Annotated in this window: 43 protein-coding genes and 1 tRNA gene (1 of these 44 running past the window's edge); 16 read left to right on the forward strand and 28 right to left on the reverse strand. The window is 31.7% G+C overall.

Annotated elements, in window-relative coordinates; translation table 11 throughout:
• The first annotated feature begins 57 nt into the window (after window positions 1–57).
• On the forward strand, window positions 58–1,041 hold the full coding sequence (locus PKK00_05815; protein ID HNW97910.1) for a DUF4349 domain-containing protein: 984 nt from the start codon (window positions 58–60) through the stop codon (window positions 1,039–1,041).
• Between the two features lie 57 nt (window positions 1,042–1,098).
• On the opposite strand, the gene PKK00_05820 is transcribed toward PKK00_05815, so the two are convergent.
• Window positions 1,099–2,079 carry a mannose-6-phosphate isomerase gene (locus PKK00_05820; protein HNW97911.1) on the reverse strand — a complete coding sequence of 327 codons (981 nt, stop codon included), beginning with the start codon at window positions 2,077–2,079 and terminating at the stop codon, window positions 1,099–1,101.
• 41 nt (window positions 2,080–2,120) lie between these two features.
• Between PKK00_05820 and PKK00_05825 the strand changes: the two genes are divergently transcribed.
• Both PKK00_05825 and PKK00_05830 read left to right on the forward strand, forming a co-directional pair.
• Window positions 2,121–3,275: an amidohydrolase gene (locus tag PKK00_05825; protein ID HNW97912.1), complete on the forward strand. Its 1,155-nt coding sequence runs from the start codon at window positions 2,121–2,123 to the stop codon at window positions 3,273–3,275.
• An 11-nt stretch (window positions 3,276–3,286) separates the two neighbouring features.
• Window positions 3,287–3,844, forward strand: coding sequence for an AAA family ATPase (locus tag PKK00_05830; GenBank protein ID HNW97913.1), 558 nt, complete (start codon window positions 3,287–3,289; stop codon window positions 3,842–3,844).
• A gap of 1 nt (window position 3,845) precedes the next feature.
• Here PKK00_05830 and PKK00_05835 read toward each other — a convergent pair whose 3' ends face one another.
• Entirely contained in the window at window positions 3,846–4,316 is a 471-nt protein-coding gene (locus PKK00_05835; protein HNW97914.1) for an HAD hydrolase family protein, read from the reverse strand.
• Window positions 4,317–4,475: 159 nt separating this feature from the next.
• On the opposite strand from PKK00_05835, the gene nifJ reads away from it, so the two are divergent.
• A complete protein-coding gene (nifJ, locus tag PKK00_05840; protein ID HNW97915.1) occupies window positions 4,476–8,009 on the forward strand; it encodes a pyruvate:ferredoxin (flavodoxin) oxidoreductase in 3,534 nt (1,177 codons plus the stop codon).
• A gap of 31 nt (window positions 8,010–8,040) precedes the next feature.
• Here nifJ and PKK00_05845 read toward each other — a convergent pair whose 3' ends face one another.
• The 7 genes from PKK00_05845 to PKK00_05875 all read right to left on the reverse strand — a co-directional run bounded on the left by PKK00_05845 (window position 8,041) and on the right by PKK00_05875 (window position 15,427).
• Window positions 8,041–8,787: a hypothetical protein gene (locus PKK00_05845; protein ID HNW97916.1), complete on the reverse strand. Its 747-nt coding sequence runs from the start codon at window positions 8,785–8,787 to the stop codon at window positions 8,041–8,043.
• Between the two features lie 63 nt (window positions 8,788–8,850).
• Window positions 8,851–9,903, reverse strand: coding sequence for a dTDP-glucose 4,6-dehydratase (gene rfbB / locus PKK00_05850; protein HNW97917.1), 1,053 nt, complete (start codon window positions 9,901–9,903; stop codon window positions 8,851–8,853).
• A gap of 112 nt (window positions 9,904–10,015) precedes the next feature.
• Window positions 10,016–11,041, reverse strand: a complete 1,026-nt coding sequence (gene galE / locus PKK00_05855; protein HNW97918.1) for a UDP-glucose 4-epimerase GalE — start codon at window positions 11,039–11,041, stop codon at window positions 10,016–10,018.
• A gap of 142 nt (window positions 11,042–11,183) precedes the next feature.
• On the reverse strand, window positions 11,184–12,473 hold the full coding sequence (locus tag PKK00_05860) for a nucleotide sugar dehydrogenase (GenBank protein ID HNW97919.1): 1,290 nt from the start codon (window positions 12,471–12,473) through the stop codon (window positions 11,184–11,186).
• A gap of 23 nt (window positions 12,474–12,496) precedes the next feature.
• Window positions 12,497–13,456 (reverse strand): Gfo/Idh/MocA family oxidoreductase, encoded by a 960-nt coding sequence (locus PKK00_05865; protein ID HNW97920.1) that lies wholly within the window; start codon window positions 13,454–13,456, stop codon window positions 12,497–12,499.
• Window position 13,457: 1 nt separating this feature from the next.
• On the reverse strand, window positions 13,458–14,036 hold the full coding sequence (locus PKK00_05870; protein HNW97921.1) for a DapH/DapD/GlmU-related protein: 579 nt from the start codon (window positions 14,034–14,036) through the stop codon (window positions 13,458–13,460).
• A gap of 260 nt (window positions 14,037–14,296) precedes the next feature.
• Window positions 14,297–15,427 (reverse strand): DegT/DnrJ/EryC1/StrS family aminotransferase, encoded by a 1,131-nt coding sequence (locus PKK00_05875; protein ID HNW97922.1) that lies wholly within the window; start codon window positions 15,425–15,427, stop codon window positions 14,297–14,299.
• Window positions 15,428–15,585: 158 nt separating this feature from the next.
• On the opposite strand from PKK00_05875, the gene PKK00_05880 reads away from it, so the two are divergent.
• A complete protein-coding gene (locus PKK00_05880) occupies window positions 15,586–16,344 on the forward strand; it encodes a hypothetical protein (GenBank protein HNW97923.1) in 759 nt (252 codons plus the stop codon).
• Window positions 16,345–16,354: 10 nt separating this feature from the next.
• Window positions 16,355–17,590: a glycosyltransferase N-terminal domain-containing protein gene (locus tag PKK00_05885; GenBank protein HNW97924.1), complete on the forward strand. Its 1,236-nt coding sequence runs from the start codon at window positions 16,355–16,357 to the stop codon at window positions 17,588–17,590.
• Between the two features lie 3 nt (window positions 17,591–17,593).
• Here PKK00_05885 and PKK00_05890 read toward each other — a convergent pair whose 3' ends face one another.
• Window positions 17,594–18,085 carry a hypothetical protein gene (locus tag PKK00_05890; GenBank protein HNW97925.1) on the reverse strand — a complete coding sequence of 164 codons (492 nt, stop codon included), beginning with the start codon at window positions 18,083–18,085 and terminating at the stop codon, window positions 17,594–17,596.
• Between the two features lie 8 nt (window positions 18,086–18,093).
• Entirely contained in the window at window positions 18,094–19,482 is a 1,389-nt protein-coding gene (locus PKK00_05895; GenBank protein HNW97926.1) for a thioredoxin-like domain-containing protein, read from the reverse strand.
• A gap of 116 nt (window positions 19,483–19,598) precedes the next feature.
• On the opposite strand from PKK00_05895, the gene PKK00_05900 reads away from it, so the two are divergent.
• Entirely contained in the window at window positions 19,599–22,256 is a 2,658-nt protein-coding gene (locus PKK00_05900) for a C10 family peptidase (protein HNW97927.1), read from the forward strand.
• A gap of 139 nt (window positions 22,257–22,395) precedes the next feature.
• The gene (locus PKK00_05905) at window positions 22,396–23,928 is read left to right on the forward strand and encodes a hypothetical protein (protein ID HNW97928.1); all 1,533 of its coding nucleotides are present in this window, start codon (window positions 22,396–22,398) and stop codon (window positions 23,926–23,928) included.
• A 42-nt stretch (window positions 23,929–23,970) separates the two neighbouring features.
• Here PKK00_05905 and PKK00_05910 read toward each other — a convergent pair whose 3' ends face one another.
• From PKK00_05910 to PKK00_05925, 4 genes are all read right to left on the reverse strand, one after another.
• Complete coding sequence (locus PKK00_05910; GenBank protein HNW97929.1) at window positions 23,971–24,312, reverse strand: DUF1566 domain-containing protein; 342 nt, start codon at window positions 24,310–24,312, stop codon at window positions 23,971–23,973.
• Window positions 24,313–24,670: 358 nt separating this feature from the next.
• On the reverse strand, window positions 24,671–25,156 hold the full coding sequence (locus PKK00_05915) for a hypothetical protein (protein ID HNW97930.1): 486 nt from the start codon (window positions 25,154–25,156) through the stop codon (window positions 24,671–24,673).
• Between the two features lie 421 nt (window positions 25,157–25,577).
• Complete coding sequence (locus tag PKK00_05920) at window positions 25,578–26,906, reverse strand: AAA family ATPase (protein HNW97931.1); 1,329 nt, start codon at window positions 26,904–26,906, stop codon at window positions 25,578–25,580.
• A gap of 253 nt (window positions 26,907–27,159) precedes the next feature.
• Window positions 27,160–27,233, reverse strand: a tRNA-Arg gene (locus PKK00_05925).
• A 140-nt stretch (window positions 27,234–27,373) separates the two neighbouring features.
• Here PKK00_05925 and PKK00_05930 point away from each other — a divergent pair.
• Both PKK00_05930 and recO read left to right on the forward strand, forming a co-directional pair.
• Window positions 27,374–29,707: a two-component regulator propeller domain-containing protein gene (locus PKK00_05930; protein ID HNW97932.1), complete on the forward strand. Its 2,334-nt coding sequence runs from the start codon at window positions 27,374–27,376 to the stop codon at window positions 29,705–29,707.
• A gap of 10 nt (window positions 29,708–29,717) precedes the next feature.
• A complete protein-coding gene (recO, locus tag PKK00_05935) occupies window positions 29,718–30,446 on the forward strand; it encodes a DNA repair protein RecO (GenBank protein ID HNW97933.1) in 729 nt (242 codons plus the stop codon).
• A gap of 28 nt (window positions 30,447–30,474) precedes the next feature.
• Here the strand turns inward: recO and PKK00_05940 are convergent, their stop codons facing one another.
• From PKK00_05940 to PKK00_05950, 3 genes are all read right to left on the reverse strand, one after another.
• Entirely contained in the window at window positions 30,475–31,722 is a 1,248-nt protein-coding gene (locus tag PKK00_05940; GenBank protein ID HNW97934.1) for a glycosyltransferase family 9 protein, read from the reverse strand.
• A gap of 1 nt (window position 31,723) precedes the next feature.
• A complete protein-coding gene (locus tag PKK00_05945) occupies window positions 31,724–34,501 on the reverse strand; it encodes a hypothetical protein (GenBank protein HNW97935.1) in 2,778 nt (925 codons plus the stop codon).
• Between the two features lie 110 nt (window positions 34,502–34,611).
• A complete protein-coding gene (locus tag PKK00_05950; GenBank protein ID HNW97936.1) occupies window positions 34,612–35,349 on the reverse strand; it encodes a glycosyltransferase family 2 protein in 738 nt (245 codons plus the stop codon).
• Window positions 35,350–35,767: 418 nt separating this feature from the next.
• Between PKK00_05950 and PKK00_05955 the strand changes: the two genes are divergently transcribed.
• From PKK00_05955 to PKK00_05970, 4 genes are all read left to right on the forward strand, one after another.
• On the forward strand, window positions 35,768–36,934 hold the full coding sequence (locus PKK00_05955) for a hypothetical protein (GenBank protein ID HNW97937.1): 1,167 nt from the start codon (window positions 35,768–35,770) through the stop codon (window positions 36,932–36,934).
• 9 nt (window positions 36,935–36,943) lie between these two features.
• Window positions 36,944–39,991, forward strand: coding sequence for a T9SS type A sorting domain-containing protein (locus PKK00_05960; protein ID HNW97938.1), 3,048 nt, complete (start codon window positions 36,944–36,946; stop codon window positions 39,989–39,991).
• A 184-nt stretch (window positions 39,992–40,175) separates the two neighbouring features.
• On the forward strand, window positions 40,176–41,942 hold the full coding sequence (locus PKK00_05965) for a glycosyltransferase family 39 protein (protein HNW97939.1): 1,767 nt from the start codon (window positions 40,176–40,178) through the stop codon (window positions 41,940–41,942).
• Between the two features lie 49 nt (window positions 41,943–41,991).
• The gene (locus tag PKK00_05970) at window positions 41,992–43,605 is read left to right on the forward strand and encodes a glycosyltransferase family 39 protein (protein ID HNW97940.1); all 1,614 of its coding nucleotides are present in this window, start codon (window positions 41,992–41,994) and stop codon (window positions 43,603–43,605) included.
• 110 nt (window positions 43,606–43,715) lie between these two features.
• Here PKK00_05970 and PKK00_05975 read toward each other — a convergent pair whose 3' ends face one another.
• On the reverse strand, window positions 43,716–44,237 hold the full coding sequence (locus PKK00_05975) for a hypothetical protein (protein HNW97941.1): 522 nt from the start codon (window positions 44,235–44,237) through the stop codon (window positions 43,716–43,718).
• A gap of 124 nt (window positions 44,238–44,361) precedes the next feature.
• Between PKK00_05975 and PKK00_05980 the strand changes: the two genes are divergently transcribed.
• Window positions 44,362–46,107 carry a hypothetical protein gene (locus PKK00_05980; protein HNW97942.1) on the forward strand — a complete coding sequence of 582 codons (1,746 nt, stop codon included), beginning with the start codon at window positions 44,362–44,364 and terminating at the stop codon, window positions 46,105–46,107.
• A 32-nt stretch (window positions 46,108–46,139) separates the two neighbouring features.
• Here the strand turns inward: PKK00_05980 and PKK00_05985 are convergent, their stop codons facing one another.
• Window positions 46,140–48,473, reverse strand: coding sequence for a hypothetical protein (locus tag PKK00_05985; protein HNW97943.1), 2,334 nt, complete (start codon window positions 48,471–48,473; stop codon window positions 46,140–46,142).
• Window positions 48,474–48,561: 88 nt separating this feature from the next.
• Here PKK00_05985 and PKK00_05990 point away from each other — a divergent pair, with 88 nt between their 5' ends.
• Complete coding sequence (locus PKK00_05990; GenBank protein HNW97944.1) at window positions 48,562–49,299, forward strand: glycosyltransferase family 2 protein; 738 nt, start codon at window positions 48,562–48,564, stop codon at window positions 49,297–49,299.
• A gap of 1 nt (window position 49,300) precedes the next feature.
• Here the strand turns inward: PKK00_05990 and PKK00_05995 are convergent, their stop codons facing one another.
• The 8 genes from PKK00_05995 to PKK00_06030 form a co-directional block, all read right to left on the reverse strand.
• Complete coding sequence (locus PKK00_05995) at window positions 49,301–50,239, reverse strand: glycosyltransferase family 2 protein (protein HNW97945.1); 939 nt, start codon at window positions 50,237–50,239, stop codon at window positions 49,301–49,303.
• Window positions 50,240–50,251: 12 nt separating this feature from the next.
• Window positions 50,252–52,558 carry a PBP1A family penicillin-binding protein gene (locus PKK00_06000; protein HNW97946.1) on the reverse strand — a complete coding sequence of 769 codons (2,307 nt, stop codon included), beginning with the start codon at window positions 52,556–52,558 and terminating at the stop codon, window positions 50,252–50,254.
• Entirely contained in the window at window positions 52,555–53,025 is a 471-nt protein-coding gene (locus PKK00_06005; protein ID HNW97947.1) for a gliding motility lipoprotein GldH, read from the reverse strand. The genes PKK00_06000 and PKK00_06005 overlap by 4 nt, the downstream gene beginning before the upstream one ends.
• Complete coding sequence (gene ricT / locus PKK00_06010; protein HNW97948.1) at window positions 53,025–54,137, reverse strand: regulatory iron-sulfur-containing complex subunit RicT; 1,113 nt, start codon at window positions 54,135–54,137, stop codon at window positions 53,025–53,027. Before ricT ends, PKK00_06005 begins: the two co-directional genes overlap by 1 nt.
• Before the next feature lie 160 nt (window positions 54,138–54,297).
• On the reverse strand, window positions 54,298–55,422 hold the full coding sequence (locus PKK00_06015) for a DNA polymerase III subunit delta (GenBank protein HNW97949.1): 1,125 nt from the start codon (window positions 55,420–55,422) through the stop codon (window positions 54,298–54,300).
• 150 nt (window positions 55,423–55,572) lie between these two features.
• A complete protein-coding gene (locus tag PKK00_06020) occupies window positions 55,573–56,409 on the reverse strand; it encodes a 5'-nucleotidase, lipoprotein e(P4) family (protein HNW97950.1) in 837 nt (278 codons plus the stop codon).
• A gap of 271 nt (window positions 56,410–56,680) precedes the next feature.
• Window positions 56,681–57,442: a succinate dehydrogenase/fumarate reductase iron-sulfur subunit gene (locus PKK00_06025; GenBank protein ID HNW97951.1), complete on the reverse strand. Its 762-nt coding sequence runs from the start codon at window positions 57,440–57,442 to the stop codon at window positions 56,681–56,683.
• A gap of 138 nt (window positions 57,443–57,580) precedes the next feature.
• Window positions 57,581–57,671, reverse strand: the 3' portion of a protein-coding gene (locus tag PKK00_06030; GenBank protein ID HNW97952.1) for a fumarate reductase/succinate dehydrogenase flavoprotein subunit. Its footprint extends 1,829 nt past the window's final position; 91 of the gene's 1,920 nt are visible here — the last part of the coding sequence; its start codon lies off the right edge, out of view; the stop codon is at window positions 57,581–57,583.

The raw sequence follows: 57,671 nt of genomic DNA on the forward strand, positions 1-57,671 counted from the left end.
TTTTAAGTTTTTTACATACCTTTGTTAATATCTATATTTTTACCGAACTATTATTTTATGAAAACATTATTAAAAATTACAGCTATACTTTTTATAGGAATGTTTATTATTTCATGTAGTGGTGGTGGACATTATAAAGAAAAAGAGATGATAAGGCAAGACAGTTTATCGGTAGTTGATAAAGTTATGCAGGAACAAACAAAACAAGAAGATTCATTGCAAACTTCTTCAAATTCGAATACTGAAAATAAAGGAATGTCATCATCCGCAGCAGTTGATAACCCTAAGGATACAACGCATAAATTTATCAGGACAGCAGATATAAAATTTCGCGTAAAAGATGTTATCAAATCAACGTATAAAATTGAAGAGATTGTAAAACATTTTGACGGTTTTGTTACCAGCACTTCTCTTTCAAGCAATGTAGAAAAAACAAATGTAATTCCGGTTCGTAATGATTCATCACTTGAAACCACCTATTATACTGTGCAAAATTCGATGGTATTACGTGTACCGAATTATAATTTAGATACTACATTGAAGTCGTTGGCAAAGCTTGTTGATTTTATGGATTACCGCAATATTAACGCTGAAGATATTGCAATGAAAATATTAGAAAATAAACTTGCACAAAAACGAAATCAAAAATATATTTCCAATGTTGATGCTGCTTCACAAACTAAATCGAAAGATGCAACAGAAACTGTAAATACACAGGAACGTCTTTTAGATAAAGAAGCCGCTGCCGACAGGGCATTATTGAACAATTTAACTATTGCTGATAAAATAAAATACAGCACCATTTCACTTTTAATTTACCAGCGTCAATCAATACGTTCGGAACTTATCGCTAATGAAAAAAATATAAGTGCATATGAACCCGGATTAGGAACAAAACTTCTGAATGCCTTAAAATTCGGATGGGATATGTTTATGGCGCTCATCGTATTTCTTATAAAATTATGGGCACTGTTTTTATTTGCAATTATTGCATACCTTATTTATAAAGTACTACGAAGACTTTGGAAGAAGAATAAATAAAATAGGCGCGCCCTAAAGGGCGCGCCTATTGTTTTAATACCTTCTTATAGCTAAATTTTATTCAATATAAATTTCTAATGTCTTACAACTTTGATGAGGTTCAATTTGAATTTCATTTAATTCAGCCGGAATTAAAATTGTTTGTCCGGCATTAATTTTTTCTTTTCCTTCATGGTAATTCAAATCAAACGAACCTTCAACGCACATCAGTATCACAAACGAATCGAGATCGTAATAATCGCGAGGAACAGTTTTATTCAAACTTAAAAGATTTGTAGTGAAATAAGGGCTTTTAACAAGGTTTGAAGGACTATCATTATATAAAGAATAATTTGTACGATAATTTTTTTGATAAGAATAATCAATAGCATCAACCGCTTCCTTGGTGTGAAGTTGCCGTGGATTGCCTTTGTCATCAACCCTGTTCCAATCAAAAATACGATATGTAATGTCTGAAGTTTGCTGAATCTCAGCAAGGCAAACACCAGGACCTAACGCATGAATTCTGCCCGAAGGAATGTAAAATACATCACCTTTATTAACTTTCTCAAAATTTAAAATCTCGGTAAGATTATTTTTTTCAAAATAATCCAGATAAATCTCTTTATTGATTTCCTTATTGAAACCACTTATCAATTCTCCGTTTTTATCAGCATCCAAAATATACCACATTTCGGTCTTACCATTTTCGTTATGACGTTTCTTTGCAAGCGTGTCATCGGGATGTACCTGAATAGAAAGCCATTCGCGTGAATCGATAATTTTTATAAGAATAGGAAATTGCAATCCGAATTTTTCAAAAACTTTTTCCCCAACCAAATCACCCATATAAACTTCGATGAGTTCTTTGATATTATTATTTTTTAAAAATCCATTTTCAACAACCGAAAGATTTTCGTCAACACCCGAAAGTTCCCAGCTTTCGCCGCAGTTGGGCAATGGAGAAAAATTTTTTCCGAAAAGTTTATTTACTTTATCGCCACCCCATAATTTATCTTTAAATATAGGTTTGAATTTTAAAGGATATAATTGATTCATTTCTTATCTTTGAATGTTATTTGCAAATTTATCAATTTCGAATGAGTAGCAATAATAATATTTTTTTGAATAAGATTGTGGAACTTCGCAAAGAGCTTCACCGCAATGCTGAGCTCTCACTGAATGAACTCAACACAAAAAAAATTATTTGCGATTTTCTACAAAAAAATTCGCCCTCATGTAAAATAATAAGTTTATCAGATACTGGTTTTGCTGCTACTTTCGATAGCGGGAAACCCGGACTAAACCTGATGTTCAGGGCAGATATTGATGCTTTACCTATTAAAGAAAATTTATCACTGCCTTATTCATCGTGCAATAAAAATGTTTCACATAAATGCGGCCACGATGGTCATAGCGCAATTTTATGCGGACTTGCATGCATCATTGAAAATGATTTCCCTGAAACCGGAAAGATTATTTTATTGTTTCAACCAGCCGAAGAAACAGGACAAGGTGCAAGAATGATTTTAGAAAATCCTGCATTTAAACTCATCGAACCCGATTTTATTTTTGCACTGCACAACATTCCCGGCTTTGAAAAAAATTCAGTACTTGTAAAGAAAGAACAATTTGCATCTGCTTCGAAAGGAATAATCATTAAACTTACCGGAAAGTCTTGCCATGCGGCTTATCCAGAACATGGAAAAAATCCGGCATTTGCTTTCTCTGAAATTATTAAAGGCATCGAAAGCATTCCCGAATATTCCGAAAGTTTTGATAATTTTATTTTAACAACCATTGTTCATGCTTCGCTGGGAGAACCTGCTTTCGGCACTGCTGCAGGTTATGCCGAAATTCGCGCAACACTCAGAAGTTATGACAATCATAATATGCAACGACTGGTTCATGAGTGCAAACTTCTTGCTGAAGAAAAAGCAAAAGAAGAAGGACTTGCGCTTTCCGTTGAATTTGTTGATGAATTTGATGAAACATTTAACCATCCTGAGGCGGTCAATATGATTGAAAAAGCTGCCGAAACATGCGGAGCAAAAATTATTCATCTGCCTTTTCCTTTTCGATGGTCGGAAGATTTTGGAAAATTCACCTCAAAATATAAAGGCGCAATATTCGGGTTAGGTGCAGGAAAAGAACATACTGCACTTCACACAAAAGATTACGATTTTCCTGATGAAATCATAGAAACAGGAATTTCTGTTTTCCATAACATTATTAAAAACTATTCTAAAAACTGATTATATAATTTATGATTATCATAGGAATTACAGGCACGCTGGGAGCGGGTAAAGGCACCATAGTTGAATACCTGGTTGAACATAAAAAGTTTTCTCATTATTCAGTACGTTCATTTATTACTGAAGAAATTAAAAAAAGAAAACTTGACGTAAACCGCGACAACATGGTATTGGTTGCAAATGAACTTCGCGCAAATCATTCGCCCAGTTATATTGTTGAACAATTATATGAACAGGCAATTAAATCGGGAAAGAATTGTATCATTGAAAGTATACGCACTCCGGGCGAAGTAGAAGCATTAAAACAGAAAGGAAATTTTTATCTTTTCGCCATTGATGCTCCGGCAGAAATACGCTACCAGCGCATTGTTCAGCGCGCATCGGAAACTGATAATGTTTCGTTCGAAACTTTTATTGAAAACGAAAAAAGAGAAATGCAATCGTCTGACCCGAACAAACAAAACCTTTCCAGGTGTATTGAAAACGCTGATTATTCTTTCGTAAATGATAAAAGTATTAAAGAACTTCAGGAAAAAGTTGATGATGTAATATCGAAAATAATTAAATAATTTATTTTCTCAACGTAGCTGTCAGCCTTAACGGATTATCCAATAAATCCAACGCATCCAGGATATCATTACAAACAACATCAGCAGACAAAAGTGTTTCGCCGGCAATGCCTTCTTTCTGAATTATTGCAATACCAAGTGCTGCATGTTTTAGCATTAAAGCATCATTTTTACCATTGCCAATTGCCACAACTTCATCGGCACCTAATTGTGCAATGAAATCAAGCTTTTGTGATTGCTGTTCTTCACCTTCAATAATTTTTACTTTACACTTTATATTTTTAAATTGTGCTTTTGCTTTGCCAAACGTATCTGCCGTTATTACATGAATTTCAAGATCAGCTGCAAGTACATTCAGCTTTTCGGCAACACCCTCCAGTAAATTTCCATCAAATGCAAGGGTACCGTTAAAATCAAGTACAAGAAAACAGAGTTGAAGTTCTTTGACCCCGGGAATATTAATTGATATCATAATGAATCTATCTGTAACAAATATCGATAAATAATATGAATTCCAAGATATAAAAAACTAAAAAAAAGCCTTGATTATTATATTTGTTTTTCTAACTTCGCACATTGCAAAAGAGTTGTTTAACAATTTACATATTAAGAAAATATAAATACCTAAATCATGGAAAAGAAAAATTTCATTACATGCGACGGTAATTACGCCGCAGCACACATTGCTTACATGTTCAGTGAAGTCGCAGCAATTTATCCTATTACTCCATCGTCAACGATGGCAGAATACGTTGATGAATGGGCTGCAAACGGAAGAAAAAATATTTTTGGTGATACAGTAAAATTGGCAGAAATGCAATCGGAAGCTGGCGCTGCCGGTGCTGTTCACGGTTCATTACAGTCGGGTGCATTAACCACTACATTTACTGCATCACAAGGTTTATTACTCATGATACCTAACATGTATAAAATTTCCGGCGAATTATTACCAGGTGTTTTTCATGTATCGGCAAGAAGCATAGCTGCTCAGGCATTATCAATTTTTGGCGATCACAGCGATGTGATGAGTACACGCTCATGCGGATTTGCACTTCTGGCAACAAGCAGCGTTCAGGAAATTATGGACCTCGCAGCAGTTGCTCATCTTACTGCAATAAAATCACGAGTTCCTTTCCTTCATTTCTTTGATGGTTTCCGTACTTCTGCTGAAGTTCAAAAAATAGAAGCACTTTCAACAGAGCAAATGGCAAGCCTTTTAGATCAGAAAGCATTACAGTCATTCCGCGACAGGGCATTAAATCCTGAACATCCTTTTACTCGCGGTACTGCTCAGAATCCTGATATTTATTTCCAATCACGCGAAGCTGCAAACAAATTCTATGATGCAGTTCCCGACATGGTTGAAGATTATATGCAACAACTGAAAAAATTCACCGGTCGCGAATACCACCCATTCACATATTACGGTGCACCCGATGCTGAACATGTAATTGTTGCTATGGGCTCAATCACTGATTTGACTAAGGAAGTAATCGATTATTTAAATACACAGGGGAAAAAATTAGGACTGATCACTGTTCATCTTTATCGTCCCTTCTCATCAAAATATTTCTTCAATGTTCTTCCAAAATCGGTAAAAAGAATTTGTGTTCTCGACCGTACTAAAGAACCGGGAGCAAACGGCGACCCATTATATCTTGATGTTCGCGACATGTTCTATGAAAACCCGAATCCTCCGATGATCATTGGCGGAAGATATGGACTGAGTTCAAAAGATACTACTCCTTCAATGGTATTATCGGTTTATGAAAACCTCGTTTCTGCAAAACCTAAGAATCATTTTACCGTTGGTATTGTTGATGATGTTACCAATCTTTCACTTCCTGTATTACCTGAAATCAGCGTAACTCCTAAAGGAACATTCGAAGCTAAATTCTACGGATTAGGCGCTGATGGTACTGTTGGTGCAAATAAAAATTCAATTAAAATTATTGGTGAAACAACAGATAAATATTGCCAGGCTTACTTTGCTTATGACTCTAAGAAATCAGGCGGTATCACTGTTTCGCATTTACGTTTCGGCGATAAAATAATTCGCGCTCCTTATCTTGTAAATACTCCCGACTTTGTTGCTTGCCACGTTCCTGCATATCTCGAAAAATATGATATGCTTAAAGGTTTGAAAAAAGGTGGCTCTTTCCTTCTAAACAGTATTTGGGATGAAGAAGAAACAAAGAAAAGATTGCCCGATCACATGAAAAAATATCTTGCAACTAATGATATAAAATTTTATGTAATCAATGCCACACGAATTGCTGAAGAGATAGGAATGGGTAACCGCACCAACTCAATCATGCAAGCAGCATTCTTTAAAGTTTCCAGTGTTATTCCTTATGATTTAGCTGTTAAGGAAATGAAGAAAGCTATTGAAAAAACTTATGGAAGAAAAGGTGAGAATGTTGTAAAAATGAACTTTGCTTCTATTGATAAAGGTGGAGAAGTTAAAGAAATTAAAGTTCCTGCAGATTGGAAAAATATAGAAGTAAAAACTAAAAAAGACGATAGGAAAATTCCTGATTTCATAAAAAATGTAATGGAACCTATCAACGCTCTTAAAGGGGACGACCTTCCTGTTAGCGCATTCAAAGAACGTGAAGACGGAACATTCCCCTGCGGAACTACTGAATATGAAAAAAGAGGTGTTGCTGTAAGTGTACCTGAATGGTTACCCGAAAATTGTATACAGTGTAACCAGTGTGCTTTGGTTTGTCCTCATGCTGCTATCAGGCCATTCTTATTTACTGAAGAAGAAACCAAGAAACTTCCGGCAAATACTAAAACGCTTAAAGCTGTTGGAAAAGAATTGGAAGGTTACCAGTTCAGAATCCAGGTGAGCGTATTGGATTGCACCGGTTGCGGCAATTGCGAAGATGTTTGTCCGGCTAAAACAAAAGCTCTTGTAATGAAACATCTCGGCACACAAACCGAAGAAATTGCAAGATGGGATTATATTGCTAACAAAGTTTCTTATAAAGATAATATTATTGATAAATTCAAAACATTTAAAAACAGCCAGTTTGCACAACCATTATTTGAATTCTCCGGTGCCTGTGGCGGTTGCGGTGAAACACCTTATATTAAATTGATCACCCAGTTATACGGCGAAAGAATGATTGTTGCCAATGCTACAGGATGTTCATCAATTTACGGCGGCTCTGCTCCTGCTACTCCATATCGTGCTTGTAACAGAAACGGAAAAGGTGTTGCATGGGCCAATTCATTATTTGAAGATAATGCAGAATATGGTTTTGGAATGGCACTTGGTGTAAATAAAATCAGGGAACGCATTTATCGTTTAATGGAAGAAGCGAATGCAACTGAAATTCCTGCCGAAATGAAAGAAGTTTTCAAAGGCTGGATGGACTCAAAAGATAAAGCAGAAGAATCAATCGTAGCATCCGAAAAAGTTTTAAAGGTCATTGAAAAAAGTAATCTGCCTGTTGCAAAACAAATTCTCGATTACAAACAATATTTGGTAAAGAAATCAGTATGGGCATTTGGTGGTGATGGCTGGGCTTATGATATTGGCTACGGTGGCATCGACCATGTACTGGCTTCAGGTGAAGATATCAACCTGCTTGTTCTCGATACTGAAGTGTATTCAAACACCGGTGGACAATCGTCAAAATCTACTCCTATAGGTGCTGTAGCAAAATTTGCTGCATCAGGAAAAAGAATTCGCAAAAAAGATTTAGGTATGATGGCCATATCATACGGTTACGTTTATGTTGCACAGGTTGCAATGGGCGCTAACAACAGTCAGTACTTCCGCGCACTGAAAGAAGCTGAAGCATATCCCGGACCATCATTGATTATTGCTTATGCTCCATGTATCAATCACGGAATAAAAGCAGGAATGGGCAAGACACAGGATCAGCAAGACCTTGCAGTAAAATCAGGATACTGGCATTTGTATCGTTATAATCCGCTTTTAGAAAAAGAAGGAAAGAATCCATTCACACTCGACTCGAAAGAGCCTAACTGGCCTGACTTCCAGAATTTCCTTGAAAGCGAAGTTCGTTATACTTCATTAAAGAAAGCTTTCCCGAAAGATGCTGAAGAATTATTCAAAGCTGCTGAAGAGGCTGCAAAATGGAGGTATAATGTTTACAAACGTTATTCCTTAATGGATTATTCAAAATAAAAAAAAGCCCCGAAAATTTTCGGGGCTTTTTTTATAATTTATTATTAAGTAAATTTCCGCTATTGATAAGCTTTTCAAGTGCCGGGGAGAAACGCGATTTATCAAGATGCATAAAATATTCCATGTTATGTAAATCACTTCCGGCAAAATCGACCATATTTTTTTCAATCAATTCTTCACATATTTTTTTTACACCGGGTGAATAAAATCCTGATAAGGAAGGAATGTTTATTTGGAAAAGTATTTCGTGATCTTTTAAAGTTTCATAATGCTCAATATTTTCATGCCAGAAGAAATATCGCTCCGGATGGGCAAGAACAGGATTGTATCCTTCCATCCTCATATCAAAAAATGTATGGATCAAATTATCAGGAGGATTGAAAGTAGAAAGTTCTATTAATAAATATTTATTTCCAAAAGTCAGTAAATTACCTGCTTTGAATTTTTTTAACAAACCATCGTCAAACATATATTCTGCAGCGGCTTCAATTATAACAGGAATATTTTCTTTTGCTAATTCATTCCTTAAAATATCCAACCCTTTATTTATTGTTTCAGCAGTATTCTTAAAATAATCGACCATGATATGAGGAGTGGTTATAAGTTTTTTATAACCTAAATCATACATGTGTTTTACAAGATTTACAGAATCTTCTAGTGTAGCACAACCATCGTCAATACCGGGAATCAAATGGGAATGCATATCAGCACCCAAGATTGAAAGGTCTATGGGACTTTTTAATTTATTTGATTTGAAAATATTTCCAAATATTCCCATTTGAAAATTATGAATGATTAATGTGTAATTAACTGAAACCTTAAAACAGGGAACTTAAAACTGTTATCGTTTCACATACTGATTATCGTAGTATTTCTGGTAATCGCCTGACGTTACATTTTTCAACCATTCTTCGTTCAAAAGATACCATTCAACCGTTTTTTCTAATCCTTCTTCAAACTGAAGCGATGGTTTCCATCCCAATTCTTTTTGCAATTTTGATGAATCAATGGCATAACGCAAATCATGACCTGCGCGGTCTTTCACATAAGTAATCAACTGTTCAGATGTTCTTTCTTTTCTGCCTAATTTTTTATCCATTATTTTGCAAAGCATTCGAACAAGGTCAATGTTTGTCCACTCATTGTTTCCGCCAATGTTGTATGTTTCACCAATTTTTCCTTTGTGATAAATCACATCAATTGCATTTGCGTGGTCTTCTACCCACAGCCAATCACGCACGTTTTCGCCTTTTCCATAAATTGGAAGCGGTTTATTATTTTTGATATTATTGATGCAAAGTGGAATTAATTTTTCGGGAAACTGGTTTGCTCCGTAGTTGTTCGAACAATTACTGATAACAACCGGAAGTTTATAAGTATGATAATATGCTCTTACAATATGGTCGGAGCTGGCTTTTGATGCGGAATACGGACTGCGCGGGTCGTAAGAAGTTTCTTCGGTAAAAAAACCTTCATCGCTTAATGAACCATAAACTTCATCGGTTGATATATGATAAAATTTCTTTCCTTCTAAATTATCTTTCCAAATATTTTTAGCTGCATTCAGAAGGTTTACTGTTCCTACAATGTTTGTCATTATAAAATCCATCGGGCTTTCAATGGAACGGTCTACATGCGATTCGGCAGCAAGATGAATAACGCCATCAAATTTATATTTTATAAAAAGATTATTAATAAAATTGCTATCAACAATATCGCCTTTTACAAATTCATAATTTTTTTCATTTTCAATATCGGTGATATTGTTAAGGTTTCCGGCATACGTAAGCTTGTCGAGATTTACAATTTTACAATCAAAATATTTTTTTACAAATTTTCTTACCACATGCGAACCTATAAAGCCCGCACCACCAGTGATTAATAGAGTTTTCATAATTTTTGTTTCAGGTTTATGGTTTGAGCAGCTTGTTTGGTAATAAGTCAATAGTCTCAGGAAATTCTTATTACTATTAACAATAATCTTAACTAGCGACTCAACCTATCAACTATTTACTTTCTTTTTCTTTTAAATATTTTTCCCAATTCCAGGCAGAAAGCACCATTTCATCAATTCCTTGTTTTGCTTTCCAGCCTAATTCTTTATTTGCTAAATCAGTGTTTGCCCACACTTTCTCAATATCGCCTGCACGACGTTCAACAAATTTATAATTCAGTTTTACACCACTAACTTTTTCAAATGCATGAATGACTTCAAGTACAGAAAAACCATTGCCAGTACCGAGATTAAAAACTTCACAATCCGATTTTGTTTTATTGCTCATCATTCGTTCCAAAGCAACAATATGCGCTTTTGCCAAATCAACAACATGAATGTAATCCCTGATACATGTGCCATCCGGAGTATTGTAATCATTTCCGAAAACACGAAGATAATCGCGTTTACCAATTGCAGTCTGCGTTATAAAAGGAATAAGATTATTTGGAACACCTAACGGCAATTCGCCAATCAATGCCGATTCATGCGCTCCAATAGGATTGAAATATCTTAATAAAATTGATTTCATTCCAAAAATTCCAACGGTATTCCTGATGATTTCTTCACAAATTTGTTTAGTATGTCCATAAGGAGAGAATGGTGCTTTTATTGGTGAATTCTCATCAACAGGCAAAACATCAGGCTGGCCATAAACCGTACAGGAAGAAGAAAACACAAAATTTTTTATTTGCATTTCTTTCATGTACTTCAAAATATTTAACAATGAAGAAATATTATTATTGTAATATTTCAGCGGCTGTTCAACCGATTCGCCAACAGCTTTAAGCGCTGCGAAATGTATTACACCTGAAATATCTTTATTTTTCTGAAAGAAATTTTTTGTAGCATCTTCATCACAAAGGTCGAATTGATGAAACTCCGGTAATATTCCTGTAATTTTTTCTATAGAATAAATTACATCTTTTGTTGAATTAGAAAGATTATCAATGATAATAACTTCATAACCTTTCTGCTGCAATTCAACAACAGTATGCGAACCAATATAGCCGGTGCCACCGGTTACTAATATTTTCATTTATCAACTATTAAAATCTTTAATCAAGTTTTAAGTTTATTGTCAATGGCTACTGGTTTGGTCTGTTGTCAATAGTCATAAGACTTTGAACCCAACAACTAAAATCCATTCAAGCTACCCAACCTATAAACTATTAACCATTTTAAAGACTCCAGTATGTGAGTTCTTTTATTTTATTTCTGTAAATTCCTTTAACATCAACAAGGATAACCTTTTCAGCCGCTATCGATTTAAAATATTCTTCTTTAAGTTCGCGATATGGCTGATGATTCACGGCAACAATAATTGCATCATATTTTCCGGTAGGTTTTTCAACCAACTCAAAACCATATTCGTGTTTCAATTCTTTTGAAGAAGCATACGGGTCAACAACTTCATACTTTACTCCATACGATTTCAACTCTGAAATAACATCAGCTACTCGTGAATTGCGGATGTCACTAACATCTTCTTTAAAAGTAGCGCCCATTACAAGTACTCTTGAGTTCAAAACATTTTTTCCGGCAGCGATAATTTTTTTCACGGTTTGTTTAGCAACATAAAACCCCATCGAATCGTTTACAAACCTTCCGGAATTTATTATCTGTGCATGATAACGAAATTCTTTTGCTTTATAAGTAAGGTAATATGGGTCAACACCAATGCAGTGCCCACCAACTAATCCAGGATAAAATTTCAGGAAGTTCCATTTTGTTCCGGCAGCTTCAAGCACTTCGTAAGTATTAATTCCCATGCGGTTGAAGATGATAGAGAGTTCATTCATCAAAGCAATATTCACATCGCGCTGAGTGTTTTCAATAATCTTAGCTGATTCGGCAACTTTAATTGACGATGCTTTATGCACACCAGCTTTTACAACTAATTCATATGTTTTTGCAACATTCTCCAACGATTCAGCATCGCAACCTGAAACAACTTTTAATATACTGGTTATCGTATGTTCTTTATCGCCCGGGTTAATTCTTTCGGGAGAAAAACCAACTTTAAAATCTTTCACAAATTTTAATCCTGATAATTCTTCAAGAATAGGAATGCAATCTTCTTCGGTACAACCTGGATAAACGGTAGATTCGTAAACAACGTAATCTCCTTTTTTCAGAATTTTTCCAACTGTGCGTGTAGCACCAATCAATGGAGTTAAATCAGGAAGATTATGATCATCAATAGGAGTTGGCACAGCCACAATATGAAATGTTGCTTCTTTTAAATCTTCAGGATTTGCAGTAAATTTAATGTTGCAACCATCAAAAGCTGATGAAGGCAGTTCTTCGCTTGGGTCGATTTTATTTTTCATCATTTCAACCCTGTCGGCTTTAATATCAAAACCAATAACATTTATTTTTTTAGCAAACTCAAGAGCAATTGGTAATCCTACATAGCCTAAACCAATCACTGATAACTTTGTTTCTTTCTTTAATAATTTATCATATATATTCATATTCGAAAAAATTTAATTTATAATATCTTTTTTAAAATAGGATGATAGTCGCCTTTTAAACCAATTGGCTCGGCATGTCTTATCTCATAAACAGTATTGATACTTGGATAAGCTGTATTCGTTCCAAAGCCTCTGCCGTCAAGAATTTCTCTGTAACTAGATGTATGTAAATCACCAAATCCTTCACTGAATTCAATTTCTTTTTTATCAACTTCAATTGAACGATAGGTTCTTTGGTTTGCTTTTTTAGCACAATCAGGTAAATCATTGCTGTCAATACTTAAAAACCATCTAACGCGTGCATTCTTTAATTCCAGAAATCCTGCTGCTTTATTTTCAGAATAATAGTGAACGATATTTTTCTGGACATCACCAAAAATCCATATCAGCATATCGAAAAAATGGATACCTATATTTGTAGCAATGCCTCCCGACTTACTGTTATCGCCTTTCCACGACATATGATACCAATGACCGCGACTGGTAATATAAGTCAAATCAACATCATGAATTTTATCTTTAGGTCCTTTGGAAATTATTTCTTTTAATTCTTTAATCGAATCATGCAAACGCAGTTGAAGAATATTATAAATTTTTCTTCCGGTTTCTTTCTGTATTATATCTAAAGCCTCAATATTCCATGGATTCAGCACCAACGGTTTTTCGCAAATTGTATTTGCATCATTCCTTAAAGCGAGCCGGATATGAGAATCGTGCAAATAGTTAGGCGAGCAAATACTTACATATTCTATTTTTTTCTCGCCTTGTCTTCTCAATTTATCAAGGTGTCTGTCGAAACGTTCGGGTTCAAGAAAAAAATCAGCATCAGGAAAAAAACTGTCGATAATTCCAACAGCGTCGTGTTTGTCAAGAGCCGCTACAAGCGAATTTCCGGTTTCTTTAATCGCTTTCATGTGGCGCGGGGCTATATAACCTGCCGCACCTATCAGAGCGAAATTTTTACTGCCTTTATTCATTTTATTTCAGCTTTGAAACTTTATTATTTTTTAGAACATATTTCTCTTTGCTTTCGGGGCAAACAGCAATTCCATTTTCATCAAAATGCAAACGATGTCCATATTCACTCATCCATCCTGTTTGTTTTGCAGGGTTTCCAACAACCAAAGCATATGGAAGAACATTTTTAGTTACCACTGCTCCTGCTCCAATAAATGCATATTCACCAATATCATGACCGCAAACAATTGTCGCATTCGCTCCAATTGATGCTCCTTTTTTCACAACAGTTTTTGCATATTCATGCTTGCGTATAATTGCACTTCTCGGATTTACAATATTTGTAAATACCATTGATGGTCCCAGAAAAACATCATCTTCACAAATGACTCCTGTATACAAAGATACATTGTTCTGAATTTTCACATTATTACCCAAAACAACATCAGGCGATACAACAACATTCTGACCAATATTACAATTCTCACCTATTTTGCAATTAGGCATAACATGTGTGAAGTGCCATATTTTTGTACCTTTTCCAATTACACAGCCTTCATCGATAACTGCTGTTTCGTGAGCAAAATATTGTTTTTCCATTTTTATTTTTTTAACACTGAATTCTCAGATTGAACAGAGTTCGCTGCAGCGAACACAGAGTATAGATTACCATTTATTTTTCTGCTTATTCCACCTGTTAATTAAGCAACACTAAAAATTATTAATAGTTCTGTATTTTTAACGCAAAGAGTACAAAGTTTTCGCAAAGAGCGCAGAGCTTACTTTGGGTTCTTTGCGAATTTTCCTTTGTATACTTTGCAGTTATTTTTTAATAAAATTTCTTTTACAATTTTTATATATTATCTATTTACAAATTCAAGAACTGAACTTGTAATATGTTTTAATTGTTCTTCATCCAATTCTGTATGCATTGGTAATGAAACCACTGATTTTGCAAGCTGTTCCGTTACCGGAAAATCACCGGCTTTATAACGTGGGTCGAGATATGCTTTTTGCAAATGCATTGGAACAGGATAATAAATCATTGCCGGAATTCCTTTTTCCTGTAAAAATTCCGGTAATTTATTTCTATCAAAACCGTTTGTAACCAAAGTATACTGATGGAAAACATGATTTGATTTATTGAAACGTCCGGGAATTTTTAGTTTTGGATTATTTCCAAATGCCTTATCATAATATGCAGCAGCTTTATTTCGTGCAGCAGCATATTCATCCAAATGTTTTAATTTAATTCGAAGTATTGCAGCCTGAATACTGTCAAGGCGCGAATTCACACCAATCAGATCATGGTAATATCTTACTGTCATCCCATGATTAACAACTATCCTGATTTTTTCTGCAAGCTTATCATCATTGGTAAAAATAGCGCCGCCATCACCATAACAACCTAAATTTTTAGATGGGAAGAAAGAAGTACATCCTACATGCGCTATTGTTCCTGCTTTTTTCTTTGTTCCGTTTTTTGAAATAAAGTCAGCACCTATTGCCTGACAGGTATCTTCAATAACATATAAATTATGTTTAGAAGCGATTTCCATTATAGCATCCATATCGGCACATTGTCCGAATAAATGAACCGGTACAATAGCTTTTGTTTTTGGAGTGATTGCTTTTTCAATCGCTTTCGGGTCAATATTAAAAGTATCGGGATCAACATCTACTAAAACTGGCGTTAGTCCAAGTAAAGCAATTACTTCGGCAGTTGCAACAAAAGTAAATGAAGGAGCAATCACTTCATCGCCGGGTTTTAATTCCATTGCCATCATTGAAACCTGTAAAGCATCGGTTCCGTTTGCACAAGGAATTACATGTTTTACACCAAGATATTTTTCCAAATCCTGTTGAAAATTTTTCACTTCAGGACCATTAATGAATGCAGTCGATTCAATCACATTTATAATTGCTTTATCTACTTCATCTTTAATTTTGTCATATTGGCTCTTCAAGTCAACCATATTAATCTTTCTCATAGTCTAAATTTTTTTTATTCAACAAGCCGCAAAGATAAATATAATTCTGATTTTTAACATCTGTTATTACAGGATTGATCAATTAAATTTTTATACATATATACCAATATCTGTTTTTTTGAGTTAATCAAATAAAAAACCATTAATTTTGCAGGATTATGAATAAATTATACCCTTTACTTTATGTTCTATTCCTGTTCATTTCAGAACAGGTTTTTTCACAAGTTAATCCAAAGGATTCAGCAATCTCAACTTCAATGGTTACAGCTTCATATTCATACCAGGTCCCGGGAAATGACCTGGCAAAAAGATTTTTGCCAAATAACTCGATAGGTGCCGGATATTTATATAAGACCCGTAAAAACTGGATATTCGGAGCCGATGGATTTTTTATGTTCAGGGATACCATTAAAGAAACAAATATTTTTGACTCTATTTCAACCAGCGATGGAAATATCATTGATGGCAATGGGTTATATGCCGATTTTCATTTGTATGAACGCGGTTTTCTTATGGGGGTAAAATGTGGAAAATTGTTTCCTGTTATTGAGAAGTATCCAAATTCAGGAATTATATTATTGGGGACATTAGGGTTTCTTCAGCATAAAATAAGAATCGAAAACAGCGACAATGCAGCTCCTCAAATCAAAGGAGATTATAAAAAAGGATACGACCGTTTAACAAACGGGTTAGCAGTAAGTGAATTTATTGGCTATATGCACATGAGCGATTCGAGGTTATTCAATTTTTATGCAGGATTCGAGTTTACACAGGGATGGACACAAAGCAGGCGTTCATATAATTTCGATACAATGAAAAAAGACCTTACTAAAAGAATGGATGTATTATATTCTTTTAAAATTGGATGGATCATCCCATTGTATAAGCGTATGCCGGAATCATATTATTTCAATTAAAATTTTTGAAGTGGCTTTTCTTTATAACATTTCTATCCTGGTTTATCAATTGCTCATTCGCATTAGTGCGCCATTTAATAAAAAAGCCGGGTTATGGGTGAAAGGCAGAAAAAATATCTGGAAAAATCTATCAGAAAAAATCAATCCTTCCGAAAAAAAAATCTGGATACATGTTTCCTCTCTTGGTGAGTTTGAACAAGGCAGGCCACTGATTGAAGGAATCAAAAAGAAATATCCCGATATAAAAATTCTTCTCACTTTTTTTTCTCCATCGGGTTATGAGATTCGCAAGAACTATGAAAATGCTGATTATATTTTTTATCTTCCATCCGACACCCTCAATAATGCAAAAAAATTTATTGAGCTGACAAAGCCATTTTTAGTGGTTTTCGTGAAGTATGATTTCTGGTTTAATTATATCAGTTGCATTGCAGAGAAAAAAATCCCTATTGTTTTTATTTCATCAATCTTTCGAAAGAATCAACATTTTTTTAAATGGTATGGCGGTTGGTTTCGCAAACATCTGAAAAAAATAAATCATTTTTTTGTACAGGATATTTCATCGGAAAATTTATTAAAAGGTATTGGAATAAACCAGGTAACTGCATGTGGCGATACGCGTTTCGACAGGGTTTACTCAATCACGCAAAATGTAAAACCATTTCCCGATATTCAAAATTTTTGCGGCGATTCTACAATTTTTATTGCAGGCAGTACATGGCCGCCTGATGAAAATATTTTAATTCCATTCATTAATTCAGGAAAAACAAATTATAAATTTATCATTGCTCCTCACCTCGTTGACAAAGCACATATATCAAGCATTACAGAAAAAATAAAAGTGCCTTATATTTTATATTCTGAAATTTCAGCAAAAGATTTTTCAGATAAAAATGTTTTGGTAATTGATTGTATTGGTATTTTGTCAAACGTTTATCAGTATGCTCACATTGCTTACATTGGCGGGGGGTTTGGAGTAAGCATACACAACATCCAGGAACCGGCGACATTCGGGATGCCCATAATTTTCGGGCCGAAGCATACAAAATTCCGGGAAGCTGTTGAATTGATTAAAGAAGGCGGAGCATTCTGTATCAATAACGAAAATGAATTTTACGATATTATTAAAAAGCTTGAAAACACTAATGTTTTAAAAGCTTCATCTGAAATTTCAAAAAAATATATTCAGAAAAATATTGGAGCTACAAAAATTATTTTGGAAAATATTTCGAAATATTTTGTTTAAATATCAACTTCCTTTCAATTCAATTTTATACTCTTTTCCGTTATAATTGGTTTTCATTTTTACTTCTTTATGTGTTAATCGTATTATATACCATTCTGGTGTAGCATGATTAAAAAATGGACCTGTACCAGATTCGCAAGCTGTATTACCATACCATGCTTTACATTCAGAATATATAACCTTTATTTTAGTTTTATTATCATTAAATTCCCAATGAGCTCCTAATGAGATAGTTTTATTGTCATTTCTTTTTCCTTCTATTTTATATCCATCTGTATTAGAATATTCATCATGGAAAAATATTAATATATTATATAAACTATCATTAAATAAGATTAAAGAATCTTCTCCATTTACAGAATACTGTGTAAGAGCGTAAGTACCAAATAGTCTTTTTTCGGCAGAACGCAAACTTACCAAAGGCCCTTCTTCATATTTTTTACAACCTTCGGAAAGGGCTGCTATTACCAGCATTGCAAGAATTATCTTTTTCATTTCAATCATCACCATTCTAATTTTCCTAAATCTTCTTTTAATTTAGAAACAGTTATAGGTTTTGAAATTATCTTTTTATCCTTATCGAGTAAGTAAAATGCAGGAGTTTGCCAAACATAATAATTTTTTATGTTTTCGCTTTTAAAGCCTTTCAAATCGCAGGTGTTAATCCATGTAATGCCATATTTTGCACTTGCCTTTTGCCATTCAGCGTTTACACTGTCGCATGACACTGCAAAAATTTCAAGTCCTTTAGTATTATACTTATTGTAAATCGCTTTCAATTCGGGCATGGCATCTTCGCAGAAATCGCACCACGATGCCCAGAACATCACCAAAATATATTTTGATTTTAATGAATCGAGAATATAATTTTTCCCACTCAAATCATTTGCAACTATGCTGTACGCCTTATGTCCTTTTTTTAATGAATTAATTATTGCCGAAGTTTTATTCAATTCCTTTGACAATTCGGCATCGCTGCATGTACTGGTTTCATTGTATTTCTCAGCAATATGCAACATTACATCTTCCCATTGTGTATGCTCAAATGAACTGAGAAGGGTATTAATAATGTATTCATAAACTTTTTTATTCGACTGGGCGCGAACCAAAATAAAATCAATGCATTTATTATATGAATCCACTGAAGGCGGAGAAGCAAAGTAGTCGAAATATTCCCCGCATTTTTTATAAAAAATATCGGAATTCAATAATGTGGAATCCGAAAAATCGGTATAATCAAAATAATGTTCTTTCAGGAATGCTGCTTCACTTGGATATACAGCCGCATCTTTATTTTTTTTATATGCGGAATAATCAGGTACAATATACGCTTTGATCAATTTTGATGCATACATATCTTTATTTTTATCAATAGCTGTTAAAGCAATTTCATTTCTTTTTGTTTTCAGCCGGTTGATATTTTTCATGATATCATTTAATTTCGAAGCATTGGCTGAAGGGTTTTCGTCATATAGCTTTTGACCCAATTTTATTAATATATCAGCTGAATCTTCAATAACTTTTACTTGTTTCAGAAATTGATAATAAATAATATTCTCCGGTGAAGAACTAAAATCAACATCCGTATTGAATTGAACAGAAGGAAAAGTAATACATACATTTTCATGATTTATAATCACATCAATAAAATTCGAATCATTTGCTGACAAACGTACAACGCCAATATATTCAGGTAGTATAAAGGAAAAACGACAGTCGTTACCAATAACTGATGAATCGGTTTTGATTACCTGTTTGCCATATATTTTAGAAAGATATATCTTCTCCGCCTTACAACCATTGACTGTTGCGTTAACACTATATGTTAACTGGGCAATGCCCGGGGTAATAAATGAGCAACAAAAGAACAGTATCAATATTTTTTTAAACATATGTACTTTTTTTCAATAATTTCACAAAATTATGCTAAGTTTGTTAAAAAATTTTTGTTTTTACATACAATTTTATAAATTTGTCTAAATTTATAAACCAAACAAACCCTAACAATATGAAAAAAATCGTTACCTTTTTTATGCTGATGATATTCGGCATGACATTGCTGGCTAAGCCGGTATCCAAGGAAGAAGCCCAGAATGTGGCCGTTTCATTTCACAAACACTATGTTCCCGGAAAAGCAGATTATACCATTTCGGATGTAGTAGAGTATAGTTATAATGGTATTTCTACTTTTTATGTTTTTAATTTTAAAGCAGGTGGATACGTAATGGTTTCAGCCGATGATGCAGCTATTCCTATTTTAGCACATTCTGACAGTGGAACTTTTGATAAAAATGCTATTTCTCCTTCTGAAACCGCATGGTTAGAAGACTACAGTAAACAAATTGAAAGTATTGTTTCGAATAATATTGATAATACCGAAACTTTAAAAGAATGGAAAAAAATTCAAAATAACCAATTCAATCCAACTACAAAAGATGTAGCAATATTATGTACTGCTGCTTGGGATCAGGGTTCACCTTGGAATACAGTAGTTGCTCAGAATACAGCTTCTGGCGTATATGCAGGTTGTGTTGCTACTGCAATGGGTATTGTAATGTATAAATGGAAATATCCAACAACAGGAAACGGAACGCATACATACACAGAAGCTACTTATGGTGATTTAACTGTAAATTTTGGTTCAACTACTTATGCATGGAGTTCAATGTCGAACACTTCTGCAAGTACTGCAAGCGAAACATTATTATATCATAATGGGGTAAGTGTAAACATGACCTATTCTACTTCCGCTTCCGGAGCTTACCAGTTCGATATTCCTTATTCCTTAAAAACTTTTTATAAATATCAGCCATCGATAGAAATTCAAAACATGTCGAACTTCACATCTGCTAACTGGCTAACCTTACTGAAATCAGAACTTGATGCAGGACGCCCGATATTATATGCCGGAGCAACCGGTGGTACCAGTTCAAGTGGACACTCGTTTGTTTGTGACGGATATAAATCTGCATCTAACACATTCCATATTAATTGGGGATGGAGCAGTGTAGGAACAACTTATTATGCTATTGGTTCACTTAACAGTGGAAACGGAAACTTCAATTCAGATAACCAGGCTGTAGTTAGAGTATGTCCATTATCAAATGCCCCTATCGCTAATTTCACAGCAGACAATGCTTTTCCAGCTGTTGGAGGTAGTGTAAATTTTACTGATTTATCAACAAATAATCCTTCTACATGGGAATGGACATTTGAAGGAGGTACTCCTTCAACTTTTACTGGAAAAACTCCGGGAGCTATAACATATACTGCTGCCGGTGAATATATGGTTACTTTAAAGGTTACTAATGCAACAGGTAATGATACCAAATTCTCATCTAAAATGATAAAAGTAGGTCACGCAGCTCCGCAGTGGATCATGCAAAACTGTGGTTCTACTGTAGATAACAGAATTGTAAGTGAAATAGATATATGCAGTCCTGATGTTGCATGGGGAGTTGTGGTAGACGGTGGTTCAACTATCAATATTCCAAGGGAGATTATTCGCACAACTAACGGTGGTACAACATGGAAACTGGATACCATTACCTTTACCGGAGTAACCGATTACAATATTGCCAACATTTGTGCTATTGATGCAAACACATGTTATGCTGCAATGTTCCCTTTAGGAGCAAATGGTGGTAAAGTTGCTAAAACAACTGATGGAGGTGCAACATGGTCAATTGCAAATTCACCCGATTACTCTACAAGCTGGCTGAATTTTGTACATTTCTTTGATGCAAATAATGGCTGTACTATGGGTGACCCGAATACTTCTAGTAAATTTGTAAACTATTATACAACAAATGGAGGCAGTTCATGGACACAGGTTCTCGTTGCCTCAGCCGCAGGGGAAACAGGATTAACCAATAATTATGATGCTGTTGCCGGTACTGATTCTATATGGTATGGCTCTACAAAAGGGAAACTTTTCCGCTCTGCTGATAAAGGACATACATGGACCTATACAAATTATGGAACTACCGGTAACACTACAGGTTTTGGGGCAACGATCCAGGTTTACCCTTCATTTAAAAATGGATCAGTTGGTGTACTTACAGGTCATACAACCGATGGTGCCTATTCTGCAATAAAAAGAAGTACTAATGGCGGAACTTCATTTTCTGCCTTAACTCCAACAGGATATTTTGTAAAAAATCCTAATATAGAATATATACCCGGAAGTGATATATTTGTTGATGTAGCTTCTTATCCCGGAACCGGTTCATCATATTCTATTGATAATTGTTCAACTTTTAAAAATATTGATACCGGTTCTGTATCATATTATTCAGTAAAATTTTATAATTATTCTACAGGATGGGCCGGAAGTATAGTTAGTCCTTCTAATGGAGGTATATATAAATGGAACCCTAATGTGTTTGTCAGCACAAATGATATACCTAAAAATAATGAGAATATTACAATATTCCCTAACCCTGTAAACGATATGTTGAATATTGAATTTAAAGAATACCTGGGCAGTAAAACTCAAATCAATATTTATAATTTAGTTGGAGAACTTGTTTATTCAGAACAAGTAAATCCAACGTTTAATGATATTATTCAGTTAGACCTTTCTGCTATGAAAGCCGGAATTTATATGGTCAACATTGATGATGGCAACAAGATGATTTCGAAAAAAATATCATTGATAAAATAATTTTTTTATTGATTCAAAAAATAAGGGCGCCCTTTGGGCGCCCTTATTTTTTTATTTTTACAGAACATAAAAACTATTCGGAAAAATTATAATATTTTTGAAAAACAATTTTTGTATCCTAACAATAAAAAACTATACTGTGAATTCCTTTATTGACACTTCCCAACGTTATAAAAAATATTATTCTTATTTATTAATTATCATTTTATGTATTCCCCTATTATTTATTAATGTTAAAAACAGCCACGACTGGGGTGATGATTTTGCACAATATATTCATCAGGCTAAAAATATAATTGAAGGAACTCCCCAATCTTCAACCGGATATGTTCTTAATAAAGATTATCCTATTTTAGGTCCACCGGCTTACCCTATAGGTTTTCCTTTATTATTATCCCCTGTTTATTATTTATTCGGGAATAATATTCAAGCTTTTTCTATAATCATGAGCATAATGTTAATTGCAGCCGCAGTACTTTTTTTAAAATTTTTTAAACTATTTTTCTCAGCACTTTCTTCCGTTTTTCTTGTTTTAATTATTATATATAACCCATGGACACTGAACTTCAAGATGGAGATCATGTCGGATATTCCTTTTACATTATGCCTGTATCTTTTAATTATTCTTTATCATTTCCGGGATGAAAAAAGAAATTATTTGTTTTATTTTTTAATAGGGCTACTGGGTGGTTTTTTGATATCGATACGTTCGGCAGGAATTATTTTCATTATTGCCATTTCTTTTGAGTTCATTTTCTGTATTTATCAATACCAGGAGAAAAGAATTCAATATTCTTTATTGAAAAAATTATTGCTTCAAAAAATAATTATGATTTTTTCTGCCATATTCATCTATTCTTTATTAAATATTATTTTATTCAAAACCCCATCAATGGGATTCCTTTATTATACTTCTGCTTTAGACTTAAAATCCATATCGTATATAATACATGATAACCTCACCTATAATTTCCTGATGTTAAAAAATTTCTTTGAATTTAAAAATATATACCTGCAGTTTTTATCTGTCTTTACTCAGTCGGCTTTACTAACATTAACAGTTATAGGGTTCATAAAAAAAGTAATTATTAATTTTGATTTTATTGATTTGATATTAATCCTCTACTGCATTACTGTTCTCATTTACCCTTATAGTGATGCAGGATTCCGTTTTATTTTCCCCATAGCCCCCATTTTATTTTATTATGCTGTAATTGCCATCAAAGATTTTTTTAAAACAGCTAATATTTTTAATAGAAAATATATCCCCGTTTTAATTGGGCTTATTATCCTTATCCAATATATTGGAGGAATAGAAAAAATTATAAGAAATCACGACAGGGTTCTTTTCGGTCCACAAAATAAATATGCAGCAGAAGCATTAAACTACATAAAAACAAGTATTCCTGATGATGCAATAATTGAATTTGAAAAGCCAAGGGCTATTGCACTATACACTGGCAAAAACGGATTTCACATAAAAATAAATCAACCGATCACTGATATAAAAAAGAACTTTGATAAGGTTGGCATTTCATACATACTTCAAAGTAAAAGACAAATTGATTTTATAGGAGATGATAGTCTTAAAAAATATTTATCCTATAAAAATGATAATATAGAATGTATTTGGAGCAATTATAATTTTAGATTATACAAAATCTTAAAATAGAAATGCTTCATGTATACAGATCATAAATAATGCTGACTCTTTCTATAAGGTCCGAACAGCGCGTACTCTCAACTCTTCTTCATATGAGAATTTAAACTCTCTGCCATCTTGTTCATCATCGTAAAAATGCTGGGCCCAGGCTCCATTGTCTTTACCATTTATATATTCTGATGAACTCCAATAGGAATCCGCTACAAAACCACCTTTGCCCATTTTCTTCAACTGATGATACATTTCCGTTAACTCGAATCGCGTCGGAAGACGCCAGCCATTACCAAGTTCACGACAGGCATCAACGGCGTCATGCCATTTAAGCTTTTCAGGAAAATCTTTCATCGCCACCTGAATTGTTTCATTTGTTATAGGATGTGTAAATGTTTCCATTTCTTGTTTTTTTAATTCATAACTTCGTTTATCTCTATTATAAACATCAAAATATTCGTTACGCAAAATGTTTTAATGCTTCATATACCAGAAAAGCCGGCCAGGCAATTGCTTTTAAAAAACATAGTACACCCATCTAAAAATCCGTAGCTTGCGAAATAAAATAAATGGCGGCTCCAATAAGTCCAAAAGCATATACCATTCCCGAAGGTGCATTATTATTAATTTTTTGTTCCATAACTTTTTCTACTTAATTTATTTTAAAAATATTTAATACTATTTCCTGATATATATAAATACCGATATTTAGTATAAAAGATAGATTAAAATTACTGTCAATAAGTAAAATTATTCATAGTTATTTAACTTCTAACTCATCTTTATAATCATTAAGAATTTCTTTAGCTCTTTTGGCATCTTCAACCGTTCCATGAACAATTACCTGAAACCCTTGCTCCTCGACTTTTTCATGGTATTTTAATTTAGCGTGACTTTTAATCGCAAGAATTGCAATGAGTGAAATGATACCCCCAATAAGAGCACCTAGTGAAAAACCGGCTAATGCACCTATTAAAGGACCTGTTCCGAAAAGAAAATCAAATCCTGGAATTTCAAATACTTTAACACCGGTAAGTATTCCCAATATTGGTCCAATTATAGCACAAATACTTATCAATATATTTGAAATCCATCGATTGTTATACCTAACGTGCATGAGATCATCAACAATTATAGCCTTTCCTATAAGTGAAACCTGCTGAATTGGATACCCGGCACGTTTTAGCTCCTCAACAGCTTTAATTGCTTTTTCGTGAGTAGCATACTCTCCAATAATAGTATTCATAGTATAAATCTTTTATATTCAGGGTTACTCCTTCAATTAATTTTTTTATCATTTTCTATAGTTTAACCTGCTTTTCGTAGCATTCAATATATTTTTCATTATCTTTTTTATTTTTTTGATAACATTATAAAAATATTAATGATTTGATGTTTTATAATTAAGAATAGATTAATTAAGTATTACAATTACATTAATATATAAAAGAATAAAAATTACTAAAAATCGGTTTCGATAAAGAAATTATACCGAAATGATTTATGTAATGTCGTTTGATGATAAAAAATAAATCAGGTGAATATAAAAAAAGCCACATAACTGTGGCTTTAATGGCTGCGAGCCTCATAGGACTAAGTTCGGGTCAAATTTTAAAAGATTTGCAGTTAATCTACAGATTTGCAGATATATTTAAGAAACAGTAAAATCAATATTTCTTTTCTATCATCTCTATAATTTCGTGAGTGTAATCAGCCATAAATAAAGGAATATTAACTAAGCTATCATCATATTTAAAATTACGTAAAGAATACCGAATACTTAACTTTGGTGAAAATTCTTTCCGAAAAAATGCAAGACTTTTGCTTCTTATATTTTCATCAGATTTTACTTCAATCGGTATAATCTCATTTTTATTTTGAACTAAAAAATCTACTTCTGCCATATTACCGGAACTCCAATATCGGGGAATTTCTTCAAATTGTTGAACTAAACTTTCCAGTATATAGTTTTCAGTTAAGGCACCTTTAAACTCAGTAAATAATCTATTACCCTCTACTATCGCAATAGGATCTAATCGAGATAATCTTCTTAATATGCCAATATCAAGAGTGTAAACTTTAAAACAAGATAAATCATCATATGCTGATAAAGGTAAAGATGGTTTCTTAGAAAGAAATACCCTGTATGCCAATCCTGCATTTATAAGCCATAATAATGCATCTTCGTAGTCTCTGGACCTTGCTCCATTTTTAACTGTTTGATATAAAAATTTTTTATTTTCTTTTGCAAGTTGAGATGGAAGTGATGTCCAGATATAATTTATTTTGGGAACATCTTTGTTCGTTACGTGCTTAGAGAAATCAAGAGCATAAGCATTTAAAATATTTTGTAATACAATTTGGGTAAACGGGACATCGCCTTTTTCAACAAGTGCAACAATAGCTTCAGGCATACCTCCCGAAATAAAATATGCTTTAAATTTTTCAACGAGTTGACTAAAAAATACATCAGGAATCGGTTCTATTGAGTCAATATTTTCAAGAAACGACAGCAATTTAGCATCCGAGACAGACAAGAACTCTTTAAAACTAACAGGATGAACTTTCATGAAATCAACTTTCCCAACCGGGAATGATGCTCCTCTGCTCATTGCTACCCCAAGGAGTGAACCAGCACAAGCAATACAATATTCAGGGGAATCTTCACAAAAATATTTTAAAGTATTTAGTGCTTCATTACATTCCTGAATTTCATCAAATATCACTAATGTCTTTTCAGGTAATATTGTTTTTCCATTTACTAATGAAAGATTTTGGATAATACGTTTAGTATCTTTTGTTGTTAAGAAGAATTGCTTTAATTCAGGCTGACTATCAAAATTAAAATATGCCATACCTTCAAATTCTTCCATACCAAAATTCTTTAAAAGCCAGGTTTTCCCTACCTGTCTGGCTCCTTGCAATACCAGTGGTTTACGAGTAGAAGTATTTTTCCATGATTTTAATTTTTCACTTATCGTTCTTTGTATTTTCATATTAACACATATTAAATGTATTTTATGTGATTATTATCACGTATAAGGTATTTTATTTAGGCAAAAGTAATAAACGAATTAGAAATACACAAAAATATTAAGCAATTTTATGTAAAAAAACTTCTATACAATGTATTGAGAAATTTATACATATTTTAAAACAACCCTAATTAAAAAACGATTGCGTAATTAGCAATAAAATCAATGGCTTTTGCAAAATAAAAAAGCCACATAACTGTGGCTTTAATGGCTGCGACCCCGGAGGGATTCAAACCCCCGACTTTCAGAACCGGAATCTGACGTTCTATTCAGCTGAACTACGGGGCCTTATTCAAAAAATTATATATTTATAAAATTAAAAGCAAAATTAGTGAAAAAGGCTGTAATAATAATGAACTACACAATAATTCCTACAAAAATAAGTTAATAAATCCTAAAGTTTAGTAATATTGCATATATTTTAATTTATGTTCAAAATAAAAAACATTTATTTATTAATTATTTCTGTTCTTGCTTTAAATAATACAACATTATCGCAAGGCGTAGGAATAGGTGAATGGAGAGAACATTTACCCTATAACAATTGTATATCCATAACAGAAGGAAATGGTAAAATATTTTGCGCCACAAAATATTCTGTCTTTTCATACGATAAATCCGATAACAGTATTCAACGTATTTCGAAAATTAATTATTTATCTGATATTGGTGTAAGCCGTGTAAAATACCACAATGGACTTAATTTATTACTCGTAACCTATACCAATGGCAATATTGATTTAATAGATAATAATGGGCTTACTACTAATATTTCTGATATTAAAAGAAAACCTATCACAGGAAATAAAACAATAAACAATATTTTATTTATTGACAACTTTGCTTACCTGGCTTGTGGATTCGGGATTGTAGTTCTTGATTTGGCGAAAAAAGAAATTAAAGATACTTATTATATTGCTGAAGGCGGGTTTCAAATTAAAGTTTTTGACCTGACAACTGACGGAAGTAAAATTTATGCTGCAACTGAATCTGGTCTTTACGAAGCAGATCTTTCATGTCCCTATCTTTCAAATTATTCATATTGGACCAAACATACTGAAATGCCTCATCCTGATGGAATTTTTAATACTGTTGCTTATTTTCACGGTACTCTTTATATAAATCTATATGGAAATGCATATAATGATGACACATTATACATATATAAAAATGGGATATGGAATTGTTATGATCCTACTTATACTTCTAACAGATATGAGCTAAATGTTAAAGACAATATTATGTTAGTAATAGAAGAAGGAGATATCGATCAATTAGATACAAACGGAATTAATATATCAAGAATTTATACTTATAATTCTACTTCCATTCCAAACGCTCCTTCACCACGTGATGCAATTTTTGATAATGAAATAAATAATGTTGTATGGATAGCTGATGCAAATGTAGGTATTGTAAGAAATGAGGGCGTCTGGACTTCTACAAATTTTCAACCTAACGGACCCAAAACAACAAATGCCTGGGATATTTCTGTTGAGAATAGTAATTTATGGGTTGCACCCGGTGGACTGGATGGAGCCTGGAATAATGTTTATAACGGAGATGGATTATTTTCTTTTATTGATGAAAATTGGGCTACCCATAACAGAGACAATACTCCTGGTCTTGATACAATATATGATATAGTATGTGTGGCGGTTAATCCTTCAAACTCTTCACAAGTTTTTGCTGGCTCTTGGAGTAAAGGACTACTCGAATTCAACAATCAGACATTGACCAATGTTTATGACTCAACAAATAGCACATTGAAATGCAATTACAGGACGGGTGTTGCAGGAATTATTTTTGATGAAGACAACAACTTATGGGTAACAAACTCTGCTGTGAATACTGCACTCAACGTTCGAATGAATAACGGCACATGGAAAGGATTTAACTTTAGCGGATTTTATAGCAATTCAGAAGTCGGTGATTTAGCAATTGACAAGCAAAACAGGAAATGGATTATCCTCCCACGAAATAATGGAATGTTGGTTTTTGATGATAATAATACCATTACAAATTCTGCTGACGATCATATAAAAAGAATATCTAATAGCACTGGTAACGGAGGACTTCCCAGTAACGAAATATTTAGTATTGCTGTGGATCGTGATGGCGAAATCTGGGTAGGAACAGATAAAGGTATTGCTGTTTTTTATAATCCTGAAAATGTTTTTACCGGAAGTAATTTTGATGCTCAGCAAATCATGGTTGATCAGGATGGATATATTCAACCCTTATTGGGTTCGGAATCAGTAAAAGTAATTGCTGTTGACGGTTCAAATAAAAAATGGATTGGTACTGACAGAGCCGGTGTATTTTTAGTTTCTGCTGATGGTACTAAAGAATTTGAACATTTCACAACAGAAAACAGTCCTTTATTTTCAAATACTATAAATACTATAGCTATTGACCACAAAACAGGAGAAGTCTTTTTTGGTACTGATAAAGGAATCATATCATATAAGGGTTATGCTACAGATTCCGTTGAAAAAAATGGAGTTGTTGTTTATCCTAATCCTGTGAAAGAGAATTATACAGGGTATATTGGTATTAAAGGGCTTGCATTAAACTCCAATGTTAAAATAACAGATATCAGCGGGACACTTATTTATCAAACTACAGCTGAAGGCGGACAAGCTATATGGAATGGACTCAACTTCGAGGGGAAAAAAGCGAAAACAGGAATTTACCTGGTTTTTGCTTCAAATGAAGATGGCAGCGTTACCACGGTTGCAAAAATTATGATCATCAATTAATTTTCCAGGAATGCTGTTTAAAACAAAAGGGATTGTTCTTCATACAATAAATTATTCCGAAAACAGCAAAATTATTAAAACATACACTGATAATTTCGGCTTACAATCATATATAGTTAAAGTTGTAAGAAATAAAAAATCACAAACTAAAGCCGGATTTTTTCAGCCGCTTTCTATCCTCGACATGGTGGTATATCAAAGTAAGAATCAAGGATTGCATCATGTAAAAGAATTAACCACCTCGATACAATTTGAGAATATCCCATACGATATTAAAAGAAGCGCTGTTACTTTTTTCATTGCGGAATTGCTTTACAAATCATTACACGAAGATTTGCCTAATAAAAACTTATTTGATTTTATTTTTAATACTATTGAAATCATTGATAAATCACATGAAAGCATTTCCGATTTTCATTTAATTTTCATGATTGAATTAAGCAAATATTTAGGATTTTATCCAAGAAATAATTTTGATAAACAACATCCTATTTTTAATCTTATGGAAGGATGTTTTCAGGAATATCTGCCGGAACATCCTTATTTTGCCGATAAAATATTAAGCGAACACCTAAATGAATTACTAAATATTTCTTTCGAAAATTTTTATTCCTTTCATTTTAAACCAGAGATAAAAAAAGAGCTTGTCTTAAAAATGATTGATTATTATCGTATCCACATCCAGGGATTCAATACGATGAATTCAAATGTTGTTTTAGAAGAAGTTTTTCATGAATGAATTTGATTGATGAAATGTCTGAAAACGCTTAATTTATTACCCGTCCAAGTATATATGTATTATTTTCTGATTCCGCTTTATAAATAATTTCATTATCATTTTTTACCGGAGCCTGAAAAATATTTTCTTTACATTTAATAAAAGCATCAAAAACTTCATCGACTTTAATCAATTTCATACATATATTATTACCATTACACGGTGGTGAAATAAATTCGTGAACACACGGACTGCAATATACATTTTTATAAATTACCGAACATCTGTCGATATTAGCATACTGCGCCGGAGAACACGGACCAAATAAGGCAACAACTTTTGTTTTAGTGGCAAAAGCCAAATGCAAAGGACCGGTATCGTTTGTAATTAAAATTTCCGCATTTTCAATTATGGCAATTAGTTCTTCAACCGAAGTTTCTCCTGCAAGTGATATGACCGATTTATTATTTACACTATTTATTATTTCATCAACATATTTTTTTTCATTTTTATTTCCTATTAAAATGATTTCAAGAGAAGGATACTTTTCGGAAATTCTTTTTATCAAGTCAGAAAATTTTTGTGCATCCCAGCGTCGTTCTATTCTTAAATCTGAAGCATTCGGATTGATTACAATGTATTTTTTTGATTTAATATTTTCTATAATTTTTGATGATGGTTTTAATGAATCGGTACTTTTTATTGATAAAATATCGGTAACAATATTTTCCTCGGCAATTGAAAGCCTTGCAAATTGAAGATATGTCTGATATATCGGAGATTTGACATTATAAAACATCATGTGGGTATATATTCCCAGGCGGTAATCGCTTGAACGCAAATAAAATCCAAACCTGTTTTTTGCCATGCTTAATGCCGAAATCAATGTGCTGATATTTGAATATATTTCAAGGTCATAATAGATATCTATTTTTTTTGAAATGATTTTTAAAATAAATGAAGGCAGGCTTTTTACCAGGATAAATGAATTCCGGTCGTTCAATACAATAATCTCATCAATGCATTTTATTTTTTTTAATAATTCTTCATTCGTTTGTGTTGTAATAAAAATAATTTTTGCTTCAGGATAATTTTTTCGTAGTGATTGTATAAGTGGTGTAGCTTGTATAATACTCCCCATTCCCTTATATTTACTTATTGCAAGTGTTTTAAATTTTTTGTTTAAAGAATGGTCAATCTTTAATAGTTTCCCTGCTAACCTTACGAATAAATTCAAAATATATGCAATAGGCTTAACGATTAACCGATCAATTTTTATTTCTGTTGATGTATTCATTTTATAAGGCTATCAGCCGTGAACTTATAATTTCAATTTTTGATTCAGGTTCAATAAAAACTTTTATTTTATTTACTTTTTCATTCCACCAATTATATTGGGCACTCATTGGTATGATATATTTTTTCACATCAACTGATGATTCTATATTAAAATTAAAACTTCCAAGCAAACTATCACAATCGTAATAACAAACTACTCCTTTTCCAATTGTATCAAAATTCGATTTTAAATTAATTTCAAAATAATTATTTGCTTTTAAAAATTTATTTTCGGGAAAATTATTTAAAATATTATTTGATAAAACATTTGCTTTTACAAAGAGATCAGATCCTCCCAAATAATAAGGATATTTCTTTAATTCGAAAGTTCTGATTGAATCTTGCGGTTTATGGATAATTCCATCTGACACCACGCTCAAGCCTTTTTTAATCCATATATAATGACTACTTATTATATTGTAAGGTTCATAATTTTCAAATATATGATTTGCAATTTTATAGTAACGTACACTATTAGGAACATCATCGGTTTTATCGAACCATGTTTCAGGATAATTTGAAAATACTACAACAGGAATATCAAAATTATTAAGGTATTTAAGATTTTCATCTTGCAAATAATCTGTTACGGTATTCTGCATGTATTGACAAAAATATGAAGGTACTTGCCTGCCTGTATAAAAATACAACATCGGGGTATTAGAAAAATCGATAAACGTGGACTGACCCGGAAAATTATCATCTAAAAATTTTTTGAAATCAATATAATTATCATTTTTAAAATTCTCATCATTTATCACTCTTTGAATTTTTTCATGTACCGGTTTTATTTTTTTTATATCATTAATATGTTTAGGAAACACAGACAAAATATTTTCTCTTTCATCAATATTTGGATAAATAAAAGCCTGCATAATAAATACTATAAAAATTAAAGAGCCTTTTTTTAACCAGGAATATTTTTGAAATATGATAATAAACGTAACACCTAATATTAAAAATATAAAGGAGGAAACAACCATCAACAGTCCTTCCACCAAACTATGCCTAACAAGAGAGCGCTGAGCATTCATAAAATAATAGGCAATGCAAAAGATCAATAATACAAAATTGAACTTATCTGTTTTCTCAATCAAATAAAATTTCATTTTACTTATCACAAATATTGATATGATTGAAGCAATTAATGGAAATATAACATAATACCAGAAAAATGTTCTGTCATAATTATACGTTATTATTGGAAATCCATGCTGCTGGCTTGCCCCCAAATAATCCAGTATTTGCTTTATATTTGAAAATACCGGGACTTTACATAAAACAGCTATTGTAAAAACAAGAAGTGCAAAAACAATTAATGAGATAAATATTTTTAACAGGTCATATAATTTCGATTTATCATAATAAAAAAAGTAAAATACTAACAATAATACCAGTGTTGCAAAAGTATTGGAAACAGCTATATCAATTTTCCATACTATCAACAAAAGGTTTAAAAGGCATATATATAAAAGCCGCTTTAAGCTATAGCTTTCAAATAATTTATTTATAAGGAATACTGTAAGTAAAGCCACGCAGCATATTTCGCATATGAATTCGTTCAGAAAAGGGAAAAAGATAACAAAAGCAAACGCAAAATAATTATCATTAAACATTTTGCTGATAACAAAAAATGATATTCCTATAAGAATTAAATACTCAAAGAAATCGTAAATAACGAAATTGATACTACCATCGTATCCATAAAATATTATATAAAATATATTAAAAAAATAATCGGAAATTAAATGTGAGTTAAAAAAATTAAAAAATGGAATTTGATGATATTTGAAAATAAGCATAACGGCATTAGCTTTATTGGCAAGTTCAAACAATTCTTTTGGTTGTTCAATAATTGGTTGATATACCAAAACCATTGCAATACCAAATAAAATCATTAGCAACCAAAACTTTTCAATGAATTGAATGGTATTGGTTTTTATGAAATATTTTTTTCTGAATAGAATTGATAAAAGTACAATCGCAATGAATAATATTAAGAAAATAATTTGAGGCGAAAGAATAAAAATATTATGCTGATTAAATATTAAATAAAGTTCGGTAGAAATAAAAGGCAATATGGGAGTTAAGGCAAACCATCTGAGTTTAGACAAGAGTTCATCGGCATTTAATTTTATTTTTTTATCAATAATGAACCATAAAAGCTGCACAACAATAAAAGTTAAACAATATAGCCACTCTATTGACAAAGTAGAAGGAAAGTATTTACTATACCTGAAAAAATAAATCATTACCAGGATAAAATAACTTATTGCTGCCTGGAAAATTAATTCATGATATAAGGTTTCTTTTGTTTTTGATTTTTTATCAGCAAGAGTTAAAAGGCCACAAAATACTATTGCCGTAATTCCTCCAATAATAAATGTAATAGAACCAGCAACATTAGCTTTCAAAACAAATAAAAAGAGCAGAACAATCCCCCAAAGTGATAAATTGGATGCAACTTCTAATTTCCCTTTGATTGAATCTGATTTATTATAAAACCAATTAAAAATAAAATTCAACAAAAAAAAACTTATAAAAAATGAAGCTATTATCTTATAATAAAACGAAACCCGTGAATGGATGTCAATTCCTTCTAAAGTACCTAAATCAGCTGAAATTTGAGAAATATGTTTTAATGGGAAATTAATATCGGAAACATAACTATAAATAAAATACAGCGATAAAAAAATTGGTAAAAAAATGTATTGATATTGGATTTTGAAATATTTCATTATAAAAAGCATTTAAATATACCCAGGTGAAAACTCCAAAGATACATGGTATCGATAATTATTAACCCAAACAGTAAAATTCAGGGAAATTATAAAATTAAAATAAATTTTTATTTTAAATATTTTCTATCAAAAATATTATATTTCATTATGCACCATATCGCGCGAAACCCATCTTTCCAGTCTATTTTTTTGCCTTCTTCGTAGGTACGTCCATAATACGAAATCCCTACTTCGTAAATTCTGATTTTAGGAAAACTAGATATTTTTGCAGTTACTTCGGGCTCAAACCCGAAACGATTTTCTTTAAAATTAATTAGTTTTAGATATTCTGCTTTAAATAATTTATAGCAGGTTTCCATATCTGTCAAATTCAGATTAGTAAACAAATTGGAAAGGAAAGTCAACATACGATTGCCGATAGTATGCCAAAAAAACAGCACACGATGAGGGTTTCCACCCATAAACCTTGAGCCAAAAACAACATCGGCAAAACCATCAAGCACGGGTTTAATTAAAATATTATATTCATTTGGGTCATATTCAAGATCGGCGTCCTGTATTATAATGCAATCACCGGTAGCCACATCAATGCCCGTGTGAATAGCTGCACCTTTACCTTTATTTACTTCATGGGAAAAAAGTTTAATATTATATGAAGGGTGTTCGTTGATATATTTTTCAAGAACATCTTTTGTATTGTCTTTTGAGCAATCGTTTACAATTATTATTTCTTTTATTATTCCCTGTAGTAACTCCACCTTTAAAACCAAATCAAGTATTTGATGAATTGTTTTCTCTTCATTATAAACAGGAATAATAATTGAAAGTTTATTGAATTTAAACATCAATATATCTATTAAAATTAACGAAAGCAAATATATGTATTTTATGTAAAGAATAAATACTATTTAGCTAACGACTTAATATTGCATATTTTTTTTGATGCAAATAAAAAAGAATTACCATATATAAATTCAAACTAACCACATAACCTAAATAACCTACCATTTATACAGGGCAAACGCATCTAAATTTTAGCTTCTACAACCATTGAAAACACTGAAATCATTTTTAAAAATTTAATCAAAAATTAAAAATATTTGAATTATGTATTTTTATAAACAGTTGAACTTCATAGTATTTGTATTAATTTAGATGCGTTTGCCCTGACCATTTATAAAATACCTCTTTGATATTTAAAATTTAATTACTTTATTTGTTATGAAAAGTAAATAATCAAATACAAACAAAAAGTTTATTAACATGAAAAATTTAATTTTAATTTCAGCAATTATGATGTTTTTATTTGTTAATGTAAAAGCACAACAATTAGAAACAATTACAGGTGCTACTGGAGCGCCAACTAAAGGAACAATCACGGGAACTGGTACTACCGGTTATATTCCTAAGTTTTCAAGCGCCTATGTTATTGGCAACAGCAATATTTTTCAAAGTGGTTCTAATATTGGTATAGGAACTACCGGACCAACAGAAAAACTTGAAGTTAGCGGTAAAATAAAAGGTACACAATTAGTATCTACAATTGCAACAGGTACTTCTCCATTTACCATAACATCAACAACAGTTAGTACAAATCTTAATGCAGATTTGCTTGATGGTTATCATGCAAATAGTTTTCAAACAGCATTAACTAATCCTGTTACAGGAACAGGAACGGCAAATTACATTACTAAATGGACAGGAACAAATACTGTTGGAGCATCTTCTTTAATTTTTGATAATGGGACCAATGTAGGGATAGGGACAACAAGCCCATTAAGTAAAGTCCAAATTGGAAACGGCATAACTAAAGTTTCTTTAGGTGATTGCTATGGGGAACCTATTGGTTGGGGTACAAGTTATATAGGATTTAACCTCTCTAAAACGATTGCAGGGACATGGACTACTGAATCCGATGGAGGTTCGAATGGAGGAAGCTTGATATATGGAAATATTGGCGGAGGGATTTATTTTTCAAATATTCCTAACACAAATACTAGTTCAAGTCAAACAGGTATAACTGATGCTACGATTAAAAATAATATTGTTATGTCTATTTCTAGTACTGGAGATGTTGCTATTGGTAGTGGATTACAAACTTATGTTAATGGAATTCAATATAAATTAGCTGTTAAGGGAGGCATTATATGTGAACAAGTAAAAGTAATAAATGATGTTCCTCATTCAGATTTTGTTTTTGATAGTAATTACAAATTGATGTCGTTAGATCAAATTGAAAAATATGTAAAAGTGAACAAACATTTGCCGGAAGTTCCTTCTGCTACAGAATTTAAGGAGAATGGTTATAATGTTGGAGAAATGGATAATTTACTTCTTAGAAAGGTCGAGGAGCTTACTCTTTACATTATTAATCTCCAAAAACAAAATGATGAGATGAAATCAAGAATAAGTGATCTGGAAAATAAATAACAAAAAAACATGGAACTACTTTATAAAAAAATATTGAAAGTACAGTTGTTGTTTGTTTTATTTGGTATAAACTTTTCAACAACACTCGCACAGGTTACACCCTATCCTGTATCTCCTTATCTTATCAACACAAATTATGTAAATACAAATGCTGTTATAACACATCCTGAAGCTATTATAGCGCCGTCAAACTCTTCTTCAACGGTTGCCATTTCGGGTAGTTCAGTGGTACTGTTTAAATCAGGGACAGAAGTCGATTTAAACCCGGGTTTTTCAACCGAACTCAGTGGTAACGGAAATTTTATTGCCGAAATAGATAATGAGATTAATTTTATACTTATTGCCCCAGAACCTGCTACTGCAATCCTTAACGGAATGGTACATATAAATAAATGGGAAAAGTTTGAAATTGGATTTAAATTGCCCTCTGAATATACAAATGCCGTTGATAATTTTTTTACATATTATAATGCTCAAACTAATTCAACATCTTCCGCTCCAAGTGGAACTTCTTTACTTAATCCCTATGCTGATGATTCTTTGAATGTGGAGATAAATCTTATTAGCCCCGATAACAGGCAAATAAAAAAATGGGGGTTTTTCATGAGAATGGCTGATTTTAATGTGAATACTTCTGCATCCGATAATGGACAGTATCAGCTAGGAACTGATAATTCAAATATTTTATCCCCTTACAACTGGCGTTTTCGCTTTGCACCCGATTATGAAGGCGCATGGACATTTAGCGTTAAAATAAGCGCACCTTATCTTAATTCAACTTTTCCAACTTATATATTTAACAATTTTTCATTTTATTGCGATCCGCCTTTGGCTACTAATCATGGCTTTCTTAAAAAGAGTGCGGCCAATCCAACTGGAAGTTTGCAATTCGATGATGGAACCCCGTTTTTTGGCATAGGCGAAAATCTTGCCGATATCATGCATGCCAATACCTCTACCTCTTTTTATAATACATCAGAATCTCATTGGTATGAATTTTTAAAAAGAGATTACGACAATTATAGTGCTGCTTTTGATGAGATGTATTCCGCCGGAGCTAATTATACACGTATACTTATGCTTAAATCGAATTTTGCAGTTGAATGGCAAAATTTAGGAGTATACGACAAATATGATACATACAATAGGTCTTGTAGTCCTTGCGATAATGATCAATCTCCAGGTCCACATCCTGACCCAAATCCATATATTACAGATATGAGTCATGGAAACAGGCAGTATAATCTATGGGCATTAGATAATCTCATTGATAAAGCACACAATGAGGGAATATATATTGAATTGCAAACCGACCCGGGTCCCCCTATGGTCGTTTACCAGGATTGGATGTGGGGCGATAATGCTTATGCTTATTATACCTATGATAAAAACAATAACTTTAGAACAGATATTATAAAATATTTTTCTGATAATACTTTACGTTATTATTGGAAACGCAGGTACAAATACATAATGTCGCGATATGGATATTCCGTAAATATTGCTGCTCTTGAAACTTTTGGTGAGGTTGACCAGATACTAGGTTATAACAATAATTCTATTACCCAATCATCTGGCGATTGTTGCGGAAATATCCAGACCTGGACTGAAATCCCTACATTAAAAACTTGGATAACTGACTGGCACAATGACATTCTAGGTTATATAAAAAATACAGTGATGTATAATGCCAATAAACATCTTACTATGGCAGGTTTTACCGATAATGCGACATACATACATGATAATATAACTTCATTAGGCGAACAGCAAAATTATTATCAACTATTTTCTAATTCTTTTATTGATATAGTTGATATACATCATTACGTCAATAGTAAAGATATGTTCAGTAATTCGTTCAATCTTTCAACAGGTTTTGTTCACAGTCCATCAATTACAACAGGTTTAAATATAATTGATAAACCTTTTCATTTCGGTGAGTTTACAACATTCGGAAATATAGACCTTGGTGGCACTTATAATTATTTCAACAATTATGATGTGTCTTTTCACAACGAACTTTGGGCTACTACTTTTATGGGCAACTATACTACAGGTCTAACCTGGGGATGGAACACTGTGCATTGGTGGCCAGATTCGAATCCGTTAACATTAAAATATACAAAACCAAATGAAACCGTAGAAACTATTTCCCTAAATAATGGATTAGGGCAAACTAATATTGTTCCACATCCCGAAGGATTTAACATTTCATTTACAAATAAAAAAATATACCATAATTTTAAACCATTAAGTAATTATATACAAAATACAGGAATAAATTTCAGTCTTGATTATACACCAAAATATTTTTATGATGAAAGTCAAAATATAGAATGTTATTATCTTGTAAGTCCTGATAAAACTACTGCTTATGGATGGGTTCATAATTTAAACCATTATTGGTATAATAATTATTATTATTATTTTGTAAACGATGGTAACGATTCACATTACTTAAATTTAAGTGGTGGAGATTTGCCAAGTGCAAACCTAACAGTAGAATTACCAGGTTTTACAATGAGTCCTCTTGGAAATCCTTATTGTTATTATGTAAGTTTTTTTCCTACACGCATGGGCACATCGTCAAATTTACCTGATAACGGATACTTATCTTGTGACCATATTCCCACAATTGATATGGGACCTTTAGTTAGTGGGTATTTTGGCAATGATACAACAAACGCTGATTTTGCCTTTAAAATATCTAAAGTTGCTTGCGATATTAGAAACAATAATGCTATTAGTAATAATGTATATAATATCAACAATACATTTTTTACAAAAAATATAATAAATGAAAGTAGCAATAATAGTTTTATTGTAAATATTTTTCCCAATCCTACTAATGGAATAGCATCAATTTCACCTTCAGATAAAAGTAAGATATTCTCAATAGAAGTTACTAATGTCCTTGGACAAATTATATATTCTGTTAATGATTTAAATGACAAAATTCAAATTGATTTAACAAACCAATCAAAAGGTGTTTATTTAGTTAAAATCATAATTGATAGTAAAATTGAGAAAATTGAAAAATTAATTTATCAGTAATTTGTCTTAAATAAACATAAATTCTTAATCTAAATTATTTCGCTTGAACGCATCAATCCATAATTAATTGATGCGTTCCTTTTATGCAATTAATATTACAAAATTTTTCTATTTCTATAAAAAAGATAACTTTGCTTTTCTTATTTACAATCATTGCAATTATAAACTATCAAAGTAATATCATATGAAACTTAATAAAAATAATTTCTCTCAAATAATAATAATTTTCCTAATAAGTTTAGTTGTTAGACTTATTTTACTCCCTTTTGCTCAAACAGTGGATGCAGATGCAGTAAGCAGAGTATATATAGCTTATGATTGGCTTAAAAACCCCCATCTTATTACTTCAGGAATATGGGCACCACTTCATCATTATATTAATGCGTTTGCAATTTTTATAACTTCAAGCCTGGTATACGGACCTATTGTTTTTCATATACTTTTTGCTTCATTTACCGTTTTTCCTATTTATTACTTTACAAAAAGAGAGTTTAATGAAAAAGGAGCATTATATGTAGCACTAATATATTCATTATCGCCAATCGTTTTCAGAAATAGTTATCATACTTTAGCTGAAGTTCCTTATGGTTTCTTCCTTGCCACAAGTTTAAATTTTTTATCCTTATCCATCAGAAGTGATAAAAAAATAAAATATTCGATTTTGGCAGGTCTATTTATAACCGTTACCGGAGGTTTGCGATACGAAGCATGGGTTATTACAGGATTATTTACAATTATTCTTTTAATATACAAACAGTGGAAAGCAATACTATTTTTCTTGCCTGTTGCATTGATATTCCCTGTTTTTTGGATGATAGGAAATTATATTGAATATAAAGATTTTTTATATGGAATTAATGGAGCTTATAATTGGAATATTGTAAAATCAGGTGTTAATAATAATATTGACGTGATCAATGCCGCAGAAAGAGTAATATTTTTTATAGTATCAGTTTTTTTATCATCATCTCCAATAATTGCTTTCATTACTTTAGGAATAGTAATTAATAGAATTTATAATAATCGTTTTAAAAAAGATTATTTTATATGGGCTATTTTATTTATTGGAATGATGTGCTCATTTACAATAAAAGCTATTGATGGCACCTTACTGATGCAACATCGCTTTACAATAACTTTATTAATTTTTTATTTACCTTATTTTTCTTTATTATTTGATAGTGATAAAAATTATAAACTAAAAAAATATTTTACAATATTAACGATCGTTTCATTGATTCCCTTATCATTTTATTGGCATCAGCTTCCTGTTTATAAAGCTGTAAAAATTTCAAACACTTTTAAATCGGCGGTTTTCAATATTTTTACATTTACGGGTGAACAAACCGAAGCTGTTCCTTATATAGAAGACAAACAAACAAAGGAAATATTAGAAATTATAACCCAAAATAAAAACAAGCAGAATTGTTCATTATTCCTAGATTTCATAGGATGGGATAATACATATTATATAGCATTAAACTCAAATATTTCTCCTGAAAACATTTACATTATTGATGGTGCTTCTTCTTCATCTTATCCCGATTTTCAACAAGTAAAAAATAAAATTAATAATTCATCTGAAGGATATTTTCTTATAAAATATTTCTCAAAATTTTCTGAATGTTTTAAGTTTAACGGAAAATTAGTATCAATGGATACCATTCAAAAGAAATTTTTCTTTGAAAAGCTTTTTTGCAAATCCAACATTACCCTTTTTAAATATTCAATTATAAGTGATGAACAAGCAAAAGAATATATTACTTCAAACCCAAATCCCGTATCAATCTACTCACCTATAAAAGATGTTGATTATTATATTTCACAAATAAAATCTGACCCAACATGGTACGAAGATGTTAAACGTAAAGCAAAAGAAAGAAATATTTCTCTTGATGAAATGCTTAAATTAGATGCAAAATATATGGTAGGTCATCAAAATGAAAAATGATATTACTTTTTAAAATTTATAGTCAAATAATATAAACTGATTTCAAGTTATGGCTTTAATAAGGACAAAAAAATGGATTCAAGAAAATTATATTTTTTTTCTTATAATCATTTGTTTATTTTTTGTTTATGATTACAACTATATTATTTCTAAAGGCCCACGATCTATCCATCAATGGAGACAAGCCGATTGTTTATCAATAACTCAAAATTATTATGCCGAAGGCATGCATTTTTTTTCACCATCCATACATTGGACGGGGACGGAAGGGGATGGGAAGACAGTAAGTGAATTTCCTATTCTGTATTATTTTGTTGCTTTTTTATGGAAGATTTTTGGCAAACATGAATATATTTTCAGGATGATAAATTTATTCATTGCTTTTATGGGATTATTTTATTTATTCAAATTAGCTAAGGCTATTCTTAAAAATACCTTTTGGGCAACAATTATCGTTTTACTTCTTTTTTCCTCACCTATTTTTGTTTATTATGCAAATAACTTTATTATAAATGTTCCTGCATTTTCATTAGTAATACCTGGTTGGTACTTTTTTTATAAATTTTACAAGGAAAGTAAAAACAAATACTTATACATTTCTTTTTTATTTTTCTTTATTGCCGGCTTATTAAAAATTTCCACTACAATAAGTTTTATTTCCATATTAATTGTTTTCTCAATAGAATTTTTCAGATTGGGCAAATTTAAAAAAGACAAAAAAATATTTGATAAGCCCTATATTCAAATTATTCCTTTTTTATTGGTAATAGGCTTTCTTTTGTTGTGGTATTCCTATGCAAGCCATTATAATAAACTTCATCATTCCGGTATTTTTTTACAGGGGATTCTTCCAATATGGGGAGTAGAAGGTGCTAAAATAAAACCCATTTTCGTAAGCTTATATAATGAGCTCCTACCGCAATTTCATAATAAATTTATTCTTCATTTGATATTTTTATTTTTTATTGCTTTATTGATTTCATTTAAAAATGTTAATAAGTTTCTATTATTAATTACAATATGCACCTTTGTTGCAGTTATAAGTTATATTATTTTATTTTTCCAAGTATTTGATGTTCATGACTACTATTTAATAGATTTATTAATATTTCCTATAGCCGTTCTTATAACGTTTATTTCATTTATAAAAGATAATTATTTATATTTATTAAACTCGAAAAAGATAAAAGTTATATCATTAGTTGTCATAGGATGCAGCATATATTATTGTGCAATTAATAACAGGATTAAATATAAACCCAACGATAACTTTGTTAAAACATCTTTTATAGTTGACAAGCAACAACAGGATTTTTATAATTGGGTTGCCTTTAATTATAAAAATACTTTTCAAGCATTAGAAACCATAACGCCTTACCTTCGTTCGTTAGGCATTCAACGAACAGACAAAGTAATAAGCATTCCCGATGAAAGTATTAATATTTCTCTTTATTTAATGGATCAAAAAGGTATAACTGACTATTCTAATCTTGTTTCAAGTAAAGAAAAAGTTCAAAAAATAATTAATAGCGGGATAAAGTATTTAATAATAAATGATACAAATATTTTACAAACCCGAACATATTTATCTACCTATACAAAAAACGAAGTTGGTAAATATAAAAATATTTATATCTATGATTTAAACGAATTCAACAAATAAATACAGTTACTCTTCATTTACACAAAATTTTTCACACTTCCCTTTTTAGCAACGCCTATTTACAATTTTATAGTGGTATTTAAAAAAATATTTTACCACATTCCCAATTGTTATTCAGTAAAAAATTGAATTTCATAATCGTCAACATATACAATGTCTTTATTAGAGTTCAAAACGCAAATACCTATTTTGGCTCCCTCTGTATTAACTTCAGATATGTTTTCTTCGATTTCCATTTTATACCATTTATTAACTTCTTTTACAACTGGAACTAAATCATGTCCTGACCAAAAAATATTTTTATTATTAGAATCATCAATAGAAATAAATAAAACACTTTTTTTACTTAAATCGGATAATTTAACCCAAACACTTACTTTAACTTTTTTAATTGGATTAGGACTGATCTCACTAAAAAGTTTACTGAACCCAAAAGTATATTGATTTATTGAATCGGATTTAGAACAATAGTCACCAGTATAGCCCCAATATTTTCCAATAGTATTGCAATTTATCCAATCACCATTACCATCAATTTGAGCTTTGTAAATTGGAACAAACTCTTTATTATTTGAGCAACTTAAAGCCAGTATAACCCATGAACATAAAACGAAATATTGAATCTTTTTCATAATTTTTTTAATTTATAGATAATTTGTAATTTATTATTTGTTTGGCAAAACTAAATATTTTTTAAAAAATAATATATAAATTTACACAGTTTTTTAATTTATTTAAAAAAACTTGCTTCAATAAATGACAAAATTTAATAAAGTTATCAAATGGTGTCCGATAGAGATCATTATAATCCTAATTCTTCTTTTTCTTAATAATAATTTCTTAAAAAATGAAGATCAAAAAATAACTATAACTGGCGATGGTGTTGGATATTATGATTATCTCCCTTCTCTGTTTATTTATCATGATTTTCCTTCTAAAAATTGTAATAGTTCAGATGAATTCTCTGAAAGAATAAATAATTTAAATTTTTACTTAGATTATAAAGGGCACAAACTTAATAAATATCCATGCGGTACAGCTGTTTTCCTTTCTCCATTTTTTTATTATGCACATTTAATGGCAAATCTCCATGGATTTGATAAAAATGGATTTTCCAAGCCTTTTCAGAAATCGGTATTCTATGCAGCAATTTTTTATTTATTCTTGGCTCTTATTTTTCTAAGAAAATTTTTATCTTTATTTAATCTATCTTGGTTTAATATTGCTTTTATTCAAGTATTAGCAGTATTCTCTACTTCACTACTAAACTATACAATATACGAACCTTCTTTTAGTCACGTTTATTCGTTTTTCGCTATTACAACTTTTATGTTTTTAACAAAGTATTTTTTTCTATATAAAAAACCTAAGTATTTTTTATGGGCATGTTTTCTATTAGGACTCGTTATAATACTAAGACAAGTCAACTGTTTAATTATTTTATTTATTCCTTTTTTAGCTGGTTCTTATAAAAATTTAAAAGATGGAATATTCATAATTTTTAAAAAAAAATCAAATTTAATTATTGGATTTTTAATAATCATAAGTATCATATCTATTCAATTATTATTATGGCATTATCAAACAGGAAAGTTTTTTATTTACTCATATCAGGGAGAAAGTTTTAATTTTCTCAATCCAGCTTTTTTTAATATATTGATTAGTTATAGAAAAGGACTTTTTGTTTATGCTCCTATTACTTTTATTTCACTTTTTGGTTGTTATATTTTTATTAAAAATAAACATTTTTACCTTTTTATTACATGGCTTATTTTTTTCATTATTCTTACATACATTCTTTCTTCATGGCATAGCTGGGAATATGGTTGTAGTTATGGATTGCGTGCATACATAGATTTTTATGCAATTTTTTTTATTTTACTTGCAATATTTATTGAAAGTATCAATATATGGATTAAGCTTTTTGTGATTGTTATTTCTATTTTGACAATACCTTTAGATATTATTCAAACAAAGCAGTATAAAGAATATATTCTCCATTCCTATATAATGGATGAACAAAAATATTGGACTGTATTTTTAAGATTAGATGATCGTTTTAAAGGTCTCGTTTGGAAAAGAACATATACTTTTAATTCACAAACAACAAAAAATATATTTACTAAAATAATACCTGATACACGAATTGAGCCAAATGTCAATAAACAATTATTCTTTGAATACAGTAATAATATAAAAGGGTTTGATAGAACTAATATTATACAAGTATCATTTGACAATGAATTTTGTTCTGAACAAGATGAACGAGTTGAATTAACAATAAATGATTCTTTAAACAATAAATGCTATTATTATCATAATCCTCCATTAATTCATTTCGAGGAAAATGGACTTAATAAATTTCAACAGGGTGTATATAATTATGAGCTAGAATCTATAAACAAAGATAACAATAAGAAAATTTGTTTGAAAATATTTTCTAAAGACAAAGAAGTAATATTGAAAAATATTAAAATAAAATTTTTAGAATATCATATATAAAATATCTTGCTTTTCTTATCTTCTTTAACTCATTAATTAAATATCATCTGATTATTTTTAAACAGCTTTGTAATATTTCCGTTTTTCTCTTCAATAACTTTAAAAACATTGTTATTACTCTCTCTCACTAACAAATTATCCACATAAATTGGTTTTGTGGATTCATCTTTCCCTTTAACAAGAATAGCAATTATATGTGAAGCATCCTTTATTTTAAATTTAATTTCTACCAAAGACCAGTTACCATTAATACATTGGCTTGAACAAGGATCAATAATATATGTCCATTCTGAGCCCTCGCCCTCTCCTTCTTGTATAATAGCACAACTACTAACCATATCCTGCCCGAAATTTTCTCCATCGTTATACATCCAGAAACTTGCAATATATTCTTTTTCGGTATTTAAAGTATTCGGTGGAATTTCTCCAAATTTATTGTAGTCTTTCAATTTACCAGAGTATGCCCCTTTCCCTTCAATGCAAGTATCATTTTGTTTATCTTCAAAACCATTAAAATAAATAAAGGATGAAGTATCATTTACAAGAAATCCTTTTTTCATTTTTAACGAATTTCTGATTTTATTAAAATTATTTATTTCTTCCTGGGCAGTATTTTCAAATAGTTTATCAAATGAAAGAGAACATAAAGTGTACATTTCACTTTTGTAAATCATTTCCGATTTATCAAGATAGTATTGTTCATACTCGTTTAACTGTTCATTACTGTATATTAATAAAAATTTCTTTTTCGAATTCAAATCATTTAATATATTCTTTTTGTAATATCCCGGTGACAGAAGTTGCATAAAATTCTTAGCTTGCCAAATAGATGAACGAGTAGTATTTTGCGTTATCATAGGCAATTTATTATAGAAAGAAAAAATTTCAGATATCAGATATATCGAACTTCCTTCAGGAGCACCTTTCCCATAGGTATCTGAACCTCCACAATAATATGGTAATGGTAGAATTGCCTGATAATTGTTAGAATTTATTTTATCCAATCCTTCTTTAATATTTGCAGGTATATATTTTTCATTAAAATAATTTATTGAATTAACTACCATCTCTGAAGCTTTCTTATGATAAATTAATCCTTCAATTAAATATAAAACAGGCAATACAAGAAAAAGAAACCGAAAAATATTTTTCTTCACTTTCATAATTTCATAAAAGCGCCAACATAAATATGATGCACTTACTGTCGAAACAAAATAAAAACCCCATGCAAAACGCCCTTGTGCTCGGAATTGTTTTATAATTGGATATTTTTCAGCTAACCATTGCAAATTAAATCTGTATGGAAAACCCATAGAATAAAGTAAAATAAATATACTAGAAACTAAAAGAATAAATAAATTATTATCTTCAAAAAGTTTATTAAAATATTCTCTAAAATTTTTCTTGAATATCGAACCCAAAATGATAATAAGTAAAACCAACAACATAATATCTGAGGTGAGTCCAATATATGACCAACCTTCCCAGTTTTGGTCAGGAAACTTAAAAGCTTTTTGAAATATCGGTTTTAAAGGCTCATCAATAGGAAGAAAAATAGTTTCAACCTCAGCATTAAAAAGCATAAATCCGTATGGGTTTGTCGACCTTCCTGTAACTTTATCAGTAGTTTTAATTACTATAATAAATATCAATGCAGGAATTATATACTGAAATATAATTTGAGAAATAATTCGATAATTAAATTTTTTATTTTTTTTAATATTCCAAATATACTTTAGAATATAGAATGTCATAAACAGAAAAACATTTATCATTCCAAGATAAGTATGAATAAAAAACCAAAATAAAATATTCAAAGAGGATATTATTGACCATTTCCATTTATTATTACTTTCATTATATTTTAAAAATAAATACCATGTAAGTGGTATAGAAACACTATATGATAAAAAAGGATGTGCGATGATTCGAAATATTTGTGGAGATAATACTGTAATAAAAAATGCACAAAATGCAGCAAAAAAATTATTTACTTTATACTTAATCAAAATTAAATAAAGTACTATACTTGTGAAAAGTATTGAAAATAAAAGCAGATAATTCATTATACCAATTTCATATGATAATATTGCAGGGAAAATAAACGATGTAATCTTTAAAAGACTTGTTATTGCTGGCTGACAATCGATAAAAAGAAAATTTTCTCCATATGGATAATTATTCCCATTAAAATGAAAAGATAATTTATCATGGATTTGGTAAGCAGAAGAATAAAATGATTTGATTGCATCAACACTACATCCAAGCATATATTTATTAGGAGAAAATAAAACCTGGTGATAATAAAATAATAAAAAAATTGTTATTAAACCTATATTCAAATATAATGCTGATTTTGTTTTCATCTGTTTAAAAATAAAAGCTTATGCAATATTAATAATTCTTCTTTAATATGAAATATATATATTTGTTTCAAAAAACAAAATAACACAAATGAATTCTTGTTGCATTATTGTGCCTTGTTATAATGAAGAGAAGCGATTACCTATAATTGATTTTGAAAATTTTATTTCAAATAATGAAAATTTTATTTTATTATTTGTAAATGATGGAAGTTCCGATAATACTCAGGAAGTAATTGACTCTCTCGCAAAAAAAAATCCAGAAAAAATATTTTCATATAAGTTAGAAAAAAATTCAGGTAAAGCTGAAGCTGTAAGGCAAGGTTTTATTTATGCTATTGAAAATATAAATTCAGATTATTTTTCTTACCTGGATGCCGATCTGGCAACTCCTTTAATAGAAATAAAGCGTCTGCATTCGATTATAAACAAAAATCCAAACTGGCAATTGATTTTTGGTTCCCGTTTCAAACGCCTGGGTGTAACCATTAACCGTAAAATATACAGGCATTATTTAGGACGTGTTATTGCTACTTTTATTTCGATGATTTTAAAACTTCCCATATACGATACACAATGCGGGGCTAAAATTTTCAGCAAAGAACTGGCCTCATCACTTTTCCAATTGGAATTTATCAGCCGCTGGTTATTTGATGTTGAAATTTTTGCAAGAATCATTAAACAAAAAGGGCGCGAAGCTATTTATAATATTGCATTTGAAGAACCCCTGCAGGAATGGGTTGAAGTTAGCGGATCAAAAATAAATTTTTTGGATATGATTAAAATACCTATTGAATTGATTCGAATAAAATTTAAATATAAAATTTAGCTTATTCTTCAGAAATCGTTCTATCTTTCACAAAATACAATGGCCTTCTTTTAGCTTCATTAAAAATCCTTGCAATATATTCTCCAACAATACCAATGCTTAACAACTGAATCCCTCCAATTATTAAAACCGATACCAGCATTGAAGTCCAGCCGGGAACTGTTTTGTTCAATATATATTCAATTATTGCATAAACAGAATATGCAAGCCCAATCAAGAAAACAATGAATCCTATATAAAATGAAATCCTTAATGGCTTTGATGAAAATGAAGTGATGCCATCCATTCCGAAACGAAACATTTTCTTTACTGTATACTTAGATTTTCCTGCAAATCTTGCCGATGCTTGATATTCAATAACTGTTTGTTTAAATCCCATCCAGCTTATTAAACCGCGTGTGAAGCGGTCGCGTTCTTCAAGCCGAAGAAAAGCATCAACAGCTTTGCGGGTCATTAGTCGAAAATCGGCAGCAGCAGGCTCAATACGAACATCGGAAAGTTTGTTTAATAAGTTATAAAATAATTTTGATGTTGTTTTTTTTGTAAGGGCAGTTCCTTTTGCATCTATCCGTTTTGTATTTACAATATCAAATCCTTTTTCCTGCTCTTCAATCATTAATGGAATTGCATCAGGCGGATGTTGTAAATCGGCATCCATCATAATAACAAGGTCGCCTTTAGCTTGTTGTAGTCCTGCCATTATCGCAACCTGATGTCCGAAATTTCTCGATAGCGAAATTCCTGAAACGCATTTATCTTTTTCCGCAATTTTTTTTATTTCATTAAATGTATTATCCCTGCTTCCATCATCAACAAAAATAATTTCGTAACGGAAAGAAATTTTTTGTAAGACACTTATAAGCTCGTTGTATAATGCAATAATATTTTGCTCTTCGTTAAAAGCAGGAATTACAATGCTTATAAGTTTTTCTGATGACATAAAGATCAAAATTTATAATCCTTCTTTAAAAATATCTTTATTATTTTTTTTGTGCTCTTTTTCGTATTTAGCACAATCTACTTCTACAGAAAGCTCTTTAGCAGGTTTTTCAAAATCATCTTTTTTAATACCAAGCGATTTATCGGCATAAACTTTTTGCATATATGTAGCCCATATTGGCAATGCCATATGCGCTCCCTGTCCTAAGGTGATCGATCTGAAATGCACACTCCTGTCTTCACAACCAACCCACACACCGGTTACAAGATATGGAGTAATTCCCATAAACCATCCGTCACTCTGATTTTGCGTAGTTCCTGTTTTGCCTGCAATAGGATTGGTAAGATTATATTTATAACGAATACTTATACCTGTACCGCTCTCTACCACTCCTTTTAGAAGCATCACCATCAGGTAAGCTGTTTCTTCGCTAATTGCTTCCTGCATTTTGGGAGTGAAGGTTTCAAGAATGTTTCCATTCTTATCTTCAATTCGTGTAACAAAGATGGGATCGATATGAACTCCTTTATTGGCAAAGGTTGAAAAAGCCCCGGTCATTTCATAAACACCCAGATCAGGAGTACCAAGACAAATCGAATATACAGGCAATATTTCAGTGGTTATTCCCATTTTATGAGCAATCTTCACAACTGCTTCTGGCGAATAGCGTTTCATAAGATATGCAGAAATATAATTCACAGAATTTGCCAATGCCCATTTTAAAGTAACCATTTCGCCTTCCTTTTCATCTCCCGAATTTTTTGGTGTCCATGTTGTACCATCAGGCATATCGAACGAAACGGGAACATTAGGAACTTTTGAACATGGCGAGAATTCGCCTTCCTGCATAGCTAATGTATAAAGAAAAGGTTTGAATGTAGACCCTACCTGACGTTTACCTGAACAAACATGATCGTATTTAAAATATTTATAATTTATTCCTCCCACATAAGCACGCACATAACCTGTTTGCGGCTCAACAGACATAAGCCCTGCCTGTAAGAACCATTTGTAATAGCGAATAGAATCCATTGGGCTCATCACGGTATCATGCTCACCTTTCCATGAGAAAATCATCATGTGAGTAGGTGTATTAAAGTTTTGCCTTATTAGCGTATCGGAAAGTCCTGCTGCTTTTAAATTCCGGTATCTGTCGGAGCGCTTCATTGCCAAATCCCATAATGCTTTAATATCGCTTTGCTTCATGGTATAATCATAAGGAGCATTTTTAGCACCTTTCCAATGATTATTAAATTCTGCCTGTAATTTTTTACCGATGTATTCATCCACAGCATTCTCGGCATATTTCTGCATCTTAGAATTAATCGTGGTATAAATTTTCAATCCATCTTTATAAAGATTATACGATGTACCATCTGTTTTTTTATGTTTTTCACACCATTCGCTCATCACACCTCTAAGGTATTCCCTGAAATAAGTTGCAGCGCCTTCATTCTGGTCCTGCACTCTATATTTCTTCATATCAACTTTTTTGATACTTAACGTATCATAATCTTTCTGGTTAATATAATTGTATTTCAGCATTTGTGAAAGCACAGTGTTTCTGCGTGCTTTAGCTCTATCCGGATGATTAATGGGACTGAAATATGATGGTGCTTTCAACATACCTACCAGTAAAGCCGATTCATCAGTTGCAAGTTTAGCCGGAATTTTATTAAAATATGTTTTTGCAGCCGATTTAATTCCGAACGACTGGTTGCCAAAATCAACCGTGTTCAGATACATTGCAATAATTTCTTCTTTTGTATAATTACGTTCCAGCTTCACTGCAATGATCCATTCTTTGAATTTTCTAAACACCAGTTCAAAGAATGATGGATTTTCCTGGCGGGGAAATAAATTTTTTGCTAACTGTTGAGTAATGGTACTTCCTCCGCCGGCACCGCGATTTCCTCCAACAATATTTTTAACCAATACCCTGAAAATACTTCTGAAATCAATTCCCGAATGTTTGTTGAACCGGGCATCTTCTGTTGCTATCAATGCATTTATAAGATTCGGGGAAAGCTCGCTGTGATGAACTACAGAGCGATTTTCAATGTAATATTTTCCCAGTAATACCTGGTCGGCAGAAATTATTTCGGAAGCCAGGTTGCTTTTCGGATTTTCGAGTTCCTCGAAAGTAGGCATAAATCCAAGCAATCCATATGATGTTGAAATAAAAAGTAAAATTATAAAACAGAATACCGATATAAAAGTTATCCAGAAATTTCTGATATATTTTCTGAAATCATTTTTCCCTTCGGAATCAGAAATATCTTTTTTATTAGTGTTTTTCAGAAGTTTTGAAATTTTCATTTATTTTTCTCAATTCGTATTCCAATACTCTTAATACCTTCCAGATTATCTGTGCGCATTGCTTGTTCAAATTCAAAAGAATAAATTCCTTTTTTATGAAACCTTACATTTTTTTTGAGCAGCATCTGGTTATCTTTAATATCTCCAAGTCCTTTGCCAAGCCAGTTGCCTTTATCATCGGCAATAATACATTCTACTGTATCGATAGAAATTTTATTATCGGGATAAATGGTTGAAATAAATAAATATACATTACTGAATTTATAACTTCCCGAATTACGAAGATTAATATAAATATTATGATAAGAAAGCGTATCGTCGATCTGTACATCAAATTTTATATGCTTATCTTTATTCCAAATCCCTCCGTCAATATCTTTGAATTTGTCATAAACCCTTGATGAATCGCATGAACAAAGCACACAGGCTGAAAATAATAACAAAAAATATTTTGATAATCTTTTCATTATTTCTTTTTATCATTTTTTTTATCATCAAAACGGGTAATATCGTCCTGCCCTACTACATTTTCAAAATCAATTTTTGTTTCTTCAACATTTAAAATCAATTCTTCAACTTTTTCGGGAATAATATTTTTCTTGTTCTGTTCAATTACTTCTTTCACTTTTTCAACAGAAACAGGGAAAAAAGCATCGGAGTTGGAAGTATAGGTATACCACATGATGCCACGGAAAATATCGGTCTTCTGATGAACAGCATCGCCCATACCTGTTTTCAGAACAATTTCACTATTTGGAAAATCTTTAATGGCATCGACATATGTATCGTACTCATAATTCAAACAACATTTAAGCTTGGTACACTGGCCTGCCAGTTTCTGCGGATTGAGCGACAGTTGCTGGATACGTGCCGAATTTGTTGAAACCGATTTGAATTGTGTAAGCCATGTTGAACAACACAGTTCACGTCCGCATGAACCTATGCCGCCTAACCTGCTTGATTCCTGCCTTACACCAATTTGTTTCATCTCGATACGGATCATAAATTCTTCGGCAAGAATTTTTATCAACTCCCTGAAATCAACACGTTCTTCGGCGGTATAATAAAATATTGCTTTTGTTTTGTCGCCCTGGTATTCCACATCGCAAATTTTCATAGCAAGATTAAGTTCAACAGCAATCTTGCGGGTCCGGTTCATTGTAGATTGTTCCAGCTCTATTGCCAGAACCCATTTCTCAATGTCGGAAGATTTTGCTTTGCGATAAACTTTTTTTATTTCATCCGTATCCGGATTAATTTTTTTCTTGTGCATCTGGTACCATACCAGTTCACCTGTGAGTGATACTATTCCTATATCATGACCGGGCGATGCTTCAACAGCAACAATATCGCCAACACTCACTTCAATCCCCTGGCTTAAACGGAAAAAATCTTTACGATTATTTTTAAAACGAACTTCAATACAATCGATATTTTTTATTTGTTCCGGTAAAGGAATATTTTGTAACCAATCGTATACATCCAGTTTATTGCATCCATGTTTAAAAACGGTATCATTCTTATGCATGGGTTTGGGGTAATTCGAACAACCTCTTGATAAATATCCATTGCTACCCATAATTCATTAAATTTAATATTATATTTGGTAAGTTATAAAGGAATACAGGTATAAGAAAAATATAAATTACATCAATAAAAAACTTATGCCTCTATACCACTATACCTCATTTTAAATATTTCTATCATTAATAAGGTGCAAATTTAATAAATTTCAGGGATTATGCTTTAATTTTTATCAGTTCGGCCATTTTTAACGACAGGTCAAGGAATAAGATACGGGCATTGGCATTTCGTTCAACATGATAAACCGCATCGTTAATTTCGGAAATTATTTGTTCTTTATTCTTATCATTAAAAAAGGGTGAAAATCCCTGCGCAAAAGCATATTCCTCACCTTCGATTTTTATTAATTCCTTTGTCCCTGCTGAAAAAAGCATGATCTCACGGAACAAACGTAATGTGTTAATTAAAAATTCTTTTTGTTTTTCCCTGCCAATACGGCCAATCTCTTCAGAAAATTTTAAAAGTTCCGAAATATTTTCTTTATAGCAACTACGCATCCAATCGCGAAGTTTTACAAAATTGAAATCATCCAGCCCGTCGTTGGAAAGCCTTGCTGCTTCTATGTAATTCCCTTCTACGATATGTGAAATCTCATGAGCACGCTTTGGCGTTAGCTTATATTTTTCAATAAGCGCAGGTACCATATCTTTATTTTCGATACGTGGAATTTTAATAATTTGTGTTCGTGAAATAATTGTATTTATTACCTGTTCATGATCTTCACAAATTAAAAGAAATAAAGTTTTATCGGGTGGTTCTTCAAGTATCTTGAGCAACTTGGGGGCTGCTTTGTGATACAGTTTTTCAACCATCCAGATGATCATTATTTTGTATTCCGATTCATAAGTTTTTAATCCAAGCGTTTTAATTATCTCGTTACATTCATCGGCATTGATTATTCCCTGTTTTGTTTCCAGTCCTATTGCCCTGTACCAATCTTCAACACCTAAATAACATTCCTGTTCCAGTAATAACTCACGCCAGTCGCTCATATAGCTTGCGCTATAAGGCTTATCTCTTGTTGCTGAGATAGGGAAAACAAAATGCAAATCAGGATGCGCTAATTTTTGAAATTTTATACACGACCTGCATACTCCGCAGGAATCGTTTTCTTTTTTGTCTTCACAACAAAGGTATTGTGCATAAGCAATAGCAAGCGCCAGTTTCCCGCTTCCTTCAGGACCAAGAAATAACTGGGCATGACTAACCCTATTCTCTTTAACCGAACGAATCAATCTTTTTTTTACGTGTTCCTGTCCTACTACTTTACTGAATTGCATTTCCTGATTTATTTTTTTTGTCTTTGGTCATCCTTCGATAAACTCAGGATGACTTTGAATAAGATTACAACTTATATTATTTTTCTTACGACTCCGCCGTGGCGGACAACTTGCTACTTACTACTTACGACTTGTTACTAACTACTAAAATCAATATCCACTATTCAACCCTTGTCGTAAAATTGTTCCGCGATTATCATCAGTAATTTTTACATCATTCGGGTACAGCTTCATTTCCCAATCGCCATACATTGGATTTGGAAGCACAATAAATTTATCACCAAATTTTTCTTTGTTCTGTTCAACCAAAGAGAAGCCGAAATCATCGCCGCGTTTCTCAAATACCACATCGAAGTCGGCAATATTATCACCTACTAATAAAATAATATCGTAATCTTTTGCGACCTGCTGACGACGTTCTTCTTTACTGCTTTCTTTTGTTCTGAAAATTAAATGCGTGGTATCAGCATAAGGAAAACCAAGCGAGTCAAGGTTTTTGAGCGTTACTTTTCTTTCAGGCATTTTCCTGTTCGAGATATAAAATGTTTCTACATTTTTTGATTTTGCATAATTCAAAAATTCTTTTGCTCCGGGCAATGCCTTCGCTTTTCCTTGTCCAGTCCACTTTATCCACGTATCAGTTGAATAACCCTTGCCTGTTTCAACACATTTGATTTCAAACGGAGTGTTATCCAAAACGGTTTCGTCAATGTCAACAACAACGGCTTTCTTTTTTTGTGAATTTAAATTTTTACTTAAATAATTATCTAACCTGAGTTGTGCAATATTGTATGCCTGGTAATAACATGCTTTCATTTCTGCCGAACGCAAATACCATTCTATTGACATTACAAGATGCTGGTAATTGCTGCATTTAGCGGTATCAGCAGATGTGTTATTATTTAATCCATCTTTTCCTTTTTCAATTGTAAAAGCAACAAAAACAAATGTTACTAAAATTGAGCTTAATAATAAAATCTTTTTCATGTGTTTAAAATTTAAATTTTTATAGTTACTCGCTCGCACCCCCGATATTCATCGGGGTGCAACACTGGCTTGCTCGTGAATATCCATGCTTTTTTAACTTCACTTCATTTAATCATTTTGTTTTGGTATAAATTTTCGTTTGCATGGATATTTCATAAATAAAATTTTAATTTAATGCAAAGTAAATAAAAATGTAGAAAATTAAAATAGATGAACCGTTTAAAAAATAAAAAACCCGGCATTACCGGGCTTTTCATGATTAAAATATTTTTTATTCAACTGCTTTTTTTGAAGCACAAACTTTTGAAAACATAAATTCCCTGTTCATATGAGCAATATGCCATACCGAAATTTCTTTAGGACATTCTGCTTCGCAGCCATAAGTGTTGGAGCAGTTACCAAATCCAAGTTCATCCATTTTTGCTACCATATTTTTCACACGCATTGCAGCTTCAGGTTTTCCCTGTGGCAACATAGCCAGGTGCGAAACTTTTGCTGAAGTGAATAACATTGCCGAAGCATTCGGACAAGTTGCAATACAAGCACCACAACCCACGCATTCATTAGCTTTGAAAGCTAAATCGGCAACATGCTTTGGAACAGGTATTGAATTTGCTTCGGGAGCCGAACCTGTATCAACAGAAATATATCCGCCTGCAATAATGATTTTATCCATTGCCGAACGATCAACAATCAAATCTTTAATTACAGGAAATGGTTTTGCACGCCATGGTTCAATAACAATGGTATCGCCATCTTTATAATGATGCATCTGCAACTGGCATGTAGTAGTACCTTTTGCTGGTCCATGAGGACGTCCATTGATATATAAACCACACATTCCGCAGATACCTTCCCTGCAATCGCTATCAAAAGCAACGGGATCTTCACCCTGTTCTATCAGCTTTTCGTTGTGATAATCCAACATTTCAAGAAATGACATTTCCACTGCAACACCATCTAATGGGTATGTTACGAATTTACCTTTAGATTGGGCATCTTTCTGCCGCCAGATTTTAAGCGTGAGTTTCATATAAATTATTTTAGATTTGAGATTTACGATTTAAATACTTTCTTTAATTTTATTTTACGAATTTTTGAGATCCTTTGAGGTCATCAATACTCTCTGAATTCGCAAATCTAATCTGCCAACAGCAGACGTAAATCATCATTATTTATAATTTCTTTCTTTTAATTCAACAAAATCAAATTTCAAATCTTCTTTATTCAATACAGGGGTTTTGCCTTCGCCCTGGTATTCC

The organism is Bacteroidales bacterium (assembly GCA_035353855.1).
GTDB lineage: Bacteria > Bacteroidota > Bacteroidia > Bacteroidales > CG2-30-32-10 > DAOQAK01.

Coding starts and splice junctions, on each gene's coding strand:
- PKK00_05815 (HNW97910.1), top strand. CDS start 58: ATGAAAACATTATTAAAAATTACAGCTATACTTTTTATAGGAATGTTT.
- PKK00_05820 (HNW97911.1), bottom strand. CDS start 2,079: ATGAATCAATTATATCCTTTAAAATTCAAACCTATATTTAAAGATAAA.
- PKK00_05825 (HNW97912.1), top strand. CDS start 2,121: ATGAGTAGCAATAATAATATTTTTTTGAATAAGATTGTGGAACTTCGC.
- PKK00_05830 (HNW97913.1), top strand. CDS start 3,287: ATGATTATCATAGGAATTACAGGCACGCTGGGAGCGGGTAAAGGCACC.
- PKK00_05835 (HNW97914.1), bottom strand. CDS start 4,316: ATGATATCAATTAATATTCCCGGGGTCAAAGAACTTCAACTCTGTTTT.
- nifJ (HNW97915.1), top strand. CDS start 4,476: ATGGAAAAGAAAAATTTCATTACATGCGACGGTAATTACGCCGCAGCA.
- PKK00_05845 (HNW97916.1), bottom strand. CDS start 8,787: ATGGGAATATTTGGAAATATTTTCAAATCAAATAAATTAAAAAGTCCC.
- rfbB (HNW97917.1), bottom strand. CDS start 9,903: ATGAAAACTCTATTAATCACTGGTGGTGCGGGCTTTATAGGTTCGCAT.
- galE (HNW97918.1), bottom strand. CDS start 11,041: ATGAAAATATTAGTAACCGGTGGCACCGGCTATATTGGTTCGCATACT.
- PKK00_05865 (HNW97920.1), bottom strand. CDS start 13,456: ATGAATAAAGGCAGTAAAAATTTCGCTCTGATAGGTGCGGCAGGTTAT.
- PKK00_05870 (HNW97921.1), bottom strand. CDS start 14,036: ATGGAAAAACAATATTTTGCTCACGAAACAGCAGTTATCGATGAAGGC.
- PKK00_05875 (HNW97922.1), bottom strand. CDS start 15,427: ATGAGAAAGATTAATATGGTTGACTTGAAGAGCCAATATGACAAAATT.
- PKK00_05880 (HNW97923.1), top strand. CDS start 15,586: ATGAATAAATTATACCCTTTACTTTATGTTCTATTCCTGTTCATTTCA.
- PKK00_05890 (HNW97925.1), bottom strand. CDS start 18,085: ATGAAAAAGATAATTCTTGCAATGCTGGTAATAGCAGCCCTTTCCGAA.
- PKK00_05895 (HNW97926.1), bottom strand. CDS start 19,482: ATGTTTAAAAAAATATTGATACTGTTCTTTTGTTGCTCATTTATTACC.
- PKK00_05900 (HNW97927.1), top strand. CDS start 19,599: ATGAAAAAAATCGTTACCTTTTTTATGCTGATGATATTCGGCATGACA.
- PKK00_05910 (HNW97929.1), bottom strand. CDS start 24,312: ATGGAAACATTTACACATCCTATAACAAATGAAACAATTCAGGTGGCG.
- PKK00_05915 (HNW97930.1), bottom strand. CDS start 25,156: ATGAATACTATTATTGGAGAGTATGCTACTCACGAAAAAGCAATTAAA.
- PKK00_05920 (HNW97931.1), bottom strand. CDS start 26,906: ATGAAAATACAAAGAACGATAAGTGAAAAATTAAAATCATGGAAAAAT.
- PKK00_05930 (HNW97932.1), top strand. CDS start 27,374: ATGTTCAAAATAAAAAACATTTATTTATTAATTATTTCTGTTCTTGCT.
- recO (HNW97933.1), top strand. CDS start 29,718: ATGCTGTTTAAAACAAAAGGGATTGTTCTTCATACAATAAATTATTCC.
- PKK00_05940 (HNW97934.1), bottom strand. CDS start 31,722: ATGAATACATCAACAGAAATAAAAATTGATCGGTTAATCGTTAAGCCT.
- PKK00_05945 (HNW97935.1), bottom strand. CDS start 34,501: ATGAAATATTTCAAAATCCAATATCAATACATTTTTTTACCAATTTTT.
- PKK00_05950 (HNW97936.1), bottom strand. CDS start 35,349: ATGTTTAAATTCAATAAACTTTCAATTATTATTCCTGTTTATAATGAA.
- PKK00_05955 (HNW97937.1), top strand. CDS start 35,768: ATGAAAAATTTAATTTTAATTTCAGCAATTATGATGTTTTTATTTGTT.
- PKK00_05960 (HNW97938.1), top strand. CDS start 36,944: ATGGAACTACTTTATAAAAAAATATTGAAAGTACAGTTGTTGTTTGTT.
- PKK00_05965 (HNW97939.1), top strand. CDS start 40,176: ATGAAACTTAATAAAAATAATTTCTCTCAAATAATAATAATTTTCCTA.
- PKK00_05970 (HNW97940.1), top strand. CDS start 41,992: ATGGCTTTAATAAGGACAAAAAAATGGATTCAAGAAAATTATATTTTT.
- PKK00_05975 (HNW97941.1), bottom strand. CDS start 44,237: ATGAAAAAGATTCAATATTTCGTTTTATGTTCATGGGTTATACTGGCT.
- PKK00_05980 (HNW97942.1), top strand. CDS start 44,362: ATGACAAAATTTAATAAAGTTATCAAATGGTGTCCGATAGAGATCATT.
- PKK00_05985 (HNW97943.1), bottom strand. CDS start 48,473: ATGAAAACAAAATCAGCATTATATTTGAATATAGGTTTAATAACAATT.
- PKK00_05990 (HNW97944.1), top strand. CDS start 48,562: ATGAATTCTTGTTGCATTATTGTGCCTTGTTATAATGAAGAGAAGCGA.
- PKK00_05995 (HNW97945.1), bottom strand. CDS start 50,239: ATGTCATCAGAAAAACTTATAAGCATTGTAATTCCTGCTTTTAACGAA.
- PKK00_06000 (HNW97946.1), bottom strand. CDS start 52,558: ATGAAAATTTCAAAACTTCTGAAAAACACTAATAAAAAAGATATTTCT.
- PKK00_06005 (HNW97947.1), bottom strand. CDS start 53,025: ATGAAAAGATTATCAAAATATTTTTTGTTATTATTTTCAGCCTGTGTG.
- ricT (HNW97948.1), bottom strand. CDS start 54,137: ATGGGTAGCAATGGATATTTATCAAGAGGTTGTTCGAATTACCCCAAA.
- PKK00_06015 (HNW97949.1), bottom strand. CDS start 55,422: ATGCAATTCAGTAAAGTAGTAGGACAGGAACACGTAAAAAAAAGATTG.
- PKK00_06020 (HNW97950.1), bottom strand. CDS start 56,409: ATGAAAAAGATTTTATTATTAAGCTCAATTTTAGTAACATTTGTTTTT.
- PKK00_06025 (HNW97951.1), bottom strand. CDS start 57,442: ATGAAACTCACGCTTAAAATCTGGCGGCAGAAAGATGCCCAATCTAAA.